At 33.2% G+C, this 40,824-nt stretch carries 39 protein-coding genes, 2 tRNA genes and 1 rRNA gene; 25 read left to right on the top strand and 17 right to left on the bottom strand.

What is annotated here, in order from left to right:
• Positions 1-230 precede the first annotated feature (230 nt).
• The 3 genes from rrf (at position 231) to DCO46_RS12905 (ending at position 578) form a co-directional block, all read left to right on the top strand.
• Positions 231-340 (top strand): 5S ribosomal RNA (gene rrf, locus DCO46_RS12915).
• A gap of 73 nt (positions 341-413) precedes the next feature.
• A tRNA-Phe gene (locus DCO46_RS12910) sits at positions 414-486 on the top strand.
• A gap of 6 nt (positions 487-492) precedes the next feature.
• Positions 493-578 (top strand) — tRNA-Leu (locus tag DCO46_RS12905).
• A gap of 188 nt (positions 579-766) precedes the next feature.
• Here DCO46_RS12905 and DCO46_RS12900 read toward each other — a convergent pair.
• Positions 767-1,231 carry a hypothetical protein gene (locus DCO46_RS12900; RefSeq protein WP_116752938.1) on the bottom strand — a complete coding sequence of 155 codons (465 nt, stop codon included), beginning with the start codon at positions 1,229-1,231 and terminating at the stop codon, positions 767-769.
• A gap of 177 nt (positions 1,232-1,408) precedes the next feature.
• On the bottom strand, positions 1,409-1,678 hold the full coding sequence (locus DCO46_RS12895) for a hypothetical protein (RefSeq protein ID WP_124019565.1): 270 nt from the start codon (positions 1,676-1,678) through the stop codon (positions 1,409-1,411).
• A gap of 436 nt (positions 1,679-2,114) precedes the next feature.
• Between DCO46_RS12895 and DCO46_RS22690 the strand changes: the two genes are divergently transcribed.
• From DCO46_RS22690 to nagA, 10 genes are all read left to right on the top strand, one after another.
• A complete protein-coding gene (locus DCO46_RS22690) occupies positions 2,115-2,303 on the top strand; it encodes a hypothetical protein (protein WP_116752936.1) in 189 nt (62 codons plus the stop codon).
• A 68-nt stretch (positions 2,304-2,371) separates the two neighbouring features.
• Positions 2,372-2,938 carry a hypothetical protein gene (locus DCO46_RS12885; RefSeq protein ID WP_116752935.1) on the top strand — a complete coding sequence of 189 codons (567 nt, stop codon included), beginning with the start codon at positions 2,372-2,374 and terminating at the stop codon, positions 2,936-2,938.
• A gap of 42 nt (positions 2,939-2,980) precedes the next feature.
• Positions 2,981-3,475: a hypothetical protein gene (locus DCO46_RS12880; protein WP_116752934.1), complete on the top strand. Its 495-nt coding sequence runs from the start codon at positions 2,981-2,983 to the stop codon at positions 3,473-3,475.
• A gap of 86 nt (positions 3,476-3,561) precedes the next feature.
• Entirely contained in the window at positions 3,562-4,704 is a 1,143-nt protein-coding gene (locus tag DCO46_RS12875; protein ID WP_116752933.1) for an HlyD family secretion protein, read from the top strand.
• Positions 4,705-4,714: 10 nt separating this feature from the next.
• The gene (locus DCO46_RS12870; RefSeq protein WP_116752932.1) at positions 4,715-6,883 is read left to right on the top strand and encodes a peptidase domain-containing ABC transporter; all 2,169 of its coding nucleotides are present in this window, start codon (positions 4,715-4,717) and stop codon (positions 6,881-6,883) included.
• 354 nt (positions 6,884-7,237) lie between these two features.
• The gene (locus tag DCO46_RS12865; RefSeq protein ID WP_116752931.1) at positions 7,238-7,717 is read left to right on the top strand and encodes a hypothetical protein; all 480 of its coding nucleotides are present in this window, start codon (positions 7,238-7,240) and stop codon (positions 7,715-7,717) included.
• A 188-nt stretch (positions 7,718-7,905) separates the two neighbouring features.
• Complete coding sequence (locus DCO46_RS12860; protein WP_116752930.1) at positions 7,906-8,934, top strand: rod shape-determining protein; 1,029 nt, start codon at positions 7,906-7,908, stop codon at positions 8,932-8,934.
• Positions 8,935-9,373: 439 nt separating this feature from the next.
• Complete coding sequence (locus DCO46_RS12855) at positions 9,374-10,066, top strand: aspartate/glutamate racemase family protein (RefSeq protein ID WP_116752929.1); 693 nt, start codon at positions 9,374-9,376, stop codon at positions 10,064-10,066.
• 47 nt (positions 10,067-10,113) lie between these two features.
• Positions 10,114-11,106 carry an endo alpha-1,4 polygalactosaminidase gene (locus tag DCO46_RS12850; RefSeq protein WP_116752928.1) on the top strand — a complete coding sequence of 331 codons (993 nt, stop codon included), beginning with the start codon at positions 10,114-10,116 and terminating at the stop codon, positions 11,104-11,106.
• A gap of 82 nt (positions 11,107-11,188) precedes the next feature.
• A complete protein-coding gene (gene nagA / locus DCO46_RS12845) occupies positions 11,189-12,340 on the top strand; it encodes an N-acetylglucosamine-6-phosphate deacetylase (protein WP_116752927.1) in 1,152 nt (383 codons plus the stop codon).
• Positions 12,341-12,525: 185 nt separating this feature from the next.
• Here nagA and DCO46_RS12840 read toward each other — a convergent pair whose 3' ends face one another.
• A complete protein-coding gene (locus tag DCO46_RS12840) occupies positions 12,526-13,647 on the bottom strand; it encodes an alkene reductase (protein ID WP_116752940.1) in 1,122 nt (373 codons plus the stop codon).
• Positions 13,648-13,784: 137 nt separating this feature from the next.
• Between DCO46_RS12840 and DCO46_RS12835 the strand changes: the two genes are divergently transcribed.
• The 3 genes from DCO46_RS12835 (at position 13,785) to DCO46_RS12825 (ending at position 16,844) form a co-directional block, all read left to right on the top strand.
• A complete protein-coding gene (locus tag DCO46_RS12835) occupies positions 13,785-14,222 on the top strand; it encodes a winged helix-turn-helix transcriptional regulator (RefSeq protein ID WP_116752926.1) in 438 nt (145 codons plus the stop codon).
• Positions 14,223-14,486: 264 nt separating this feature from the next.
• Entirely contained in the window at positions 14,487-15,320 is an 834-nt protein-coding gene (locus DCO46_RS12830) for a helix-turn-helix domain-containing protein (protein WP_116752925.1), read from the top strand.
• A 75-nt stretch (positions 15,321-15,395) separates the two neighbouring features.
• On the top strand, positions 15,396-16,844 hold the full coding sequence (locus tag DCO46_RS12825; RefSeq protein WP_116752924.1) for a serine hydrolase domain-containing protein: 1,449 nt from the start codon (positions 15,396-15,398) through the stop codon (positions 16,842-16,844).
• Positions 16,845-17,160: 316 nt separating this feature from the next.
• Here DCO46_RS12825 and DCO46_RS12815 read toward each other — a convergent pair whose 3' ends face one another.
• From DCO46_RS12815 to DCO46_RS22570, 6 genes are all read right to left on the bottom strand, one after another.
• On the bottom strand, positions 17,161-17,418 hold the full coding sequence (locus tag DCO46_RS12815) for a hypothetical protein (protein WP_116752922.1): 258 nt from the start codon (positions 17,416-17,418) through the stop codon (positions 17,161-17,163).
• Positions 17,419-17,725: 307 nt separating this feature from the next.
• A complete protein-coding gene (locus tag DCO46_RS12810) occupies positions 17,726-18,796 on the bottom strand; it encodes a PQQ-binding-like beta-propeller repeat protein (protein WP_116752921.1) in 1,071 nt (356 codons plus the stop codon).
• 149 nt (positions 18,797-18,945) lie between these two features.
• A complete protein-coding gene (locus DCO46_RS12805; RefSeq protein WP_116752920.1) occupies positions 18,946-19,569 on the bottom strand; it encodes a lysozyme inhibitor LprI family protein in 624 nt (207 codons plus the stop codon).
• Positions 19,570-20,436: 867 nt separating this feature from the next.
• Positions 20,437-20,760, bottom strand: a complete 324-nt coding sequence (locus DCO46_RS12795) for a hypothetical protein (protein WP_124019564.1) — start codon at positions 20,758-20,760, stop codon at positions 20,437-20,439.
• A 246-nt stretch (positions 20,761-21,006) separates the two neighbouring features.
• A complete protein-coding gene (locus DCO46_RS22685; RefSeq protein WP_165828937.1) occupies positions 21,007-21,246 on the bottom strand; it encodes a hypothetical protein in 240 nt (79 codons plus the stop codon).
• 352 nt (positions 21,247-21,598) lie between these two features.
• Complete coding sequence (locus tag DCO46_RS22570) at positions 21,599-22,048, bottom strand: hypothetical protein (protein WP_124019563.1); 450 nt, start codon at positions 22,046-22,048, stop codon at positions 21,599-21,601.
• Between the two features lie 340 nt (positions 22,049-22,388).
• On the opposite strand from DCO46_RS22570, the gene mnmE reads away from it, so the two are divergent.
• Entirely contained in the window at positions 22,389-23,789 is a 1,401-nt protein-coding gene (gene mnmE / locus DCO46_RS12780; RefSeq protein WP_116752939.1) for a tRNA uridine-5-carboxymethylaminomethyl(34) synthesis GTPase MnmE, read from the top strand.
• Between the two features lie 614 nt (positions 23,790-24,403).
• Here mnmE and DCO46_RS12775 read toward each other — a convergent pair.
• Positions 24,404-24,880 carry a hypothetical protein gene (locus DCO46_RS12775; RefSeq protein ID WP_116752915.1) on the bottom strand — a complete coding sequence of 159 codons (477 nt, stop codon included), beginning with the start codon at positions 24,878-24,880 and terminating at the stop codon, positions 24,404-24,406.
• A 166-nt stretch (positions 24,881-25,046) separates the two neighbouring features.
• On the bottom strand, positions 25,047-25,454 hold the full coding sequence (locus DCO46_RS12770) for a hypothetical protein (RefSeq protein ID WP_124019562.1): 408 nt from the start codon (positions 25,452-25,454) through the stop codon (positions 25,047-25,049).
• A gap of 315 nt (positions 25,455-25,769) precedes the next feature.
• On the opposite strand from DCO46_RS12770, the gene DCO46_RS12765 reads away from it, so the two are divergent.
• Complete coding sequence (locus DCO46_RS12765; protein WP_116752913.1) at positions 25,770-26,603, top strand: universal stress protein; 834 nt, start codon at positions 25,770-25,772, stop codon at positions 26,601-26,603.
• A 69-nt stretch (positions 26,604-26,672) separates the two neighbouring features.
• On the top strand, positions 26,673-28,445 hold the full coding sequence (locus DCO46_RS12760; protein WP_116752912.1) for a MutS-related protein: 1,773 nt from the start codon (positions 26,673-26,675) through the stop codon (positions 28,443-28,445).
• A 79-nt stretch (positions 28,446-28,524) separates the two neighbouring features.
• On the opposite strand, the gene DCO46_RS12755 is transcribed toward DCO46_RS12760, so the two are convergent.
• From DCO46_RS12755 to DCO46_RS12730, 6 genes are all read right to left on the bottom strand, one after another.
• On the bottom strand, positions 28,525-29,154 hold the full coding sequence (locus tag DCO46_RS12755) for a DsbA family protein (protein WP_116752911.1): 630 nt from the start codon (positions 29,152-29,154) through the stop codon (positions 28,525-28,527).
• A gap of 363 nt (positions 29,155-29,517) precedes the next feature.
• Positions 29,518-30,636, bottom strand: coding sequence for a DNA polymerase III subunit beta (dnaN, locus tag DCO46_RS12750; RefSeq protein WP_116752910.1), 1,119 nt, complete (start codon positions 30,634-30,636; stop codon positions 29,518-29,520).
• Positions 30,637-30,741: 105 nt separating this feature from the next.
• Positions 30,742-32,427 carry a gliding motility-associated ABC transporter substrate-binding protein GldG gene (gene gldG / locus DCO46_RS12745; RefSeq protein WP_116752909.1) on the bottom strand — a complete coding sequence of 562 codons (1,686 nt, stop codon included), beginning with the start codon at positions 32,425-32,427 and terminating at the stop codon, positions 30,742-30,744.
• Positions 32,427-33,152, bottom strand: a complete 726-nt coding sequence (gene gldF / locus DCO46_RS12740) for a gliding motility-associated ABC transporter permease subunit GldF (protein ID WP_116752908.1) — start codon at positions 33,150-33,152, stop codon at positions 32,427-32,429. The genes gldG and gldF overlap by 1 nt, the downstream gene beginning before the upstream one ends.
• 150 nt (positions 33,153-33,302) lie before the next feature.
• Positions 33,303-33,599 carry a putative quinol monooxygenase gene (locus DCO46_RS12735; RefSeq protein ID WP_116752907.1) on the bottom strand — a complete coding sequence of 99 codons (297 nt, stop codon included), beginning with the start codon at positions 33,597-33,599 and terminating at the stop codon, positions 33,303-33,305.
• 335 nt (positions 33,600-33,934) lie between these two features.
• Complete coding sequence (locus DCO46_RS12730; RefSeq protein ID WP_116752906.1) at positions 33,935-34,762, bottom strand: S-adenosyl-l-methionine hydroxide adenosyltransferase family protein; 828 nt, start codon at positions 34,760-34,762, stop codon at positions 33,935-33,937.
• A gap of 238 nt (positions 34,763-35,000) precedes the next feature.
• On the opposite strand from DCO46_RS12730, the gene DCO46_RS12725 reads away from it, so the two are divergent.
• The 6 genes from DCO46_RS12725 (at position 35,001) to DCO46_RS12690 (ending at position 40,806) form a co-directional block, all read left to right on the top strand.
• Positions 35,001-35,951, top strand: coding sequence for a PhoH family protein (locus DCO46_RS12725; protein WP_116752905.1), 951 nt, complete (start codon positions 35,001-35,003; stop codon positions 35,949-35,951).
• 629 nt (positions 35,952-36,580) lie between these two features.
• A complete protein-coding gene (locus tag DCO46_RS12710) occupies positions 36,581-36,943 on the top strand; it encodes a DUF1801 domain-containing protein (protein ID WP_116752902.1) in 363 nt (120 codons plus the stop codon).
• A gap of 139 nt (positions 36,944-37,082) precedes the next feature.
• Positions 37,083-37,907 carry a Cof-type HAD-IIB family hydrolase gene (locus DCO46_RS12705; RefSeq protein WP_116752901.1) on the top strand — a complete coding sequence of 275 codons (825 nt, stop codon included), beginning with the start codon at positions 37,083-37,085 and terminating at the stop codon, positions 37,905-37,907.
• Between the two features lie 250 nt (positions 37,908-38,157).
• A complete protein-coding gene (locus DCO46_RS12700) occupies positions 38,158-39,111 on the top strand; it encodes a phosphoribosylaminoimidazolesuccinocarboxamide synthase (RefSeq protein ID WP_116752900.1) in 954 nt (317 codons plus the stop codon).
• A gap of 32 nt (positions 39,112-39,143) precedes the next feature.
• On the top strand, positions 39,144-40,280 hold the full coding sequence (locus tag DCO46_RS12695; RefSeq protein WP_116752899.1) for a glycoside hydrolase family 26 protein: 1,137 nt from the start codon (positions 39,144-39,146) through the stop codon (positions 40,278-40,280).
• Positions 40,281-40,440: 160 nt separating this feature from the next.
• Positions 40,441-40,806 (top strand): ankyrin repeat domain-containing protein, encoded by a 366-nt coding sequence (locus DCO46_RS12690; RefSeq protein ID WP_243416308.1) that lies wholly within the window; start codon positions 40,441-40,443, stop codon positions 40,804-40,806.
• The last annotated feature ends 18 nt before the right edge of the window (positions 40,807-40,824 follow it).

Here is a 40,824-nt window from a genome sequence, read left to right as displayed (position 1 = left end):
TAAAGGCAGTAATGTCATAGTCGAGTAGTACTAATAATCCGTAAGCTTATGTACACCCTTTTTCCCGAGAGCGAAAGCTCTCGGGAGAGAACTTTCTAAATCAATACTTCTTTTCTTTATCTCAGTATGTTAAGATATTTGCTCGCGCAAGAGCAGTAACTAGTGAAAAGTAACTGGTAAAGAGTCTAAGGACTACTTACTAAGCGCTAAGGACTAATTACTAACAACCTTAAGGTGGTTATTGCGGCGGGGCTCACCTCTTCCCATCCCGAACAGAGTAGTTAAGCCCGCCTGCGCAGATGGTACTGCAGTTATGTGGGAGAGTATGTCGTCGCCTTTCTTTTGAAAACCCTGTTTCGTAAGTCACAGGGTTTTTTATTCTTACTTTATTTATATAGTTATAAGTAAATAAAGGTACCTTAGCTCAGATGGTAGAGCAATGGACTGAAAATCCATGTGTCCCTGGTTCGATCCCTGGAGGTACCACATAATGCTCGGATGGTGAAATTGGTAGACACGCTGGACTTAAAATCCAGTGAACAGCAATGTTCGTGCGGGTTCAAGTCCCGCTCTGAGTACTAAAAACTTCAATAGGCTTTTGTTAATTGAAGTTTTTTTTTGATATAAACTAAAAGATATTATTTCAATATTTAAGTTTATGATTTTATAGAGTTTACTTTCACAACCAAAATAATGAAATTACGCTAAATACTCTTGAATCATGATTCGGCCTAAAAGAATTTATATTCATGAATATGTCAATAAACTATTCTTTTCTACTTTCGAGCTGAACATTAAATTTACCCAGGTAAGGATTGTCAGCCATTTGGGAATGTCCAATTACTATAATATAATTTCCTTTTTGTTTAAGCTGGATTTCCAAATCCATTCCGAATGGACCGTCTGAGGTTTTATCAGGAAAAATAATTTGGTTGAAACGGATGTTTCCTTTGCCTCCGGCTGGAAGAATCTTTGCGTTCAATTTACCTCCTTCTTCACTCTTAAATTTGACATATACTCTTGAATGAATAGAATCTAAGGTACCTTCAGTGTTAAACGATCCTTTTTCATTCGTTAAATTCACAAAAATAGTGTCGCCAACTTGTTTGTTCTCTTCTTTGTTTTCCTTTGCGGAAACTGGCTCTGAGAGCGGAACAGAAACCTTCTTGATTTCTTTTTGCTGGCAGGAAAAGAAGAAAACTGATATTAAAAGCATTAAATAATTTTTCATAAAATATTTTTAGTAAAGTATTGGAAATTTACTTCTGTAATCAGATAATATGGTTACAGAAGTTAATCTTTTTAATATTGATAGAATTGAATGATTCATTTTGTTGCTTTATCAAAACACATTTCCTTGATAACACAAAAATTCAGTAACTGTTACGTCAGAATTAGAAGTATCTTTTTATTCCGTAGCCATCATTTCAAAAGTTCCGGGTAGATTCTCGCTTTCCTCTGATTCCTCTTCTTCCCAGTCATTTTCGTCATACTCTGAATCGAAATCATCCTCTAAGTCTTCTTCCAGTTCTACAGTCTCTAACCGATTGTAGCTATTAGAGGTTAATGCAAGATTGCCTTTGAGATAATCATCATAATTTAGTAATAGCTGTTCCTCGTAAGATGTAATATCTTCTGAAGGATCTTCAGACATATAAAAGTAGTTTTCGGATTTCATACAAATAATTTTAGTTAATGAGTTACTGTTTTTCGTTTCATTATTAATAAAAGTACAGTTTATAGCTCAGGTGATTTTATATAATTCTTCTTAAGAATTGTTGAATTCTAATGTATCGTTTCTTATATGAAATGTAAATAGCGGGTATATAAACTAAGGTTTTTATATAAAATGATAAGAATGAAATAATTAAAACACTTACAATCAATGTATTATGTTTTTGTTTGATACTTAATTCGGGAATTCCGATACGATATTCCTGAATTTCGAGATAGTGTATTTGTGAGGAGTGGGATATTAGCCTAGTTTTGACTTCGGAAAAATGAGACATTTTTTGCAGAGAGACGTCGATGTGAGAAAGTGACTTCTTTCTATAAGTAATTGGCCAATTACCGGATTATTAATTGTTTTTTTATAATCCTAAAAAATTAATGCAGTGTCGCGTCAGCAACTGACAGACAGAAATATTAAAATGTTTAATTTTAAAAATATAATCATGAATTTAGAAGAATTGAATTTAGTTGAGCTTAATGCTCAAGAGGTGCAAGAAACTGAAGGTGGATGGCCACGTCTTACAGGATTCCTTGATGGAATTGATGGAAATCTTGAATGGCATTGGTGGTAGAATCTACCATGTAAATTAACTAAAAGAGAGAGAGTAAAAATACGATCTCTCTTTTTTATAATTTAAGAATGAAATATAAAATAGTTTTAATAGCACTTTTCTTTTTTATTGGTTGTAAATCCGTATTGTGTTCACAAGAATTTAGAGACCAGCTGTCTAATGAGAAAATTTTTTTTGTAGAAATCTATTCTGATAAAGGAAATTTAATAGGCAGTACTAGCGCAGATGGCTTAATGTCTAAAGATTTGACAAATAAAATACTATCATCGGATACAAAATATTTGACTTTTGTTAATTCATTCTATCAAAATAAACTTGTTGCGATAAAAGACTATAATATCAATTCTATTGTGACAATGCAACCAATTACAAATGAGTTACAAGAAGTTGTAATCTCTAATATAAAGGATAAAAACCAATATTTGGTTATTAGCGCATATGTCAGGAGTGTACAGATTAATAATGACAGAGTTCATTATTTTATGGATGGAATTGTAGAATATTACATTTCATTAAAAACAAAAAAAATAAAATTGAAATTTATTTCCAATCGTTCTTTTGAGAATAAATCAATACCTCAATTAAAAGAAAAAGGTTTTAAAATTTATTTCCAGATCGTTGGAGCTCCAATGTGAAGCAAACTTTTAGATTATAATAATTTAAATGAAAGTTACGATTTGCAAAAAGAGTCGATTGATGTAAATATTAGAAATAAGGGTGAAAACAGTTTGAGAGGGTCATTACACCTGGATTCTAATACTACTGGTTTGAGTTTAGCGATTATTACGGATGACAAACCAAAAGTAATGAAAGGTCTGGGCGTAGAAAACACTTTGAATAATTATACGATTAATTCTCTTTTTAACAATGAAAAATTTGAAGAAATAGGATTTAATTCGTTGTTGTATTTTAAAGAAATTCGAAATTATTCAATAAAAGCCCGAAAAGATATAGAAACTCAAAAAGTGGATGCTATACATGAAGTTTTTGTTTTGAAGTCTCGTCTTTCTGAAAATATTGATGCTAAAGGATTGGATAATAATTATAGTTTTAAAAAATCAAGTTCTCATCAAAATGATTATTGGAAACATATTGACAATATTCTTTTTCAGCCATTGCCCAAATCTGTCGAAAAATTTATTGAAGAAAATCTGACCGAGATAAAAGAATAATTTATCAATCTGCTCTATCAGGTATTATTAATAAAATTAAAAGACTAAAGTGTCAGAGCTTTTAATTTATATAAAAAAACAACTTCATGAACTTCAGTTCAGATCCCGTAAATACTCTTGAGAATTTAATATCAAGAAATAAAACCAAGAGCATATCTATATACATTATAATCGTTTTAGGAGTATTGATTTTTTTGATATCCTTACCGATTATAAAAATAGATATTAGCAGCCAAAGCCGTGGTATTGTTAGAAGCACTACTGACAATGTTCCTGTTACTGCTATTGTTAGTGGACGCATTATTTGGCTTAATCTAAAGAATAATGCTGTGGTAAAAAAAGGTGACACACTTATAAAAATTGCAAAGCAAAACCTTGAAACCGAAAAAAATACTCAATATATATTATCAAGTTCTGTTAATGAACTTCTTCAGGATATAAACTCAATTTTATCAGGTTATACTTCACATTTGAAAACTTCTACGGCAAGAAAAGATTTTATCAAATTTGAGTCCCGAAAAAACGAATTACAAAGCAAAGTTTCTCAGACTCAAATTAATTTCAACCGGAATAAAGGTTTATACAATAAAAATATTATTGCTAAGGCAGAATATGAGAAGTACGAATACGAATTGCGTTCTGCTAATGAAGCATTAAAAAGTTATGTAAGCGAGCAAAAATCGGTTTGGGAAAATCAAAAAAGAGATTTGGAAGAACAATTAAAAAACTTAAACGGAAGCGTTGAAAAATTAAAAGTTGAAGAGCATGATTATTTTATTACAGCTCCAATTTCTGGAACAATAGAAAATTTTTCTGGTTTGCAGCCAGGTTCATTTTTAAACTTGTCCCAGCCAATTGCAACTATTTCCGCAGTTGATCATTTAATTGTAGAAAGCTCTGTTTCTTCAAATGATATTGGCCTTATTCATAAAAACCAAAAAGTAAAATTTCAACTTGATGCTTTTAACTATAACCAATGGGGTTTTCTGGAAGGAAATGTAATCGATATTGACAGAAATGTTTCAATACAAGAAAATCAGACCTTTTTTAAAGTGCGATGCGAGTTAAAGTCAACAGAAATGAAACTTAAATCGGGTTACAAAACACAGGTTTCAAAAGGAATGACGCTTACAAGCCGCTATATCATAGCCAGAAGAAGCTTATACGAATTATTATTTGACAAAGTAGATGACTGGCTCAACCCAAAACAATTATCAACAGATAATTAGCAATTAAAAAATGGCATCAATAAAAATTAAACAGCATGATATAAAAGATTGTGGTGCTGCTTGTCTCGCTTCTATAGGAAATCATTACCAGGTTAATCTCCCAATAGCCCGAATCCGACAGTATGCCAATACTGATAAACATGGTACCAATGTTCTGGGTATTATTGAAGCTGCAGAAAAAATGGGTTTTACAGCAAAAGGAGTAAAAGGTGGTATCGACTCTTTAGATAAAATTCCTTTACCGGCAATTGCGCATGTGATTATAAAAGAGCAATTGCATCATTATGTTGTAATCTGCAAAGTCCTAAAAACAAAAGAGGAAAGCAAGTCAAAGATTACAGTAATGGATCCGGGTTGTGGAAAAATGGAAACGTATACTTATGAAGAATTCAAAAAAACCTGGTCGGGCGTATTAATCCTCTTTTCTCAAAATGATGAATTTAAAACGTACAACGAAAAAGTCTCACCTATTACCCGTTTTTGGCATTTGATACAACCGCATAAAAACATTTTGGTTCAGGCGTTGACAGGCGCAATTATTTTTACAGTTTTGGGATTGGCAATGTCAATATACATTCAAAAAATAACGGATTATGTTTTGGTCGATGGAAATCGAAAACTGCTTAACTTATTGAGTATATCGATGCTGGGAGTTATTTTGCTTCAGGGTTACATTGGTTCCCAAAAAAGTATTTTTGTAATGAAGACAGGGCAGTTGATTGATGCAAAATTAATTCTTGGATACTACAAACATTTGCTTCATTTGCCCCAGCGATTTTTTGATACTATGCAAATAGGGGAAATTACTTCCAGAATAAATGATGCTGTAAAAATCAGATCCTTTATAAACGAAGTTGCAATTGATATGATTGTCAATATTTTTATTGTCATTTTTTCATTCGTATTAATGTTCACTTATTATTGGAAACTGGCTTTGGTAATTTTAATTGTAATCCCTTTTTATGGTCTGATTTACTTTGTAATGAATAAATTCAATAAAAAAGTAGAACGGAATATTATGGAGAATGCAGCAGAGCTCCAAACACAATTAGTTGAAAGCGTTACTCATGTGCGAACGGTTAAAGAATTTGGTATAGAGGATTTTTCAAACTTAAAAACAGAAAACAAATTTGTAAAACTTTTGTTTACAACTTACAAATCAGGACTGAATGGTATTTTTTCGACTACTTCAACACAATTTTTAGCTTCTGTATTTACTGTTATTTTAATGTGGATCGGTTCTGGTTATGTTATTGACAGAGTGATAACTCCAGGAGAGTTATTTTCATTTTACGCTCTGATTGGCTATTTTACTTCTCCTGTTGCTTCTATTATTGGCATGAATAAAACGGCTCAGAATGCTTTAATAGCTGCAGACAGGCTTTTTGAGATCATGGATTTAGAACGTGAAAAGACAGAAAATAAAATTGAATTGCAGAAAGAAAACATAGGAGATATAAAATTTGAAAATGTAAGTTTTAGATATGGTTCGCGAATGGACGTTTTTAAAAACTTTAATGCTGTATTCAAAAAAAATCAGACAACAGCGATAGTTGGAGAAAGCGGTAGCGGAAAAACTACATTAATTTCCCTTCTTCAAAATTTATATCCTGTTAAAGAAGGGAAAATTTATATTGGAGATTATGATACTCAGTTTATTCATTACAAAAGCTTAAGACAATCTATTGGGGTTATTCCTCAGCAACTTAATCTATTCTCCGGAAATATTATCGAAAACATTGCTTTAGGAGATTCTGTCCCAAACATTAAAAGAATATTAGATTTATCAAAACAATTAGGAATAACTGAATTTGCAGAAAAACTACCAAATGGTTTTGAAACACAAATTGGTGAAAATGGCGCTATGTTATCCGGAGGTCAAAAGCAAAGAATCGCTATTGCGAGGGCATTATATAAAAATCCGGATATTTTATTGATGGATGAAGCTACATCTTCACTGGACACAAGTTCAGAAATGATTGTTCAGCAAACTATTAATGATTTCAAAAAAGAAGGTAAAACTATTATTATAATAGCACACCGTCTAAGTACAATTGCCAATGCAGATAAGATACTGGTAATGGAAAATGGAAAAATTACAGAATCAGGTAATCATCATGATTTATTAGAAAAAAAGGAAAAATATTTTGACCTATGGAAAAAGCAAAGTCTGGTTTAAGTAAGTGAATCTTTGTATTCGCGAATAAATTCAGAAACACAAATATTTCACATTTCTTTAAAAAAATATAGTGGTCTGTAAAATTATATTTTAATAATTTGCGTATTGTATTTTAGTCCTACTGTCAGATGAGAAGGATTTAGCAAACGAGATCCCGAAATTTCCGCTTTTCATACCGTTTTCACCCGTTGATTTCATCGCTAATCAGGACCCTTAACCGGGCTGGACCAAAGGCAAGTGTATCACTTTTGTATTTAAAAGGATTTGGCAAATCCGAAAATAGAGCTTAATTTAGTCCGAAACCCGCTGCAGTAGCGAAACATTGTGCCCAATTTTAAAATAACAAAAAAACGAATGAAATTATTTCCAAAAAGCGAGTATATTTTCAGTATAATTGGAGAAGAAACAGAAACCCTTGAACGTTTAAAAAGAAGAACTGAACTGTCTGAGAGTCTGACTTCAAATATAACCGACAAATCATTTCGTGGAATAGTTAAAGACAATACATTTAGAGTCATATCCTCAGAAATTGGCAAAGGTGCATTTTGTGTTTTAACAGGCAAAATTGTTAACAAGGATGGACAAGTAGAAATTGAAATTAATAAAGCCTTCAGGATTTTGCTAAGTGTTTTATTGTGTCTTCCTTTCATTGGTTTAATTGCTCAATTTTTTTCTAAGAAAGAAGAGTTTTCAATCATCTTTATACTTGTAGCAATTCTACAGTTATTAATGATTCGATATGTGTTTATTGAATTGGCATTCAGAAGATTATCAAAATCCAGTTTAAATAAACTGAGTGATGTACTGGACATAGACCACATTCAAAAAAGCTAAGTACAACAGCTACTACAACGAATTTGGTAATTGGCTTAATGAAAAGTTTTATAAGTACTTATTGATATAAAAACTATTGATTTTAACCAGGACCACAAAACTAATTGTTAGGTTAAAATACTATATTTTCCAACCTCCACAGAATAAAACACCGATAATGTCGTTTTTTTTAATTAAATACGATACTTATGGGTTTACTTGATTTTATGATAGTGGAGATCGCTATGGATTTGGGAACAGCAAATACATTGATAATTTATGACGGAAAAGTTGTGGTAGACAGTCCTTCAATTGTCGCCAGGGATATCAGAAACGGAAAAATTATTGCTGTAGGCAAAGAGGCAAGTTTAATGCAGGGTAAGACGCACGAAAATATTAAAACAATTCGGCCACTTAAAGACGGAGTTATTGCTGATTTTGATGCATCAGAGAAAATGATCAACTGGTTCATAAAAAACATACCTGAAATAAAGAAAAAATTTTTCACTCCGGCACTGCGTATGGTCGTCTGTATTCCAAGTGGTATTACGGAAGTCGAAATGAGAGCCGTAAAGGAGTCCTGTGAAAGAGTGAACGGAAAAGAAGTTTTTTTAATTCATGAACCAATGGCAGCAGCATTAGGTATGGGTTTAGATGTGATGCAGCCCAAAGGAAATATGGTGGTTGATATTGGTGGAGGAACTACAGAAATTGCTGTTATTGCACTTGGGGGAATCATTTGTGATAAATCCATAAAAATTGCAGGTGATGTTTTTACCGGGGATATATTATATTACATGAGAACGCATCATAACCTTTACATTGGTGAGGCTACGGCAGAGCAGATAAAAATTGAGGTTGGTGCCGCAATCGAAGAACTTGAAGATGCTCCGGAAGATATGATGGTCAGGGGTAGAGATCTGCTTACGGGCAAACCCAAAGAAGTCAGGATATCATCCAGGGAAATTGCAAGGGCTTTGGATAAATCGGTGCTACGAATTGAAGATGCTATTATGGTAACGCTTTCGCTAACACCACCTGAGTTGTCCGCCGATATTTATAATACCGGACTATATCTCGCCGGAGGTGGAGCAATGCTCCGTGGTCTTGATAAAAGAATTTCTCAAAAGACAGATCTTCCGGTATACATAGCCGAAGATCCTTTAAGAGCAGTGGTAAGAGGAACTGGTATTGTATTAAAAGACATAGATAAATACATAAGTGTACTGCTGAAATAGGAAGTTTTAAATGTGAACCTATTAAGTATTTATTTATCTATTAAAAGCACATGTAGTTAGTTTTAATAAAATTGACTACATGTTAAAATAATTTAAAATACACATTTATCAAGTTGTCCAACAACTAAATGGAGCCCTGTAGGTAAGGATATAAAAGTGATTTACTTTTTCAATAAATTCATATTAATGGGGCAACAACCTGTTGGTTGATTGGTACTCTTTCAAACACTAAACTCAGTATTAGATCGATTAGGCATTAAGTACATTGGACATACTTTCAAATAGTTTTTCTATATATTTACTGGAAAGCTAAATGGTTTCTATCATACAAATGTTAGGAGCTGATTAGCTATAATTTCTTTACTATCGCTTTGGTAAATTTTCTAATTGAAAATGAGCCAGGATTTTAAAAAATTATATTAATTATAAAAACTTAAATATGAAAACAATTGGACTTATTGGAGGATTATCCTGGGAAAGTTCTGCAATTTACTATAAGATATTAAATCAAAAGACAAATGAGATTCTAGGCGGAGTCCACTCTTGTAAATGCATCATGGTTTCAGTGGATTTTGGTGAAATTGCAAAATTACAGCATGAAGGAAATTGGGATAAGCTAGGCGAAATAATGATTGATTCGGCAAAGAGATTAGAAAAAGCCGGTGCGGATTTTATCGTCTTATGCACAAATACAATGCATAAACTTTCGGAATTAATTCAACAAAACATTAGTATTCCCTTTTTGCATATTGCGGATGCAACTGCAGAAGTAATTAAAGAAAAAGGAATTAAGAAGGTTGGACTTTTAGGAACAAAATTTACAATGGAACAGCCATTCATCAGGAATAGACTTATAAATACACATGGAATTGAAACTATAATTCCAAATGAAAAGCAAAGAAATGATATTCATAACATCATTTATAATGAGTTAGTAAAAGGAATAGTGAAAGACGAATCAAGAAAAATTTATATTGAAATAATTGAAGACTTAAAGAGGCTAGGTGCAGAAGGAATAATTTTAGGTTGTACAGAAATCATGCTACTTATCAATGAAAGTAACTGTGATGGTGTTATTTTCGATACAACTGAAATCCACGCTTTAAAAGCAATCGAATATGCAATTAAATAAATAACTTTTTTCTACGTTAAATACTGTAAATTCATTTAGATAAAAACATGAAAAAAAATCTAATATTATTAATTTCCATTTTTTCATTCCTGTTATCATGCCAGAAAGATGATATTCATGATTCAGATAAAGCAGATAATGATACAGAATATAAAGAGGAAATGCGGAAATTTGTAATTGGGATAAGCCAATATGCAAAATCCATAAACCCGGCTTTCAACATCATTCCTCAAAATGGTATAGAGCTGGTTTCAGGTAATGGAGACGTATCCGGAAATCCTCATATTGCTTATCTTAAAGCTATTGATGCCAACGGTCAGGAAGACTTATTTTTTGGATACGACCAGGATAATGTTGCTACAGACAATAAGGATAACGCTTATTTGCAGGGATTACTGAACATATCCAAAAAAGCAGGGAAAGTGATCCTGGTAACAGATTATTGTTCTGATCCTTCTAAGATGGAGAGTTCATATCTGCAAAATAAAAATGCCGGATACCTTTCATTTGCCGCCAATGAAAGAGAATTAAATACTATTCCAACTTTTCCTAATCCAATTTACCAGGAAAATGCAAATACGGTCAATGAGATTCCCCAGGCAAAAAACTTTCTTTATCTCATTAATCCATCTAAATTCAATACTAAAGTTGAATTCATCAATGCTGTAACTTCTACAAACTATGACCTTTTGATTATGGATTTATTTTTTACAGACGGAACAGCTTTTTCTAAAACTGAAATAAATCAGTTAAAAAACAAAGCTAATGGAGGGAAAAGACTGGTAATTTCTTATATGTCTATTGGTGAAGCGGAGAATTACAGGTATTACTGGAAAGATAGCTGGAGCAGTAGCCGTCCTGAATGGCTGGATGCTGAAAATCCGGACTGGAAAGGCAATTTTAAAGTTAAATACTGGAATGCTGACTGGCAAAAAATCATATATGGTACTGATAATTCATATTTGAAGAAAATAATCGATGCGAATTTTGATGGCGTTTATTTGGATATAATAGATGCTTTTGAGTATTATGAAAAATAAATTGTTATTGGGTTTTCAAAAGAAATGCAATATTAAAATTAAAAAGACCTATTAAATCTGCTGTGATATTTAATCTTATAACATGTCAAATAAAGCCTATACTAATGTAAAAATTGTAACCGACGGCACTATCATTGAAGATTCAGTGTTGTTAGTTTCCGCAAATAAGATTTCTGCTATTTTAAAAGATTATACTTCAATACCTGATGTAGAAATAGTAGATCTGCAGGGTGCCTATTTATGTCCCGGATTTGTGGATTTACAGGTCATGGGTGCCGGCGGTGCACTGTTTGGAAGCAACCCAAATGTGCAGGCTCTTTCTAAAATGGAAGAACATTTAATAAAAGAGGGAGTTATTGTGTTCTTACCCACAGTTTCTACTAACGCTGATAATGTAATAGATGAAGCTATTAAAAGTGCAGTGCAATACAGGAAATCAGGTGCGAGCAATTTTTTTGGACTGCACATTGAAGGACCTTTTATCAATCCAGCCAATAGGGGAGCTCATCCAAATGAATTTATAAGAAAAGCTAAAGTAAAAGAATTAGAAAACTGGTTTGACAAAGCACAGGGAGAAATAAAAATGCTGACAATAGCACCTGAACTTCAGAGCTTGGAAGTTTTAAATTGGCTTGAAAAAAACAATATTGTCACCTCAATGGGACATACAGGTGCCAATTACAATGAAACACGACAATTTTTGTCTGGAAAAAGAAAAGCGGTTACTCATCTTTACAATGGGATGCCAGGTCTTCATCATAGGAATCCAGGTCCAATCGCAGCTATTTTTGAAAGTAAACCTTTTACAAGTATTGTCGCTGATGGTGTTCATGTGGACTTTGCGATGGTTGCATTGGCAAAACGTAACTTACATGATTCACTTTACCTTATTAGTGATGCGGCAACTCCCTGTGAAAATGGAGTTTATAAACATACAGAGCGAGATGACAGGTATATAACTCTTGATGAAATAAGCGGTGATGAAGTTTTGTCCGGCTCTAAATTAACTATGCTCAAGGCTATTGAAAATTGTGTAAAATATGTTGATATCCCTCTGGCAGAAGCGGTTAATATGGCAACTTTATATCCTGCTCAGGTACTTGGAATTGCGAATGATTTTGGGTCAATTAAACCTGGAAGGATTGCAAGTTTTGTAATCTTTAATAAAAATTTTGAAATTTTAGAAGTTGTGTATAATGGTATTTCAATAAAATTGCAGGATAATAAAATCTAATTCTTAAACCTTTTTAGAGAAGTAATGAATCGCATAATAAATTCTGCCACAAAAGTTAGACTGATGAAATATCTTTTAAAACCGTCTTAACTTTTTGTGGCAAAAAAGGTATCCACTCCATTACGCCAATGATTCAAAGCTGACACATATATTTTATTGTTGTTTTCAATTTTCTTTGACTGCTTTTAAGGATTTTTAACGGATCCGGCCGTTGGATAGTTGGTGTATCCATCCTCTCCATCGACATAATAAGTAGCAGGATTGCTATTTGATAATGGTAAATTATACCTGAATCGTTCTGCCAAATCCGGATTGGCAATGAATGGGACGCCAAAAGAAACAAGATCAGCTGTACCATCACTCAGAATTGCATTTGCGCTTTCCTGTGTAAAACCTAGGTTGACCATCAGTCTTCCGCTGTAATTGTTCCGAAAATGACTGAAGTAATTATCCTGCAATATTTCTACTGCTGTGCCGGTTAAATCTTCCGCCGGCCCAACGATGTGCAGATAAGCTAAATCGTAGTCGTTCAGTTTTTTTAGAATATATTGGAATGTAGGTATAGTTTGCTCATCAGGACACATAATACCTACGTTGCTTATAGCAGCCGGAGTAAACTTTATGGCAACACGAGTACTGTCCCAAACTTCCAGAACAGCATCCAGAATTTCAAATATAATCTTTGAACGATTTTCAATACTGCCCCCATATTCATCAGTACGCACATTAGTCGCCAGACTTAGAAATTGTGGAATCAGCATTCCTGCCTGTGCATGTATTTCGATACCATCAAATCCGGCTAGTTTAGCATTTTGGGCTGCCTTTTTATAATCCTGTATTGTTTGCTTAATTTCAGGGACAGTAAACTCTCTTGGTGTTAGAGAATCTTTAAAACCCTCAGGTGTATAAGAGCGTGTTTGCGGATTGATGGCTGATGGCCCCACTGGTAGTTCTCCGTCAAAAAAATCGGGGTGTGATGCAGAGCCAATATGGCCTAATTGTGAGAAGATTAAACCACCTTTGTCATGTACGGCTTTAGTTACCATTTTCCATCCTTCTATTTGCTCGGGAGTATATATACCGGGTACATTAATAAAACCGATAGATTTTGAACTCACCCATGTTCCTTCACTCAGAATTAAACCTGCAGAAGCACGCTGCGCATAGTATTCAGCCATTAGTGATGTAGGCACAAGACCTTTATTAGCGGCACGACCTCTGGTAAGTGATGACATAACCATGCGGTTTTTCAATTTTAAATCGCCTAACTGGTATTCTTCTAATAGTATTTGTGGAGTATTTTTCATTGTTTTCATTTATTTCTTGCAAATCTCTGACATATATTTTTTCGACACAATATGGGTGAAACTAAGTGCCTAGGGATAAATTTATCCCCATATTGAAATAGCAATAAAATGACTAATTTTGTGCAAAGAGAATTAATATGTACGAAAGAAAGATTCCTCTCACCATAGATTGCGGTCTGCATCTGACCAGGGAAGTATTGAACGGGAAATGGAAACCAGCATTACTCAATGCGATTTCTATGGATATCAAGCGTCCAAGCGAAATCTTACGACTACTGCCAGAAGCAACTCGCAGGGTACTGAATGTCCAGCTCAAAGAACTTGAGGAACATGGCATGGTAACTAAAAAAGTTTATCCGGAATTACCTCCTAAAGTAGAATATTCGTTAACGGAAATTGGCTGGTCATTAATGCATGTTATTGACGCCATGAACCAATGGGGAGACTCAAATCGGTCATTTTTAGAGAATACTATTAAACAAGATCCGAAGATTAAACAAATTCAAAATCAGCCTGCCTGTCATATCGGAGTATGGTTCCTGAAGAAAAAAAATAGTATGATTTTCTGCTTTTAATTAGTAATTTTTTATTTTAGAAACTTCTAAATCTTTTACAGTATAAATAACTATTCAATTGAAAGTGAGAAAGATGTAATTCCGGTTTAGCAGTGGAAACAAATTTTAAAATTAGAAGGAAAAGCATTAAATTAAATGATTAACAGCTGAAATTTGCATAGCCACTCATATAACGTCCAAAAAGCATCAATCAAATTAAAAGGCTCGTTGACAGCAAAAGAATCCAATTTTTAGTCATTAGGATCTAGCTCCACATTACAACCTATGAAAATAAAAGTTTATTCCCCTTTAAATCCTTTACTTAAAAAATACATAGAGTCTATTTATATACTCACACATACATCTGAAGAAAGACCCGCCAAATACATAACTTTCCCATCTATTTTTACCATTGTATCCATAAGTGAAAAATCAAAAACTATTAATAAAGGAAATAAATTAATAATCAGGCAATGCGATGAAAATAAGATTGAAACAAATTTGGTATCTAATTTCAATAAGCCTGTGTATGTCCAGTATGAAGGAGAAATAAATGAAATTACGATCTATTTCAAACCTTTAGCTATTAGTTCATTTTTGAAGCATGAATTAAGCCATTACAACAGTTCAGGCTTTTCTGAATTTTCACCTTTTGAAGATTACAGAAAAGCTATGATTGAAATTCTTTCTTTGCAAAGTGATACTGAAAAAATTCAAGCTGTTGAAAGTTATTGGTTATCCAAATTAACAGGGTTTCAGCATAATTTTCTTGAAACTGTTTTGTCTGAAATTATGTGTGAAGAAAATGCAGCTTTAACAATTGAAGAACTATGTAAAAAAAATGCGATTTCACGTACCACATTAAACAAACACTTTGGGAGACATATCTGTAAAACACCTTCTCAATTCAAAAAGATACTAAGATTTAGAAATGCAGTTAATAAATACTCATCAGATAATGCAGGAAAAAAATTAACGGATATTGCATATGGTGTTGATTATTTTGACCAGTCCCATATGATAAGAGAATTCAAATCAGTGACCGGGTTCTCTCCTAAGGTTTTTTTCAAAAAAACAACTGCGCTGGAAAAAAAACAAATCCACTGGCTGTTTTTATAGATAGGTTTACATTTGTACAATTTTCCATTTTATGATTAAAGTAATTTTGTCACTTAATCATAAAATGAGGTCCATATGACAACTCGTCAAATATATTTTATTACATCTATCTTCCTGACAGCTCTTTTACAACCTACTGTGGTTAAATCACAAAATTTGGAAAGTATAGTGTATCCGATAAGCTCTCACTTAAAAAATCTTGAAAAAGAAAATCACTTAAGTGGGGTCGTTCTTATTGCAAAAAATGGCAAATCGATATATAGAGAAGCATTTGGTTTTGCCAATTTGCCGGACAGTATTAAAAATAAACCCGACACGAAGTTCAACTTGGCTTCTATAAACAAGATGTTCACAGCAATGGTTATCATGCAATTGGTGGAATCTGGTAAAATTTCGCTTCAGGATAAAGTAGGCAAATATCTTTTGGATTATCCCAATAAAACTGTTGCCGACTCTGTGACCATCCATCAATTATTAACGCACACTTCCGGAATGAACAGTTTTTGGGAGGAATACGATAAGCTTGCAAAAGAAAAATTCAAAACAGTTTCTGATTACCTTCCGTTGTTTGTTAATAAAAAACTGGCCTTTACTCCGGGTAGTGACTTCTTGTATAGCAATTCCGGATACATGGTTTTAGGATTAATCATTGAAAAGGTGTCGGGTCAAAATTATTTTGATTTCGTAAAAGAATACATATATAAACCTGCAAAAATGATTAATACTGATGCTTACGAATTGGATAATGCTATTCCAAATTTAGCTACCGGCTATACCATGTCATTGGAAGAACCAGGGCAATGGAAAAATAATATTTTCTCAAATCTAGCCAAAGGAACTCCTGCTGGTGGTGGCTATTCAACAGTTGACGATTTGTTAAGTTTCGCCAATGCTTTACAAAACAATCATTTACTTAGCAAAGAAAATACAGCTCTTTGTACATCAGGTAAAGTGAAGTATAGAGAAGGAATGTATGGATACGGGTTTGAAGAAAACACAATAAACGGACACCGAATTATTGGACATACTGGCGGGCATGATGGTATTGCAGGTGAACTAATGATGTATCCGGATTTGGGGTATACTGTTGTTATTCTGACAAATGGAGAAGTCGAAAATTATTGGGAAGTGAGTAATCTGATTAAAAAACAATTAGTGGGTTCAACACCATCAATTGACATTTTTTTTTACACTAAAGCTATAATTAAGACAGTATGCAATAAAGGGTATGAAGCCGGCATTAAGGAAATAGAACAAAATTCAAAGAAATATTTATTAAGAGAAAATCTTATTGAAAGATATGGCTGTAAGCTATTGTTCGAAAAAAAGACAAATCAGGCAATAGATTTATTTAAGTTAAATAATCACTTTTTTCCAAACTCAACCTATGGCTATTATTATATAAGTGAGGCGTATAGGTTTTCAGGTCAAAAAAAGCAAGCGATTGAATATCTAAAGTTATACATTGAAAAAGAGCCCGAAGACAATGATGCTAAATTAAAATATAAATTGCTGATGAAATAGCTAGCTCTAACATTTGCTGCAATAGATTTGGCATTTGGCTTATTTAAAAATTGTAAATGTTTGCAAACCTTTTCATAATGATTTGAAAAAGATTGCGATGATGTGGCGCATATTTTTACAATTCCCGATTTTCTTAAGGACATTATAGAAGCTGTAAGAGTTTTTGATTTTTTTATCATTTTGATTTTTATACCCTTTATGGCTGTGTATACTTTCAGTTTTATTAAATTTTCAAAAGATAAACAGGAAAAGATATGGATCACTTTTTTATGGTTTCTGGTTTATCTGTTAATGCTGTCCTGGATAGTGGCCATTCTCATAGTATAATCGAGGTCATTGTGCCCGTCGCATCATCTTGCTGATCTACAATGTGCCAATCTTCCTGTTCTGGCCAGTTAACGGTCAGTGGTTCCGTTTTTCTACCCGACTGGGCATTGCTATGGCTTCTGATAATGCTTCTGACATTAGTTTGAATTTGACTAAAGATGACCTCATTTTTGCCCGTATCAGGATTTAATTCGAATGATTTAAAATTTCTAAAGCTTAACAGTTTTTCAAGAGTGCAACCACACATATCTTCATAGACATTTTCAGGAAGTAAACCTAAATTAAAGGAATATTCTTTTTCAAAGTTTTGTTCTTAAGCATGATTAAAATGCAAAGAAGTACCAACAGAAGAGTAAAAGCTGAAATTACAGAGATGGCAAATATTTTTTTTTAGGATCATATTTTTTAGTTTTTCTGCCAACGTTCCGGCAATTGACGGGTATGGGAAAATCGGGACTGCTTATTTACGGTTAAATTAAAAATTTCCAGCGAAGCAAAAACAGGAATTTCACATAATTCGAAATCTCGCTGCACCCAATTGCCCGCAGATGTTTTTATTTAAGTGTCCACATTTCGCCTGCGCCTGCTGGAAAATAAATTTTGTTATTATCTACAATGGGTGTTGAAATGCCGTAATTAAATTGTTGAATGAAATTTACTTTTCCTGTATTACTGTTTATTGAATATAAATTACGGTTAATAGTTCCAAAATAAATATTCTCCTTAAAATGTGTGATAGTACTTTCTGCGCAATCTTTTTTCAGGTTTAATAACCAATTTGTTCTGCCAGTCTCAAGATTTACAGAAATGACTTTGTTATCATAAGTACTTAAAATTATGTTGTCATTCACCACACAAGGTTCATAATGTAAATCACAATTTAAAGATGCCGACCAGATTTCATCTCCGCTATGATAATCCAGCATCAAAATTTTTCCTTTTTTGAAGTCTTTGTCAAGACAGACCAAAAGACCTTTTTTTGTATTGATTTGGCTTATATTGGAAAATTTTTCATATTTGTTTTCCCACATAATCCTGCCATTTTCGTTATTAACAGCCAAAAGTTTTGCACTAAGTTCCGAATGTCCTAAATAGACGGTGTTTTTAAAAAAAGCAGGTTTGTTGGTCTGCATACTATTTGAATCTTTGCCTAAGTACCAAATTACATTACCATCTGTTTTATTGAGTTTGCTAAATCCATTCCCTTGGACCGAACCATACAGATAATTGTCATTTTCAGCCAGATCTTTTCTTAAATTTATCTCACCGTTAACTTTCCATTTTAATTTCCCCTTTGGATCAAAACAGCATAAATCAGTTCCATATTCCTGCAGAAATAAATTTTCGTTGGATAGTAAGGGTTTGTGAAATGGATTGTAATCACTTTCAAATTTTAAATGCACTTTTGCATCTTCTAAATTTACCGAATAAAAAAATCTGCTGGTATTTCCGAAATATAACTTGTTGTTTTTTGCCACCAGCGTGGTTGGTACCCAGTCAAATTGTTTATTTCTCCACAGTAATTTTACATATTTTGGGTTGTTGTCAAGTGAAGTTTCATTGTCCTTTTTACAACCAAAAAGACAAATTAGAAAAAGGAGGATTAAAGATTTGGTTATTTTCATTCTTGTTTCTCTCTAAAATAGTTGCGAATGCTCCATTGCCAGAAGAGGTTTAGGGTTAAATTAAGTCTTGTTTTCGGATTAGCCAAAACTCGCAAATAAAAATGATTTTAAATTCAGCCAGCCGCCCGTGTTAACGGATCGTTTTATTTCTAATGCTCTGTTAAATCTGTATAATAAAAGTATAAATTTAAAACCCGTTGTCTTATTATTTCGCAATATTCAGAGTAATAATTAATATCAAGCGGACTGCCGTCAAATCTTTTTGAAAACCAATTGAACTCTTTATTTTTAAAATTTTCCCAGGAAGTTTGAGCAGTTATTAATTCAGTTCTTTCCGATTGATCGCATTCTTTTTTTGAAAGCGCATAATATTTTTCTACTAATTTTTCGTACTGACGGGTTTTGTTTTTAATAAGTTCTAAATGTTCCAGAGTGTTAATTTTTAGAGACATAATCAATCTTCTGTTAAAGTACTGAATTTTAAAAGTATCGATTGCAAATTCAGAATAAATGTTTTTTGTAAAAGGATTCATTTGTTGTGCTTCGACTTCTTCTTTTAAACCTTTAATTTTACTTTCAATTTCAATAGTAATTTCTGTTTCTAATTGTTTTCTGGTATTTTGGGAAAAACAAAAATTCTGCGAAAGAAATAGAAAAGTAAGTATCGGTAAGAGTAGTTTTATTTTCATTACAAGGTTGTTTGCATTTATTTTTGGAGTCGAAACTACATTTTTTTTGTTTCTGCAGGTAAATTCCAAATTTGATAATCCCATTTTATGTTTCTTTAAACGGCTTCGTCTGTAAATGTAACATTTTTTAGATGCGAAGTATTTTAACATCTGATTTTTAGTGTAGTTTCGGTCAAACTATCCGCTAGCATCATGGCGCTTGGCGAGGTTGGTTACTTAGATGTGGGATTTTCGTTTAAACATAAATTTTCCAATGACATTAGCAATTTTTCATTACGCCTAGTGCCCAATCCGTTGCAATAGCTGTTTGGGGTCGTGTTTCTTTTGTTTGTTTACGCATTCTGGTTTAAGTACTGTTTATAGTTTTAGTTTATTTTCTTTTTTGGAAACGTAACTCAAAAATTACAGATAGTATTAACAGTAAATTCAAAAAAAAGGCTGAAGTCCAAATAAGCGGAGTTTTTTTTCCTGAGAAGCCATATCCCCAATAAAGCAATAGTAAAAAAGAAAAGCAGTACAATCCCGCTATAACGATCAATCCATTTATAATATAGGCAAGGAATTTTTTTGAATAAATTTTGATACTAATTTTTCTGAATATATGGATAAGAAGAACTAAAGTCAGTCCTAAGTTTAATATTGATTCCAACATAAATTCTTTGGTGATAAAAAAATCCAACTGCAGTATTATTATAATCAATACTGAGATTGTAATAGTAGCTCGCCTTACTGTTTTTTCAAATTCTGTTCCCATGCCAAGTATTAACTGTTATTTGCTGTCTTTATTTCCTTTTATATTCACTTCCAAAACCTGTTTTCTTATAATGTGAATGATTTAAAATCAGATTGTTTTCCTTATTAATTCCAATTCTGGCTCTGTCCAATTCTCCATTAAGTCAATTGCCCAAATCTTTTCCAGTAGGTGATGTAGGCTGTTTTTCTATTCAGTAATCAATTTTTAATAAACTTTCTTATAGTTCCTTTTTTTAATTTATGACTTAAATTTCCACATTCTATCCTAATCATTTCGTCATTGTATTTCGTTTTTCCAAATTCAATGAGAAAACAACCTGTTTCACCTGAAACGACTAAAGAATCGTTATTCCAATAAGCTTCTGTAACGTTACCAACAAAACCTTGGTGTTCATTGTGCAAAGAAATGGAAGAAAACATTTCCAGGTATTCAATTTTAAATTCATCATTTATTTTCACTGAATTACTACATGAAACTAATGTCATTACAGTAAATAGTACTGAGTATTTTATGATTTTCATTTGACAATGTCTTTTAAAATTGCTTATAACGTTGTGCTAATAGCTGGTTTTGGAATAAATTAGCCTGAGGCAGAGCCTCGGAATTCAACTGATTAAAGTGAGGCAATTCCTCGAATTTCCCACCCAAGCCATAGCGAACAGGCCCAGCAAATAATCCAAATACAAAACCAGTTTTACAATAAGCAGATTGCCCGAATCTGTTGTGATAGCTGTTATATGCTGTTATTTTTCTACGCTTATTTGTGATTATTTTTGCTGTTGTTCGGATTTGATTGAATAGCTATTATTTCTTTTTTTCCAATTGTAAATAGGCAGGCATATAAAAGTTACTATAGCGGTCATTGCTGCGGCATATCCAAACCATTCTTTAATAAGTTGTTGTTTCCCATATTCTGTATAGTAAGTAGTTGAACCAAAATCGTAATAGAATTTAAAAACAGCTAATCCAATTAGAAAAACTGGAAATCCTATTAGTAATGAAGGCATTACTTTAATTTCAATGCCAAAAACTAATTTGTAACTAGTTATAAAAAACAGGAAAATAAGAAATATAAAAATAAGATTTGTATATACAGCCAAATAGCCAATAAAGTTTATCAACCATAAATTGAAGGAAAGGACAAGTCCGCAAATTAGTCCGTAGATAATTATGAATCCGTATATTCTATTCAGCCTTATTTTGTTTTCGGTTGCCATATTACGATAATTTAAAATCAGATACCAGTCAAAAAGGTATTGGATGAGTTTTGTCTTGTTTTTCTGTTCATATTGAATGAAATGGTATGTCGCTGTGAAAATAAATCAGTTGCCCTCCTTAGGCTGTCAACGAATTAAATCATTAATTACCGGTTAGCTCATTAGCTGATATCCTGATGGGCAGACGGTAGGTCATGCCCCATTTGGAAGGATCGGAAGTAAAAAGGCCTGGTATGTTTTTTTCTTTTAACCTTCCCAATATCTCCCTGCAATAGGTCTCCACAGCGTCGTTTAAGCATTTTATTTCACCTTTCTTAACCAATTCATAACCGGACAGGGCACCCTCACAGTCGGTATGGAAGCTCACCCAGACAGTATAATCCACAACAGGGCAGTTCTCACCGGCATCAAAGCCGCTGCGCATCGACATAAAACTGTTCTGGCCCTGCGTGTTCTTATCGATCGTCAGGCTCCCATAGCTGGTCTGTATCCGGACCCGGGTATGGGACAGGCTGTCTGAGACGGCAACCTGGGCCGAGGTAGGGTGTAGGGTGGAAAGAATGAAGGTAACCAGGAATACGAAGTTTTTCATGTTTTGCGGGTATAATACCGTGGGACTAAGACGGATTAAATATGCGGAATTTTTCCATGCTATGCAAATGGGAGCACTTTAAAAGTTTGTTGTTGTTGTTGTATTTTTCTTTTTCGTTCCAGGATTGAGGGGAGGGAGGTTGTGCACGTCCGGTATTTAGACAGGTATGCTTTGCTGATTTGAAATGTATTTAATTTTAAAACAATAGGTTGATTATCACGTTATATCTTTTGTTGGAATGGACGCAGCCGAAAACCTGAAAAAGCTGAATCTTTCCGCTATTGCTATACCTCAATACTTCAATTTCGCAATTCTGAGGCTTTTTTTATACCTTTGCAATATGATAAATCAAGATTCTATAGTTGCTTTGGCGACACCTTCTGGAGCTGGTGCAATTGCTATAATTCGTATTTCAGGTTCTGATGCTATTACAATTGGAAACAGCGTTTTTAAATCCATAAGAAATAAGGATTTAACTAAGCAAAAAACACATACGCTTCATTTGGGCCACATAGTGGATGAAACAAAAACGCTTGATGAAGTTTTAGTTTCGATTTTTAAAGGACCTAACTCTTATACAGGCGAAAATACTATAGAAATTTCTTGTCATGGTTCGACTTATATCCAGCAGCAGATTATTCAGTTATTATTGAGAAAAGGCTGCAGAATGGCAGATGCAGGAGAATTTACATTGAGAGCTTTCTTAAACGGAAAACTTGACTTATCTCAGGCAGAAGCCGTTGCCGATTTAATTTCATCTGATAATGAAGCTTCGCATCAGATTGCTATGCAGCAAATGCGTGGTGGTTTTAGTAACGAAATTGCAAAACTGCGAGAAGAACTTTTGAATTTTGCTTCGCTAATAGAATTAGAATTAGACTTCGCTGAAGAAGATGTTGAATTTGCTGACAGAACTCAGTTTCATGAATTGCTGAACAGAATTGAATTTGTCCTAAAGCGTTTAATTGATTCTTTTGCCGTCGGAAATGTGATTAAAAACGGAATACCGGTGGCAATTGTCGGGGAACCAAATGTTGGAAAATCTACCTTACTAAATGCTTTATTAAATGAGGAACGCGCCATTGTTTCTGACATAGCCGGAACTACACGTGATACGATTGAGGACGAACTGGTAATTGGCGGAATCGGTTTTAGATTTATTGACACAGCTGGTATTCGCGAAACAAAAGATGTTGTTGAAAGCATTGGAATCAAAAAAACTTTTGAAAAAATAGAACAGGCACAAGTAGTAATCTATTTATTTGACGGTTTGAAATTTCAGGTATCAAGTTCTGACTTTGTTTCTGAGATTGAACAAATCAAAAATAAGTATCCCTTAAAGCCTCTGATTATTGTGGTTAATAAAAAGGATGTTTTATCTGTTGATGAAGCATTAAACATCACGAATCAGCTCGAAAACTTAAATGCAAAACTTCTTTTGATTTCGGCTAAAGAAAAAACCGGAGTTGATGATCTGAAGAATGAATTACTTTCATTTGTAAATACCGGCGCGCTTCGTAATAATGAAACAATCGTAACTAATACAAGGCATTATGATTCTTTATTAAAAGCTTTAGATGAAATACAAAAAGTAAAATTTGGTTTAGAAACCGGTCTTTCAAGCGACTTAATGGCTCTTGATATCCGGGAAGCTTTATATCAGTTCGGGCTTATTACAGGTCAGGTTACAAATGATGAATTGTTGGGTAATATTTTTGCTAATTTTTGTATTGGGAAATAACAAAAAACAGAAACAAAAAACGAGTTAAAGTGTTAACAATAAATATTTTAACTCGTTTTTTGTTTCTGTTTTCTTTTGGTTAAAATCGTTACTAGCTTTGATGATCAGTTCCATATTTTTTTAAACTCAAATACTGAAAGAAGTTCCCATAACCCTAAAAGGTCTGATTAAAATAAAGGATACCGTCTTTTGAAATTAGCAAGGTGAATATAACCCCCTCATAGGCCATAGCCAGTGAAATTAATTGGCAGCATTTAAGAATCTGCAAAACAAAAAAAACGCAAAGTTATACAGTACTGATATTCATAATAGAAACCGGACTTACTCATACTATCATTTTTAGACAGGATACGGAATATCTCTTGTCACAATTGTTTCTGACCAACAATTCACTGGTATTCAGTTTGTCACAGAAATAAAAAGTAATCGAAAGAAATAGAAAAAATTAACTTTTAGCATAGTTTACAGTTTTTGATGATTGTGGCGTATATATTGTACCCAATCCGGAAGCCAATTTGCATTTATTGGATAATCCTGCTTAAATTTAGCAAGGAACCGAAAGATTATAAAATTGCAATAACCAGTCTGCTACTACCTTAGTCCCAACTTACAATTTAGGAATAGTGTTTTCTTTTGGCGCACTTCTTTGCCCTCAAAAATTCTTTTTTCGTAAACAACTGCGTTAAGGTACAAAGATCTGTTGCTAAAAATTTATCCACTTTCTGACCACTATTGAAATGTTCATTTTCGTAGCCTGAATAGATAATATAGTTTTCACCGAGTTTAAAATTCACACCACAATCCCCATTACCCAATCCTGTAAATACAGTTAGCGTATCGGTTTTGATTTCCCCTTTTAACCTTTCAGTAACCAGTATCCGGTATTTGGCTTTTTTAAAGCTAAGCCTGTTTGAATCCTCTGTCAGAAGCGTATCGGTTTGCTGATAGATTTCACGTGAAATTACCTTTCCGACAAACACGACATCTTTGTGCTCCATTTCTTTTCTTATCGATGATTTACCGATACAACTACATGCAAATGAGTAGTGGGTAACCAGGGATAAGAGCGAGATCATTATAAATTTATTCATTGTTTTTTAATTTCTTTAAGGTTACCGATCAGTCCCTGCCGCGATGAGCCCCGAACTGCATTAAGCCCTGTTTTGGGATTCCCATACAAAAAACAGCTATCATTTTGCCTGTTGACCAATTTTCCCTGTACGCGTTATTACCCCAAATGACTTTAATTGACCCTGTTTACTTTAGGTAAGCCAAAATCCGAAGGTAATCCACTGTTACATCACTTCTAAATTCACCAGTTTTCTTTATTAATATTTCGAGTGCCTGCGTATTACTTTTGTCGGAAGGAAAGCTTATCCACTCAATTTCTTTGTATGCTACCCAACCTGGAGTAATTGGTTTTGTGATCATGCCTTCCATAGAATCCTGATAATAGTCCAATTCATAAGTTTCATTCCCTTGAATTATTAACCGTCTGATTTCATCATCATAAATGAGTTTCACATTACAGACATCAAATAGATTATGATTTTTAACAAGCAACCCGATGAGTTTTACCCATTTGGAATTATTCATAAAAGTTGATGAATAATTCCGTTTGATAATTTTATCAATTTTGTCATCCAAAGCCGGTTCATTTTTCATTTTCGCCATTTTAATTTCCTGTAACCTTATGCTGGTACAGCGGGGTTCACCATAATTTAGCTTCTTACAGGCGAATATAGGGAAATATTTTTACCGGAATTTATGCCCCTGGAATTATATTAAAATCATCCTCTAACAGGCTAGCGATTTGAATGTTTTCCCGTTACCGGATTATATGTAACTTTTTTATTCGGATTTTAAAAATACCAGATTTTTATGGCCTGATTTCTAAATGTTAAATTACTGATAATTGTCAGACCGATTTATTTTTAGAATGATTAAATTTGAGAGAACAACTTAATAATCTGATGCAAAATGAAAAAAATATTATTTCCCACCGATTTTTCTGAGGCAGCTACAAATGCATTTGTACATGCCCTGGAATTTGCCAAAATAGTAAATGGCGAACTTATTTTGTTACATACGTTTGAGATTCCGGTTTATGATAGTCAGTTTTTTCCCGAAAATTACGCGTCTATTTACAGTTCGATAGAACTGGCAAAATTTGAGACGTTCAAAGATGAAATTCCAAAATTGAGAACCATTGCAATGGAAAGAAAATTAGAAGATATTGTTATAAAACACCGTTTGATGGATGGTGACTTATTATATAATTTAAAAAATGCAGTTAAGGAAGACCAAATAGATTTTGTTATAATGGGAACAACAGGTGTTTCTGACTGGACCAAATTCTTTCTTGGCTCTAACACCAGTTCTGTCATCTCAGGAGTTGATGTGCCGGTTTTATGCGTTCCGGTTGATGCTAAATTCAAGAAAATTAAAACAATCGGATTTACAACCCGCTATCGTGAAAAAGACAAAAAAGAACTAAAAAAGGTTTTGAAAATTGCTAAGAAAACAGGTGCAAAAGTGAAGAGCCTGTATGTAAAAACCTCTAATTCTGATATTTCAGATGTCACTGTAAAAGAATGGGAAAGAGAGTTTGCAAATGATAATGTCGAATTTCTTGTTTTACCAAGCGATGAAATAAAGGAAACAATACTTGATTTTGTGCTTTATAAAGAAATTGATGTTTTGGCAATGATTACACATAAACGTTCCTTTTTTGAAAGTATTTTTGATTCCAGTTTTACAAAAAAAATGTCAAAAGAAACTTCTGTGCCCGTTTTGATTATGCACGAAGATTAAATTTCCGGGATTTTTAGACCTTTATTTTGTTATCTAAAACCTATATTTGTATTTCATCAAATCAATACAATGGATTCCTATCAAAATAAAGTTACGCAGTATTCCCAACTTTTTAATAAAATCAACAAAAGATACAACAGCATTAGTATTTTACGTCTTTTAAGTGTTTTTCTTTGTTTGCTATTACTCTTTAATTATATCAAAACAAATGAAATCCTTTATGTAATTTCTGCTTTTATATCTTTTGTTGGTTTTCTTTTTTTAATGAGAATACATTCAAAATTATCTTTCAGAAAACAGATTTTTACTGCGATCCTAAAGATTAATGAAAATGAAATTGCTTTTTTAAAAAGAGAAAAACTTCCTTTCGAAAACGGTATTGAGTTTAATGATTTTTATCATCCGTATGCTTACGATTTGGATATTTTCGGAGAGCACTCTTTATTTCAAAATCTGAACAGAACAGCAACTTTCATAGGAAAAAAAACACTTGCTTCCCAATTATTGAGCGTACAGCCAAATCATGTAATCTTAGAAAATCAGGAAGCCATTAATGAATTGAAATCAAAATTAGACTGGAGACAGGATTTTCTGGCTTTGGCAACAATAAGTAATGATTCAAAAGATTCTTATGATTCTATAATTCATTGGACTTCATCTAAAAATAATCCATTACCTAAAGCTTTAGTTTTGCTTTCGGTTATACTTCCAATATTGTTTTTCGGACTTTTAACGGCTTATTTTATAACATCAAAAACAGTTTTACTGTCTTATCTGACTTATGCTTTTATAGCGAATATGATAGTGTTAGGAAAATCATTTAAGCGAATTCAGTCTGAAATTGCCAAAACAGATGACGTTGATAAAATCATTAAACAATATGGCTTATTAGTAGAAAAAATTGAAAGCGAAAAATTCAATTCTAAAAAGCTAACCGATCTGCAACAACAGTTGGTTTTCAATAATGCTAAGGCCAGTTCGCATTTGAAACAGTTATCAGAATTGTTTTCACGAATGGATACGATCAATAATTTTGTTACGGCAATTGTATTCAACGGGACATTTTTATTCAATCTCCATGTACTCAGAGCGCTTTTGAAATGGAAAGATAAATATTCCAGCCAACTTGAAAAGTGGATTACGGTTATTGGTGAATTTGAAGCTTTAAACAGTTTAACCAATTTGGCTTATAATAATCCGGATTTTGTTTTTCCTGAAATTAATTCAGAATACAAAATAGGGTTTAAAAATTTAGCTCACCCATTATTAAATCCGACGAGCAGAGTAGGGAATGATACGCATTTTTATCCGGAATCTTTCATGATTTTAACAGGCTCCAACATGTCAGGAAAGAGTACTTTTCTGAGAAGCCTTGGGGTAAATATGGTTTTGGGAGGAATCGGTTCTGTAGTCTGTGCTTCAGAAGCTAATATGCATCCACTGCAAGTTTTAGTTTCAATGCGGTTGTCAGATTCCTTATCAGATAGTGAATCCTATTTTTTTGCAGAAATTAAACGCTTAAAACAAATCATGGATGCTTTGGATGAAAAACCGGCATTCGTATTGTTGGATGAAATTTTGAGAGGAACAAATTCTGATGACAAACGAAACGGAACAATTGAAGTAGTAAAAAAAATAATAGCAAAAAAAGCTATCGGGGCAATTGCAACACATGATATTGAGGTTTGTCTGACTACCAACGAATATCCTGAAATTTTAACGAATCTATGCTTTGAAGTTGAAATACAGAACAACGATTTGCATTTTGATTATAAACTGCGAAACGGAATCTGTAAAAACAAAAGTGCTACTTTCTTAATGCAGAAAATGGGAGTTATTTGATTTTAGAATGTAGATTTTGAATTTATTTTATTCAGAGCGAATCAAAAGAATCTAAAATCTACATTCTAAAATCTAAAATTTATTTAAGAACTTCTTTAATGGTATTCACAAAAGTTTCAACCGGCTGAGCTCCTGAAACAGCATATTTCCTGTCAAAAACAAAGAAAGGAACTCCTTGTACGCCAATTTGCTGCGCTTCAGAAATATCATTTTGAACGTTGTCTAAGAATAAGTTTTCATCTTTAAGAACTTCCAGCACCTGAATCTGATCTAAACCTGCTTTTACTGCCAATTCTATCAGAGTAGGTCCGTCGTTTAAGTCTCTGCCTTCTGTAAAATAAGCTTTAAAGAAAATTTCTTCCATCTGGTCGCCTAAATTCTTAGTTTTAGCCAATTGGATAATTCTGTGTGCTTCCAGTGAATTGGAAATAACAGCTTGATCGAAATGATAATCAAGACCAACGCTTTTTGCGCGTTCTGTGACACCTTTATGCATTTCTATAGATTGTTCTACTGAAATACCTTTTCTTTCGGCCAGGAACGTAAAAACGTCCTTACCGGATTGAGGTGTAATAGTTGGATCAAGCTGAAAGCTTTTCCACTCAATTTCAAATTCAGCATTTGGGAATTCAGTCAAAGCCGATTCCAATTGTCTTTTTCCGATATAACAAAACGGACACATGATGTCCGACCAAATTTCTATTTTCATATTACAAAGTTAAAGAAAAATTGTTTCAGGTTTTACGTTTGTTTAGAGAGTTTAACCGCAAAGCACGCTAAGTTTTTTGATCAAAATGGTGTTCACAAACGCAAAGTTCGCAAAGCTTTATCTAAACTTTGCGATTAAACTCCACACAAGCCATTCATCTCTAACCTGAAACCTGAAACTTGAAACCTGAAACTTGAAACCTGAAACAAAAAAACACCTTCAAATAAAAAACCGCAACTCTTTATAGGAATTGCGGTTTCTAGGTATAAAAAATGGTTGGTTAATAGCGATATTTTTTTTTACAATGATATATCTTTAATTCTAAACTAAAAAATATCCCTGTAACAAAAAGAAGATTTGATGTTAACTATTTAACATTACAGGCATTACCAACATAGTAACACTTTCGCCTTCTTCTAAACCATCAACAGGAGTAAGGATTCCGGCTCTGTTTGGCAATGACATTTCTAACATAATCATGTCCGATTGCAGGTTTGTAAGCATTTCTGTAAGGAAACGTGAATTAAAGCCAATTTGTAAGTCATCACCTTGATAATCACAAGTTAATCTCTCTTCGGCTTTGTTTGAGTAATCGATATCTTCTGCTGAAACATTCAGTTCTGCTCCGGCTATTTTTAAACGAATCTGGTGTGTAGTTTTGTTTGAGAAAATCGCAACACGACGAACTGAACTTAAAAATAAAGAACGGTCGATCATTAATTTGTTTGGGTTTTCTTTTGGAATTACCGCTTCATAATTTGGGTATTTCCCATCAATTAAACGGCACATCAAGATATAATTGTCAAATGAGAAAGTCGCATTTGAGTCGTTGTATTCAATTTTAACCTCTGCATCAGAACTTCCTAAAATACTTTTTAAAATATTCAAAGGTTTCTTCGGCATAATAAAATCAGCAACCTGAGATGCTTTTACATCTGTACGTGCATATTTTACTAGTTTATGTGCATCTGTAGCTACGAAAATTAATCCTTCTGGTGAGAACTGAAAAAATACTCCCGACATTACCGGACGCAAATCATCATTTCCTGCAGCAAAAATTGTTTTACTTACAGCAGTTGCCAAAACTTCTGCCGGAACCAAAGTTACAGACGGGTCTTCAAGATGAACGGCTTTAGGAAATTCTTCTCCCGCAGCATAAGCTAACGCATATTTTCCTGAATTAGAGCTAATCTCAACTGTATTATTTTCTTCAACTGTAAAAGTTAGAGGCTGTTCAGGAAACGTTTTTAAAATTTCAAGCAAAAGTTTTGCAGGCACGGCTACGCTTCCTTTACTTTTAGAATCGATAGATAAAGTAGCTGACATTGTAGTTTCAAGATCTGACGCAGAAACTGTCAACTCACTGTTATTTAGTTCAAATAAAAAGTTATCTAAAATAGGTAATGTGTTGTTGCTGTTAATAACACTACCTAAAACTTGTAATTGTTTTAATAAGTACGAACTCGATACTATAAATTTCATCTGTTTTATTTTATTTTTTGATATTTCTCCAGCTAATTAAAGCTAAATATATGGATTACAAATATATCGTAAACTATCTAAAGTATTACATTTTTTTATTAACATCTATCTGCTGTATTTTCTTTTTCTTAAGAAAGTAAATACAAGTCCAAAAACCAATAAAGTAAGAATTGGAAGCCCGATAGTTATGAATTGGGTTGTGGTGTAATTTTCGTAAACTTTCTCTTTGTCAAGTAAAGGCAGGTCAAGATCTTTGCTTCTTATGTTAATAAGTCCCGTATCGTCCAGTAAATAATTGATGCAGTTCATCATAAAATCTTTGTTGTCATAAAGATTACCGGTACGTTGATCATAGCCTAATTCTACCGGCATCATATTTTTGTCTAACTGGTTTCGCGCTAAATCACCATCAGAAATCACAATCATTTTTGTTGGTTTTCCTTTGGCTAAAAATGAATTTTCCTTGAAAGGCAAAACACGGTTTTCAAAGGCAGAATGAAAAGAACCTTCTAATAAAACCGAAAGAGGTAAATTTCCTTTATTAATATAATCCTGCGGAGACGTTTTTTCTGTTACAATATTCAGGTTAATTTCAGACGGAGTTCCTATTGTTCTTGAATACTCGGAAGAATGCAGTAATACCGTTTTTTTGATCCCGTTTTTTAAAGTATCAATCGGACTCGCAAAATCGAATTTAATTCCACCCAGATTCTTAACAATCGGATGCTGACTGTCCGGATAAACCTGAGGGGCATACTTCCATATAAATTCCTGATATTGTGTAGCACTTCCTTGTTCGCCTGTTGCCAGTTTTATTGGGCTTCCTTGTTCATCTTTAACCAGATCAGGATTTATTCTGAATCCGTATTTAAAGAACATATCGTTTAGGTTTAAATCTCTCGGATACGCCAGTGTTGCACCAGATTGATTATATAAACTGTCCATATCTGCAGCAACCTGATCTACCAGCCAAAGCGTTTTACCGCCATTCATAATAAACTGGTCTAAAACCTGTTTTTCTTCATCAGAAAAAGTTTCAGTTGGTTTTGAGATAATGGCAAGGTCATATTTTTTAAGCGCTTCTAAACTTCCTGTTGGATTTTTAGCTACAGAATCCAGTGTAAAAGGTCCGATGTAATAGCTTTCTCGAATTTGCATCAGCATTTTGGCAATATGAATTTCATTCATTTCACCATTTCCTTTTATGATCGCAACTTTCTTTTGTTTGTCTTTTGTAATTTTATTGATAGCATCGGCAATAGAATATTCCAAATGCTGGATCGATCCTTTAACTTTTTGCTCAGTTGTGGCACCCATGATGTTTTTCAGCAAAGGGATATTTACTTCTTTGTTGTTATAAACTGCAATTGCCCAGGGAAAAACCATCGCCTGGGATTGTTTTCCTTTATCATCAACTGTTATATTTATGGGTGTAAGTCCTTTTTGAAAAAGAGACTTTGTTAAATCCATACTTTCTTCCTGGTTCTCAAGAGGATTAACGAATTCAAAAACAATGTTACTGTTATAAGCCTGAAATTCTTCCAGTAATTGTCTGGTTTCCTGTTGCAAACGTCTAAAATCTGCAGGAAGATCACCATCCATATAAATCTTAATCGATAACGGATTGTGAACTTGTTTGACAATATTCAAAGAAGTTTCAGACAAAGTGTATCTTTTGTCTTTTGTTAAGTCAAATCTTTGAAAATAAAGACTTCCGAGTATATTTAAAACTATTAAAACGAAAACGGTGATGCCTACTGTTTTGAGGTTTTTTTGAGTGGTTGCTTTCATTAGGCTTTAAAAGATTTTAATTTATAAACAGTAAATGACAGGAATAAAACGGTGATGCTCAAAAAGTAAATAACATCGCGTGTATCTATTACACCACGGCTCATACTCTTAAAATGATCCTGCATTCCAAATGCCGAAATAATACCTGAAAAACCGGGAATTAAAGAAGCCAAACCTTCAAAACCAAAATAAAACAGGAAACATAAAAAAACGGCAATGATAAAAGCAACAATTTGATTTTCTGACAGAGTCGAAGTGAAAATTCCGATTGCAGAATAAGAAGCAATTAGAAATAACAACCCAAAATAAGAACCAATTGTGCTTCCCATATCAATATTACCTTCCGGTAAACCTAAGTTTGAAATTACTTTTACATAAATAAAAGTGGGTACAATTGCCAGAACAATCAATAATAAGGAACCTAAAAACTTACCATTTACAATTTCCCAGACAGATAAGGGTTTGGTTAAAAGCAATTCAAGAGTTCCTTGTTTCTTTTCGTCAGAGAAACTTCTCATAGTAACAGCGGGAATCAGGAAAATTAAAATCCACGGTGCCAATGTGAAAAACGGAGTTAAATCGGCATAACCGGAATTTAAGATATTGTAATCCCCTTCAAAAACCCATAAAAATAGCCCGTTGCTAATTAAGAAAATAGCAATGACCAAATAGCCAATAGGAGAGCCAAAAAAAGATTTTATTTCTCTTAAAATGATTGATTTCATGTAACTTATTTTTGTTTCAAGTTTTTCTTTGTTTCAGGTTTCAAGTTGTTTTGCGAACTTATAAACCTTAGTATTGTAATCTTTGTGTTCTTTGTATCTAAAGTTTCAGGTTTCATGTTTCAAGTTGCTCACTTAACGTGAAACCTGAAACTAATTTAAGCTAACCACTTTATCCACACTCCAGGCTTCTGGTTTTGCATTGAATAATTTCTTTGTAAAATCCCAAACGGTATTAAAAAGTTCCGAGTTTCTGTAATTTTCTAAATCAGTTTCGGTTTCCCAATAACTGTAAGTAAAGAAAATACATTTGTCATTTTTGTCCTGATACAACTCTAAAAAACGATTTCCGTCTGCATTTCGTATTTTGTCTTTTATGGATTCAAAATTCGCCAGAAAATCAGGGATTTTTTCTTCGTGAAAACTCATTTTTACTATTCTGACAAACATGTATTCAATTTTAGATTTAAGACTGTAGATTTTAGATTTTTTGAATGCCTAAAGCTTACAGGTGCGCAAAAATACCAAAATTGATTGTTCTTTTTAATAAAAAATAAAATATTCTAAAATCATAGTTTTTTGAATTGGTATTTCAAATATAGCCCGCGGTTTCAACCGTGGGAACACAATACATATCACGATGCTTACCCTAATTTATCCCCACGGTTAAAACCGCGGGCTATGTTATAATGCAATGAATATTTTTCTTATTTCTAATGTAAAAGACAATAAATATGATTGTAAATCTGCTGAATCAGCGGAATCTGCGGACCATTAATTTAAAATTAAGAAAACTTAATCGTAATTACATCACGATAATTCAATCCCAGTAAACTATTAGCAGAGCCAACTTTCGAAGGATTACTTCTAAAAATAGCAATTTCAAGGAAACCGGCTTCATTAAAAATAGCGAGTTTTTCGCCTTCATAGGTTTTAATCGGATATTTGTCTGAAGTAGCAATAGCCGAATAATTAGGCAGAATGGTTTTGATGCTTTTTGGCTGCATTACAATTTCATACGGACGACCTTTGGCCACTTCTAAAAATTGTTGTTTCGAAATATTTGTTACAACGTTTCCGAAATGATCGATATAAATAATATACCCTTTTATCGAATTTCCGTCTGCAGCTAACACAGCCTGTAATTCTGTTGCTTCTTTAACCGCAGGGATTTCTTTTCCAATCACATTCAATAAGCCGCCTTTGGCAATATGACACGCCACCTGAATAAATATATCCAAATCAGTCGATTCTGCCGGAAAACGATCATGAATGTTTATAGCTACAATTTTTTGCGGAACAATTTTCTGCGTAAGCATACTCAGGATTCCGTTATCGGCACAAATAAAATAATGATCATTCCACTGCATCGCAATGTGCTGGTTTTCTTTATTACGTTCAATATCAACACCAATCAGATGTACCGTTCCTTTTGGAAAACTCAGATAGGAGGCACCAATAATATAACTTGCTTCGGCCGTATTGAAAGGATCAATATCGTGCGAAATGTCAATTATTTGAACTTCTGATAGTTCTGATAAGATTTTACCCTTCAGCGAACCAACAAAGTGGTCTTTCAGTCCGTAGTCTGTAGTAAGGGTAATTATTGACATCATTTTGTTTATAACTATTGATAGTATTTAAATCTAATTTTCATTAAATTTGAGAAATGCAAAGCTAGTAATAGTAAATACAAATTGAAAGAAAGAAAAGACAATTTGTGTTTTTTAAAATAATCGACCGTTACAGTAAACTCAGTTGCAGTTATAAAGCTGAAAACCGTAACCTCAAAAAAGACCCGACAGTTACTATTATAATAAACTGAATAAATTTAATTTAAAACTACTTCATTTGAACGAAAGAATAATTGAGCTAATTGACATCGCACCAAAAGAGTTTTGGGGCGCTCACGACAGCCATCTTGAAATAATCAAAAAGTATTACCCGAAGCTTAAAATAGTAGCGCGAGGGACAACCTTAAAGGCATTTGGCGAAAAAGAAGTCTTAGACGAATTCGAAAAAAGATTTCAGAGATTAATGCTCCATTTTACCCGATATAATAACATAGATGATAATGTAATCGAACGTGTTATTATGAGTGATGGTCAGGATGAAAAAAGAGCATATGATCATGACAAAATATTAGTTCATGGTGTTGGTGGCAAAATAATTAAAGCCATGACACCCAATCAGCAGCTGTTGGTAGATACCATCAAAAAAAATGATATGGTATTTGCGGTTGGTCCGGCCGGAACGGGAAAAACGTATACGGGTGTGGCAATGGCGGTAAAAATGCTGAAAGATAAGGAAGTAAAAAGAATCATATTAACGCGACCAGCAGTAGAAGCAGGGGAGAATCTTGGATTTTTACCTGGTGATATGAAAGAAAAACTGGATCCTTATATGCAGCCGCTTTACGATGCCCTACGCGATATGCTGCCCAACGAAAAACTCGAAGATTACATTTTAAAAGGAATTATTCAGATTGCGCCATTGGCTTTTATGCGTGGGCGAACGCTAGACAATGCCTTTGTAATTCTGGATGAAGCACAAAACACAACACATTCGCAAATGAAAATGTTTCTGACGCGTATGGGTAAAAATGCTAAATTTATGATTACAGGTGATCCCGGACAGGTTGATTTACCACGCAGAACGATTTCCGGTCTTAAAGAAGCACTTTTGGTCCTAAAAGACATTGACGGAATCGGAATCATTTATCTTGATGATAAGGATATAGTGCGTCACAGATTAGTGAAAAAAGTAATTGATGCTTATAAACAAATAGAAAATCACGATTAATTAATTATAGTGAAATGTTAAATGTAAATCGTGAATTGTGTTTTAATATTTATTAATATTCGTTTTGTGCTTATTCTTTTTGAAAGGTGCAAAACGAATATTTTTTTTTGATTTAATAATTTACGACTTTAATTAATCATGACAGGTAGACTATCAATTTTTTTATTATTTTTTGTTTTGATTTCGTGTACTAAAAAGCCTGTTTTGGCTAATAAATTTGTGGGCAATTGGTATGATACAGAATATATAGTTCCAGTGAAAGCTATATTAAAAATTAAAAAAGACAGTTCGTTTACTTATAAAAGCGCAGGATGTGATTGGAGGGTATTTTCAAAAGGAAAATGGAAAATGATTGGCGATTCTATCGAATTAACTAGTATAAATAGTGATACTTGTTATAGAATAATGCCATTTGTATTTTTGCACACCTTTTTCAGAGCATGACCGAAATTTAATTACAATTCCAAATTGTAATCCAAATGATGATGCTGGTTTTGTAAGCTTTTCAAAAGAAATATTTTATATCAAAAATGATTCTTTATATTATAAATTAAAAAAAGAATCAAAATGTCCTGACACGCTTGAAATTATTTATGCACGAACTAAAAAATAAGAAAAAATATTCCTAAATGAAAGAACTGGACAATTTCTACGAAAAACAAGAAGAACCAATAAGGGAAGTTTTGCTTTCATTAAAAGAAATTATTCTGCGTCAGGACAAAGACATTACAAATGCTCTGAAATATGGAATGCCATTTTTTTGCTACAAAGAAAAAATGTTCTGCTATTTGTTGATTCACAAAAAACTTAAACAGCCTTATATCGGAATTGTGGAAGGAAAACATTTTGATGAACCTTTTTTAATACAGGAAAAACGTTCGAGAATGAAAATTATGATGTTCGATTCGGAGAAAGATTTGCCTTTGGAACAAATTGAATCAGTTATTCAAAAAGCCCTGAATTTATACAAATCGGGAATTGTTAAAATCTAATCTGAATACTAAACAGAATTTAATGAAATAGTTAAATAAATAATAAACTTGCCTTATTTAGGGGTTTCAGATCAATATAACTTTGCTCTTTCGGGCATAAAATTGTAAATTTGCCTATCATAAATACTTGATTATTAATATGACAAAATTAAAAAATATAAAAGTTGTAGTGAGCGATTTAGACGGAACCTTACTTAACACCAATCACAGAATTTCAGATTATACCAAATCAATTTTTCAGGAACTTCACAATCAAAATTATCTTATTGTTGTAGCCACAGGGCGTCATCATCTTGATGCTATGGCTATTATCGAAAAACTCGAAGTACCGGTTTACTTAGTAAGTTCAAACGGAGCCAGAATACATTCACCTGAAAAAGAAGAACTTTTTGCGTTTAACTTAGACAGTGATGTAGTAAAAGCGGCTTTGAATGTTGAAATCGATCCTGAAATTACAGTAGTTTTATTTAAGGAAAATGTATGGCAGACCAATAAAATAAGCGAAAGGCTTAATGCTTTTCAGGAAGAATTAAAATACCGTCCTGAACTGGTTGATTATAAAGCCCTGGAGGATTTTGGAGCAATTAAAATTTTCTTTTCATGTGAGAATCATGAAAAGCTCGTAAAACTAAAAGATGCTATTTTGGCCAATTCATCTGAACATTTGCACCATGCTTTTAGTTTACCAACCTGTTTAGAGTTTATGGATAAATCGATAGATAAGGCTGTTGCAATTGAAACAGTGCTGGAAAAAGAAGGCTTTACATTAGCAGAAGCAGTATCGTTTGGAGATGGTTTTAATGATTTGCAAATGCTTTCAGTATCAGGAAAAGGCCTGATTATGGGAAATGCTCCCGCATTACTAAAAGAGACTTTACCAAATTTGGAAGTAATTAAAACAAATGCCGAAGATGGTGTTGCCCGTTATATTGCATCAAAAATTCTGGACAAAGAATTAGCATAACTTTTAGCCACTAATTGTACAAATTTCCACTAATTTTTAAAAGCTTCAATTTAGTTTTTACATAAAAATATTCGTGGAAATTTGTGTAATGCGTGGGGAACTTTAAATAAAAAGACCTTTTAATCTTCTTGTTAGTATCCCTTAATAACAGGATTTTATCGTATTTCTAAATTTATCTCTTTATTTTAGTAGTGTAACTCTCTGAAATAATTTTAAATTTGCATTCATAAAAAACAACACAACAAATCAGATGAGCAATACAATCACAACTACAAATTTTAATTTTCCGAACCAGAAATCAGTTTACCGTGGAAAAGTTAGAGAAGTTTACAACATAAACGACGAACTTTTAGTAATGGTAGCAACCGACAGGCTTTCGGCTTTTGATGTAGTTTTACCAAAAGGAATTCCGTATAAAGGACAGATTTTAAATCAAATCGCAACAAAATTTATGGAATTGACTGAAGATATTGTACCAAACTGGTTAATCGCAACTCCTGATCCAAACGTTGCTGTTGGTCATTTGTGCGATCCTTTTAAAGTTGAAATGGTTATACGTGGATATGTTTCAGGTCATGCTGCGCGTGAATATGCTGCAGGAAAAAGACAAATTTGCGGGGTTACAATGGCAGAAGGCTTAAAGGAAAATGATAAATTCCCGGAACCAATTATTACACCTACCACAAAAGCGGATAATGGTTCTCATGACGAAGATATTTCCCGAGAAGATATTTTATCAAAAGGAATTGTTTCTGAAGAAGATTATGTGGTTTTAGAAAAATTTACACGCGATTTATTTCAAAGAGGAACTGAAATTGCTGCTTCACGCGGTTTAATTTTAGTAGATACAAAATATGAGTTCGGAAAAACAAAAGACGGTGTTATCGTTTTAATTGATGAAATTCATACTCCGGATTCTTCCCGTTATTTTTATGCTGACGGATATCAGGAAAGACAGGAAAAAGGAGAGGAGCAAAAGCAATTATCTAAAGAGTTTGTGCGTCGATGGCTGATCGAAAACGGTTTTCAGGGTCAGGAAGGACAACAAATTCCGGAAATGACAGACGCTTATATTGAATCTGTTTCTGAAAGATATATCGAATTGTATGAGAATATTTTAGGAGAAAAATTTGTAAAGGCCGATATTGCTAATATTGATCAACGTATTGATAAAAACGTATTAGATTACCTTTCTTCAAAATAGTAATTTTCAGGTTTAAACTAATTATTTAAACCATGAAATTTATCCCAAATAAAAAAAATGTCCTGTTATTTATTTTTATAATGACAGGACATTTTCTTTCTGCTCAAATTGATAAAAGAGCCACAACAGAAACCAGGAATTTATATAAGAATCTAAAATCCATATCAAAAAAACATATTTTATTCGGACATCAACATGCACTGGAATATGGACATGGCTGGTCGAATGAAGCCAATAGATCTGACGTAAAATCGGTAACGGGTTCTCATCCTGCTGTTATTGGAATTGATTTTAGCAGTTTTTCGGGACATTCCAAAGAGGAAATTGAAAAAACAAAAGAAATTTTAAGAAAGAATGTAATCGATACTTATGAGCGAGGAGGAATTACAACAGTTTCCTGGCATTTTTTAAATCCCGTTTCTCAGGGAAGTTTTTATTGGAAAGATTCCGTTTCTGTTGCAGCAATGGAATTGATTAAACCTAATGGTTCTCATCACCAGCAATACAAAGAAATTTTAAAAACAATTGCTGATTTTGCAAATTCTGTAAAAGGAAAAAACGGAACATTAGCACCGATGATTTTCAGGCCTTATCATGAATTTGACGGAGATTGGTTTTGGTGGGGAAAAAAATATACTTCACGGGAAGATTTTATAGCCGTCTGGCAATTTACTGTTTCTTATCTGAGAGATACATTGGGCGTGCATAATTTTATTTATGCTTTTTCTCCGGACAACAAATTTAGTTCAGAAACCGAATATTCAGAGCGCTATCCGGGTGACGATTACGTAGACATGCTGGGTATGGATGATTATGCTGATTTTGGAAGGGATGGAAAATATGATTTGAAAGCAGGTGTTAAGAAACTGAAAATAATATCGGATCTGGCTATTAAAAAAAATAAAATAGCTGCATTTACAGAAACCGGATTAGAATCTATTCCAAACCCGCACTGGTGGACAGAAATTTTATTAAAATCTTTAAAATCAGAAAAACTTCAGCTTGCTTATGTTCTGGTTTGGAGAAATGATAAAACAAGTCCTACACATTTTTACGCTCCGTTTCCTGAGCAAATCAGCGTACCCGATTTCATCAAATTTTATGACGATCCTTATACCTTGTTTGAAAATGATTTGAAAAATATTTACAGTAAAAAGTTTAAACTTTAAATATTTATAAAGCATAAAAAGGCGCAATTCAGTAAATCTGGATTGCGCTTTTTTTTTGTTTTTAACTTTTTCGGAATCTGGTGCAACCTATTCAGATTTTTAGTCGTCTAAAGTTATAATATAAAAATCATCATCATCAATCATTAAACAAACAATCATCATGAAAAAATCATTAATTACCGCAGTAGCTTTTTTGCTGGCATCTGCAAATGCATCAATAGCTTCCAATTGCATATCATCAGGTAATAATCAAACTGAGTTTTCGGCATTCATTAAATCACCATTGCATTTGGCTATAAGCAAGGGAGATATTGAAACCGTTAGAAGATTTATCAAATATGGCGTTGATGTCAATAAGATGTCAAAAGACATGACACCGCTAATGGTTGCAGCACGTTATAATGAAGTGGAAATCATGAAAATTTTACTGGCAAATGGTGCTAAAGCTTTTAGAAAAATGAAAGAGGTTATACAGCGCTCAATTATGCTGAATTTTCTAATGCAAAGGAGGCCATTGTTATTCTGAAGCATATGAAGTGATAAT

It is taken from the genome of Flavobacterium sp. HTF, assembly GCF_003105115.1.
Lineage (GTDB): Bacteria > Bacteroidota > Bacteroidia > Flavobacteriales > Flavobacteriaceae > Flavobacterium.
The sequence above is the reverse complement of the archived record's forward strand: the minus strand, read 5'-3'. Positions and strand labels throughout refer to the sequence as shown.

What these genes read in the sequence shown, in the direction of transcription:
- DCO46_RS12900 (WP_116752938.1), bottom strand. Translation starts at nt 1,231, where the DNA reads ATGAAAAATTATTTAATGCTTTTAATATCAGTTTTCTTCTTTTCCTGC.
- DCO46_RS12895 (WP_124019565.1), bottom strand. Translation starts at nt 1,678, where the DNA reads ATGAAATCCGAAAACTACTTTTATATGTCTGAAGATCCTTCAGAAGAT.
- DCO46_RS12885 (WP_116752935.1), top strand. Translation starts at nt 2,372, where the DNA reads ATGAAATATAAAATAGTTTTAATAGCACTTTTCTTTTTTATTGGTTGT.
- DCO46_RS12875 (WP_116752933.1), top strand. Translation starts at nt 3,562, where the DNA reads ATGAACTTCAGTTCAGATCCCGTAAATACTCTTGAGAATTTAATATCA.
- DCO46_RS12870 (WP_116752932.1), top strand. Translation starts at nt 4,715, where the DNA reads ATGGCATCAATAAAAATTAAACAGCATGATATAAAAGATTGTGGTGCT.
- DCO46_RS12865 (WP_116752931.1), top strand. Translation starts at nt 7,238, where the DNA reads ATGAAATTATTTCCAAAAAGCGAGTATATTTTCAGTATAATTGGAGAA.
- DCO46_RS12860 (WP_116752930.1), top strand. Translation starts at nt 7,906, where the DNA reads ATGGGTTTACTTGATTTTATGATAGTGGAGATCGCTATGGATTTGGGA.
- DCO46_RS12855 (WP_116752929.1), top strand. Translation starts at nt 9,374, where the DNA reads ATGAAAACAATTGGACTTATTGGAGGATTATCCTGGGAAAGTTCTGCA.
- DCO46_RS12850 (WP_116752928.1), top strand. Translation starts at nt 10,114, where the DNA reads ATGAAAAAAAATCTAATATTATTAATTTCCATTTTTTCATTCCTGTTA.
- nagA (WP_116752927.1), top strand. Translation starts at nt 11,189, where the DNA reads ATGTCAAATAAAGCCTATACTAATGTAAAAATTGTAACCGACGGCACT.
- DCO46_RS12840 (WP_116752940.1), bottom strand. Translation starts at nt 13,647, where the DNA reads ATGAAAAATACTCCACAAATACTATTAGAAGAATACCAGTTAGGCGAT.
- DCO46_RS12835 (WP_116752926.1), top strand. Translation starts at nt 13,785, where the DNA reads ATGTACGAAAGAAAGATTCCTCTCACCATAGATTGCGGTCTGCATCTG.
- DCO46_RS12830 (WP_116752925.1), top strand. Translation starts at nt 14,487, where the DNA reads ATGAAAATAAAAGTTTATTCCCCTTTAAATCCTTTACTTAAAAAATAC.
- DCO46_RS12825 (WP_116752924.1), top strand. Translation starts at nt 15,396, where the DNA reads ATGACAACTCGTCAAATATATTTTATTACATCTATCTTCCTGACAGCT.
- DCO46_RS12815 (WP_116752922.1), bottom strand. Translation starts at nt 17,418, where the DNA reads ATGTGTGGTTGCACTCTTGAAAAACTGTTAAGCTTTAGAAATTTTAAA.
- DCO46_RS12810 (WP_116752921.1), bottom strand. Translation starts at nt 18,796, where the DNA reads ATGAAAATAACCAAATCTTTAATCCTCCTTTTTCTAATTTGTCTTTTT.
- DCO46_RS12805 (WP_116752920.1), bottom strand. Translation starts at nt 19,569, where the DNA reads ATGGGATTATCAAATTTGGAATTTACCTGCAGAAACAAAAAAAATGTA.
- DCO46_RS12795 (WP_124019564.1), bottom strand. Translation starts at nt 20,760, where the DNA reads ATGAAAATCATAAAATACTCAGTACTATTTACTGTAATGACATTAGTT.
- DCO46_RS22685 (WP_165828937.1), bottom strand. Translation starts at nt 21,246, where the DNA reads ATGCCTTCATTACTAATAGGATTTCCAGTTTTTCTAATTGGATTAGCT.
- DCO46_RS22570 (WP_124019563.1), bottom strand. Translation starts at nt 22,048, where the DNA reads ATGAAAAACTTCGTATTCCTGGTTACCTTCATTCTTTCCACCCTACAC.
- mnmE (WP_116752939.1), top strand. Translation starts at nt 22,389, where the DNA reads ATGATAAATCAAGATTCTATAGTTGCTTTGGCGACACCTTCTGGAGCT.
- DCO46_RS12775 (WP_116752915.1), bottom strand. Translation starts at nt 24,880, where the DNA reads ATGAATAAATTTATAATGATCTCGCTCTTATCCCTGGTTACCCACTAC.
- DCO46_RS12770 (WP_124019562.1), bottom strand. Translation starts at nt 25,454, where the DNA reads ATGAAAAATGAACCGGCTTTGGATGACAAAATTGATAAAATTATCAAA.
- DCO46_RS12765 (WP_116752913.1), top strand. Translation starts at nt 25,770, where the DNA reads ATGAAAAAAATATTATTTCCCACCGATTTTTCTGAGGCAGCTACAAAT.
- DCO46_RS12760 (WP_116752912.1), top strand. Translation starts at nt 26,673, where the DNA reads ATGGATTCCTATCAAAATAAAGTTACGCAGTATTCCCAACTTTTTAAT.
- DCO46_RS12755 (WP_116752911.1), bottom strand. Translation starts at nt 29,154, where the DNA reads ATGAAAATAGAAATTTGGTCGGACATCATGTGTCCGTTTTGTTATATC.
- dnaN (WP_116752910.1), bottom strand. Translation starts at nt 30,636, where the DNA reads ATGAAATTTATAGTATCGAGTTCGTACTTATTAAAACAATTACAAGTT.
- gldG (WP_116752909.1), bottom strand. Translation starts at nt 32,427, where the DNA reads ATGAAAGCAACCACTCAAAAAAACCTCAAAACAGTAGGCATCACCGTT.
- gldF (WP_116752908.1), bottom strand. Translation starts at nt 33,152, where the DNA reads ATGAAATCAATCATTTTAAGAGAAATAAAATCTTTTTTTGGCTCTCCT.
- DCO46_RS12735 (WP_116752907.1), bottom strand. Translation starts at nt 33,599, where the DNA reads ATGTTTGTCAGAATAGTAAAAATGAGTTTTCACGAAGAAAAAATCCCT.
- DCO46_RS12730 (WP_116752906.1), bottom strand. Translation starts at nt 34,762, where the DNA reads ATGTCAATAATTACCCTTACTACAGACTACGGACTGAAAGACCACTTT.
- DCO46_RS12710 (WP_116752902.1), top strand. Translation starts at nt 36,581, where the DNA reads ATGAAAGAACTGGACAATTTCTACGAAAAACAAGAAGAACCAATAAGG.
- DCO46_RS12705 (WP_116752901.1), top strand. Translation starts at nt 37,083, where the DNA reads ATGACAAAATTAAAAAATATAAAAGTTGTAGTGAGCGATTTAGACGGA.
- DCO46_RS12700 (WP_116752900.1), top strand. Translation starts at nt 38,158, where the DNA reads ATGAGCAATACAATCACAACTACAAATTTTAATTTTCCGAACCAGAAA.
- DCO46_RS12695 (WP_116752899.1), top strand. Translation starts at nt 39,144, where the DNA reads ATGAAATTTATCCCAAATAAAAAAAATGTCCTGTTATTTATTTTTATA.
- DCO46_RS12690 (WP_243416308.1), top strand. Translation starts at nt 40,441, where the DNA reads ATGAAAAAATCATTAATTACCGCAGTAGCTTTTTTGCTGGCATCTGCA.